Source organism: Aurantiacibacter rhizosphaerae, assembly GCF_009807005.1.
GTDB classification, from domain to species: domain Bacteria; phylum Pseudomonadota; class Alphaproteobacteria; order Sphingomonadales; family Sphingomonadaceae; genus Alteraurantiacibacter; species Alteraurantiacibacter rhizosphaerae.
Genome location: NZ_WUBR01000001.1, coordinates 1,139,838 through 1,195,512 on the forward strand (window position 1 = coordinate 1,139,838; position 55,675 = coordinate 1,195,512).

The window sequence follows — 55,675 nt, forward strand, 5'->3', positions numbered from 1 at the left end:
TTCACTAGCGACACCTGCCTTGGCAACGGCTCCGGCTCGGTTGTGAATGGCCAGTTCGTTGCTGACGGGATCGTGCCGGGCGATGGCAAGTTCTGCCGCGATGTTGGTTTCGCAGATGAGTATTTCGTCCACACGATCTCGCTGCGTTACGACATCACCGAGAACATCCGTCTGCGTGCCGGTATCTCGAACCTGTTCGACGAAGCTCCGCCGCTTATCGACACCAACGAAGTGTTCGGTATCTCGAACACCCCGATCGGCAATGGCTACGATCTGGATGGTCGCGAGTTCTTCGGCTCGGTCCGCGTTCGCTTCTGATCCAGACTGACATTGACTAACAGGGCGGCCCCGCAACTTCGTGTTGCGGGGCCGCTTTGCTTTGAGGGGATTAACCCTGTCGCCCAGACCCTGTCACCTTGACCCTGTCGCCTCGCAACGTAGGACCGTTACAACAACAGCAATCGGGTGAAGCCATGAAGATCGATTCGAGTATTTGCGCAGTCATCACCGGCGGGGCCTCCGGCCTTGGGGAAGCCACGGCGCGGGCAATGGCGGGCCGCGGTGCAAAGGTGGCCCTGTTCGATCTGAACGAAGAGCGCGGCGAAAGCGTGGCTGCCGAGATCGGCGGTATCTTCTGCAAGGTGGATGTCTCCAGCGAGGAATCCATCGCCGCAGGTTTTGCCAAGGCGCGAGAGGCGCATGGGCAGGAACGCGTGCTGGTCAACTGCGCGGGCATCGGCACCATCGGCAAGCTCACCCGCCGCGATCGTGAGACAGGCGATATCAGCCACCTGGACTTCGCCCTGTTTGAAAAGACCCTGAAGGTTAACCTGCTGGGCACATTTGGCTGCATGGCAAAATCTGCCGCCGGTATGATGACGCTGGATCCGATTGGTGATCATGGCGAACGCGGCGTGATGATCTCAACCGCATCGGTTGCTGCCGAAGACGGGCAGATCGGTCAGGTCGCCTATGCCGCGTCCAAGGCCGGTGTGAAGGGGATGACCCTGCCGGTGGCGCGTGATCTGATGAACGAGGGCATCCGCGTAAACACCATTCTGCCGGGCATCTTCATGACGCCGATGATGGCCGGCCTTCCGGAAAAGGCGCAGCAATCGCTTGCCGCATCGGTGCCATTTCCAAAGCGCTTGGGCCAGCCGGAGGAATATGCCGATCTCGCCTGCTTCATGGTGGAAGCGGAATATATGAACGCGGAAACCGTGCGCCTTGATGGCGCCATTCGCATGCCGCCAAAGTAAGCGGCGAAACGGCGGCATCTGCGGAGAGCGAGACAAATGAGCGGTTGGCATATCGGCGTAATCGGCGGATCGGGATTGTATGAACCCGGCGCGCTTGAAGACGCGCAGGAAATCGCCGTCAAAAGCGCGTTCGGCGAACCATCCGGTCCAATCACCACGGGCCGCATCGGGCCGGTCCGCTTCACCTTCATAGCACGGCATGGGGAAGGGCACGCGCTGTCACCTTCCCACGTGAATTACCGTGCCAATGTGGATGTTCTGAAGCGCGCCGGGGTAACCGACCTGCTGGCCATTTCTGCCATCGGCAGTCTGCAGGAAGAGCTGGCGCCCGGCACCTTTGTTGCCGTGGACCAGCTGATCGATCGCACCACCGGCAGGGAGCGCAGTTTTTTCGGGAACGGGATCGTTGCGCATGTGCCGCTGGCCGATCCTGTCTGTCCGCGCCTTTCCGGCCATGTGGCAAAGGCGGCGGCGAAGGCTGGCGCGAAGATCCACAAGGGCGGAACATATGTGGCGATAGAGGGGCCGCAGTTCTCCACCCGCGCGGAAAGCCACATGTATCGCGCCTGGGGTGCAGATGTCGTCGGCATGACGGCGATGCCCGAAGCGCGCCTGGCGAGAGAGGCCGAGCTGCCCTATGCCCTGATTGGCATGGTCACCGATTACGATTGCTGGCGCGATGCGCAGGACGACGTGGATGTGACCGATATCCTGCGGGTGATGAAGGGCAATGCCGATACGGCCAAGGCGATGTTGAGCAAGTTGGCGCAGGTCCTGCCCAAGACGCGCAGCGCCAGTCCGATCGACACCATACTGGATTCGGCAATCATCACCCCGCGTGACCAATGGCCCGTATCTGCACGTACTCGCCTGGATGCCGTTGCCGGGCGGATGATAGAAATATTTCCTACCACTAAAGAGTGACGCTCGAAACTTGCAAACTTGAACAAAGTTGCGCAGGGTCGTTGCTTATGCAACCGACAACATCATTATCACAGTTTCTTCCTTATCAACTTTCGCTCGCATCCAACGCGGTCAGCGGCCGCATTGCCGTGGAATATCGTCAGCGCTGGGGTCTCAGCATTCCGGAATGGCGCGTTATGGCGGTGCTGGGCGATGTTGGTGCACTGACGCAGCGCGATCTGACGAAGCGCACCTTGATGGACAAGGTGGCGGTGAACCGCGCGTGCAAAGGCCTGGAAGAACGTAATCTCGCTGCCAGAACCCCGAATGAGGCGGATGGCCGATCGCACCTGCTGGATCTGACGGATGACGGCCGGGTCATGCATTCCGAAATCATGCCCCGCGCACGCGAGATCGAACGCATGATGTTCACCGGCTTTTCCGAAGAGGAACTCGAACTGTTCCGAACCCTGCTCAGCCGAGCGCGAAAGCAGGCGGAGGATCTGGACGCGGTTGATCTGGAAGGAAGCTTCGGCATCAGCTGAGGTTGCCGGGTACGCCAAAGAAAAAGGGCCCCGCCGGTATGTTCCGGCGGGGCCCTTTTCGTTTCGGTATGCCCTCGATCAGGAGAACGCGTCGGAGATCGAGCAGGCTGCGGGGCCAAGGATCACGATGAACAGCACCGGCAGGATGAACAGGATCAGCGGCACCGTCATGATGGCTGGCAGACGTGCGGCCTTTTCCTCGGCGCGCATCATGCGCTCGTTACGGAATTCTGCGGATAGCACGCGCAGGGCCGATGCCAGCGGCGTACCATAGCGTTCGGTCTGCACCATCGTCGTCACCACGCCGCGCACGGCTTCCAGGTTAACGCGATAGGCGAGGTTTTCGAAGGCCTGGCGCCTCTCGGTCAGGAACGAGAGTTCGATGGCGGTCAGGGCAAATTCGTCACCCAGTTCCGGATAGGCGCGGCCCAGTTCGCGGGCAACGCGGTTGAAGGCAGCGTCCACGGTCAAACCGGCCTCGGCACAGATCACCAACAGGTCCAGCGCGTCGGGAAGGCCCTTCTGGATGGCCAGCGTGCGCTTTTTTGTGACGTTGGCGAGATAGATTTCCGGCCCCTTGTAGCCCAGCACCACCAGCGCCGCGAAGGCGAAGAAGCGCTTCATGCTGCCCCATTCGGGGAAGGTGTCCGTCCAGTAGAAGATGACGATACCCAGCAGGCCCAGCACCACCGGCAACACCATGCGGGCGAAAATGATGATGATCGCCCATTCCTTGTTGCGGAAACCGGCCTGTGCCAGTTTCTGCTGGATCATCTTGACCTGGCTTTCCTGCAGCACCTTCATGCCCTGCAGGGTGTCCTTCATCTTGTCGGTCGTATCGCTACGGCGCGTTAGGCTCTGACGTTTCTTGGACGTCTGCGTCAGCATGCCGGATTTAAGCTCGGCACGCCTGTCGTTCAGCGCCTTCACGCGCTTGGCCATCGGGTCTTTCACCGTAACCGCGGCATAGATTGCAAACACCATAGCAAGGGCTGCGATGCCTGCCAGGATCGTGCCGACAAGGATAACATCGACGCCAAGCAGCGTGGGACTGGATGCGGGGGCGATCATCAACATGGTTTTTCCGTTTCCTCCGCGATCAGATTTCGAAGCTGACCATCTTGGCCATGATAAAGGCGCCGATGCTCATCCACACCATGCCGCCAAGGCCGGTCACGATCAGGCGGTCATCGGTGAAGAAACCACCCAGATAATTGGGATTGATCCAGTAGATCAGGCCAAACACGATGAAGGGCAGGGCGCCAACAATATAGGCAGATGCCTTGGATTCAGAGCTCATTGCCTTGATCTTCAGCTTCATCTGCGAACGCTTGCGCAGCACGTCTGCGAGGTTGGACAGCGTTTCGGCCAGGTTACCGCCGGTTTCCCGTTGAATGGCGAGCGTGATGACGAAAAACTGGAATTCCGGCGTGTTCAGCTTGTCAGCCGTTTCTTGGAGCGATTCCTCCATGGTGCGCCCGATCCGGATACGCTCTGTCACCGCGCGGAATTCCGAGCCGACAGGGCCGGGGATTTCGCTGGCAACCACGCCGAGGGTTTCCGTTACCGGAAGGCCGGAGCGCAGGCCGCGCACGAGCAGCTCGATCCCGTCGGGGAATTTTGCGGTAAACTTGTTAGTGCGCCGCTTGATGAAGCTGTTCACCACCATGTGTGGCAAACCCGCCCCAAACAAGATGCCAACGCCAAGTGACAGCATCGCAGCGCCGGTGTTGAGGTAAAGCAGGGCCGTTACCAACAGGGCCAGGCCAAGCGAGACGTAGAGGTACTGCGTCAGCGTCCAGTCCATGCCGGTGCGGTTCAGCCGCAATTCCAGCGCCTGCAACCGGGAGTTGGCGCCTGCGCGCGAGAACTGCTTTGGCTTGCGGGAAGCGATGGCCTTCTTAAGCTGGCTTTCGACCTTGTCCGTGGTGCTTTGCGAATGGCGGAAGCGCACGGCCTGCAAGCGGCGCTGCCCTTCCTTTGCGGGCGATGTGCCCGACATTGCCGTGTAGCCCAGGATCATCAGGCCCATGAGGCCACCGGCTAATAGCAGAAGCTGGATGATGCTCATGGAAAACCTTCTTTCAAACTTGTTTCAGTTGCGGGCTTGAATGCGGGCGGGATCGGGTCCCGCCCGCAGATTACGGTTTATTCGGCAGGTTCGGCGTCAGCCTTTGCCTTCTTCGACGAGGAGCCGAGGAGAGACTTCAGATCGAACTTGCCCAGCATGGAGCCTTTCTGGCCGGCTTCTTCGATGCTTGCGCCGTCATCTTCGGCAACGCCGGCAATCATCTTGGCGATCTCGCGGATGGGGCCGACGGTTTTCGAGCTCTTGTTGGCTTCGATAAAGGTCTGGCCCAGCTTGGCGGCATTGGCCGCTGCCTTCTGGTCGAACGAGATCTGGAAGTTGATCTTACGTTCAATGGAGGCTTCGAAATCGGCCTTGCTGATCTCCGCGGTGCCCGGCTGCATCTTGTTGCAGACGATCAGCGGGTGACAGTTGGGCGCATTGGTCTTCAGCCAGGACAGGATGCGGATCGTATCGCGCGCCGATGCCAGGGTAAGCTCGGTGACAAGCGTCACCACGTTTACATCCGTCAGCAGGTGCGGGAAGTTGATCAGCATGTTGCGCGGCATATCCACCACGGTCATGTCGAATGCCTGGCGGAACTCTTCTTCCAGTTGCAGGAAGGCGGTTCCATCCGTCATCATCGGCGCGTTGATCGGTGCCTCTGCCGACATGATGGCGAGGTTATCGTTGGCGCGGATCATGGCGCGTTCGATGAACAGGCCGTCGATACGGCTGGGGTTGTCGATCGCGTCGGTCAGGCCGCGGCCCGGCTCCAGATCCAGTGCCAGGGCACCGGTGCCGAAGTGGACATCCAGATCCAGCAGAGCGGTGGAGGCCTGGTGTTCGGTGGAGAACAGCCATGCCAGCGACGTCGCCAGCGTGGATGCACCCACGCCGCCGCGCGTTCCCACAACCGCCGTGGCGATGTGTTCACGCTCGCCTTCACCCTCTGCATTGCGGGGGGTGGAGAACACGGCCTGCGCCTGCGTCAGCGCATCGCGCAGCTGACCTGCGGAAAGCGGTTTCAGCAGGTAATCATGAATGCCGCTGGCCACCAGATCGCGATAGAGGCGAACATCGTTCACCTGGCCCACCGCGATCACCACGGTGCCGGGTTCGCAAACCTCGGCCAGCGCGTTGATATCGTTCAGCGGGTCGCCGCTTTCGGACAGATCGACCATCAGGATTGCCGGGCTTGCAGCGATGGAAAGCGACTGAATGGCGTTACGCAGGCCACCCTTGTTGCACTTTTCAGGCTGCCAGCCCATTTCGATAACCACCGGACGCAGCACGTCGAGCGCGCTCTCGTCGCAGATGAAGGCGGAGAAGGGCTCTCGATTGCCCATCGAACCGGTTTTGAAAGGCGAATTCATCGATTAGCTCCCTTCGTTGGAGGCGACTGCAGGAAGACCGCCGGCGCCGGTTGGCTCCTGGCTGCGGAAGGATTCGATGGCGCGGTTGGATGTCATGATGACAGTCTCACCCGTTCCCTTGGCACCTTCCAGAAGGTGTTCAGGATCGGCCACCATTGCGGCAAGGTTGCCATTCACCGAACAGCCGTAACCGTCGGAGGCGTGGTTGCCCTGCTGGAAACCGAACTTGTCGGACCAGTCGTTGCAATTGGGTACGTATGCGGTGGAACGGGTGACCACCACGCGGACATTGCCGGGATCGACATAGCCCTGCGTCACAGGTGCGCTATCGGCCAGCAGGATGCCGTAGCGGCCTGCAACTGCGGCGATATCTTCTCGAACGGCGGCGCTGTCGACGGGCGTGTCGATCGCAACGCGATCACCATATCCCAGGTCCAGCGTATCGAACCAGTCGCCAAGGCGGGCCTGTTCGGTCGCGTCGAGCCCGGTTACGCCGGTGCGCAGGTCGAGCACGTAGTTGCTGCGCTCTACAACCGGCTGGTTAACGCTGTTGAGCGAGTAGTTGTTGTTCACGTCCATCCCGCCACAGGCGGCAAGGCCGAGACCGAGCGAGAGCGCCAGGGCCGAGCTGGCAGCGCGTTTCAAGCTAATGTTCATGGCGATCACTCTCCGTTTGCGATGCTGAAGCCGGGCGTTGCGGCCGCGGCGGTCTGGGTGGCGGCGCCATCAGGACGCTGGCCACTGGCAAGCGCTGCACCGTTCTGGTCCGTCAGGCTGACATCGGGGCCGGCAGGTGCAGGGTTTGCAGCGCGCGGCATGGGCCGCTGGCCACCGCTGGTGCCATCGGTTTCCTGTCCGAACAGGAACTGAGAAGCGGCGTTGGGGACAGCGAAGCCATCGGTCGGCAGGCGGATCTCACGATCACTGACCGGTTCGACCAGATATGGCGTCACAACGATCACCAGCTCTGTTTCGCCGCGACGGAAGTCGGTGGAGCGGAACAGGTTGCCAAGGATCGGGATGTCACCCACACCCGGCGCCTGGTCGATCGTGTTCTGGGCGTTGCTGGACATGAGGCCAGCAATCATGAAGCTCTCGCCCGAGCCCAGCTCTACCGAGGTTTCCGCACGGCGGATGGTGAGGGCGGGGATCTGGAAACCGTTAAGCGTCACGGCACCCTGGCTGGAAAGCTCGGAAACCTCCGGGCGAACGCGGATCGAAATCCGGCCATTGGCCAGCACGGTCGGCGTGTAAGAAAGGCTGACACCGAATTTCTTGTATTCAACGGTGGTGGTGCCCAGGCCCTGCGACAGCGGGATGGGGAATTCACCGCCCGCCAGGAATTCAGCGGTTTCGCCGGAAAGGGCAGTAAGGTTTGGCTGCGACAGGGTTGTCACCAGGCCGCGCTGCTCACCAAGATCCAGCGCGCCTGCGATATCCAGGCCGAACAGTTCACCAATAGCGCCCAGCGTCGTCTGGCCCTGGACCGGCGTGATGCTGGTGCCGGGGACAGTGCCGCTGCATTGGCCGTTGGCCAGAATTGGAGGAATACAACCTGCAACTTCGTTGCCGATGCCGAGTGGACCGCCAAGGGCATTGAACTGATCTGTAACCGTGCGACCACGTCCGATACCGAACTGGAAGCCGCCGGTCCCGTCAATCGTCGTCAGGTTGGCGCCGATATTGCGAACCAGCGAACGGCTGACCTCGGCAAAGCGTACCCGCAGATTGACCTGCAGCGGGGTGGCCATACGAAGGCGGGAAATCACGTTCGCATCTGCGCCAACGAAGGCCTGCACCAGGCGTTCAGCCTCCGCAGCATCTTCAGGAGCGGCAACCGTGCCTGTCAGCAGCACGGTATTGGTGCCCATGGTGGCAACCCGCACGTCTGCTTCCGGCATGGCCAGGCCCAGCATCTGATCAACGCTGTCCAGGTTCGAACCGACGCGGATATTGGCGGACCAGATGATATCACCGGCAGCATTGCTGGCGTAGATCGTGGTTTCGCCGCCGGACAGGCCGAAGACATACAGCTGGCGCTGCGATTTTACCTGCACATCGGCAACCTGATCGTTCGATACGAAGATGTCTGCCATGTTGCCCGGAAGGGTAATCAGCTCACCGCGGCCGATGGACAATACGATGTCCTGTGCGGCCCTGACGGAAGTCTGGGCGGAAGCCGTGCCAGCGGGCACTGCAACGGCCAGCGGTGCAATTGCGCATGCGGCGCTGAGCATTGTCTTTAAAAGGCGGCTTTTCATCGTCTTGCCTTTCGGAGCGTTTCCAGTGGAAATCGTGGATTTGAAAGTGTTCATGATCATGGCCTTCACCGCAGGGTCGACATGCCGACCGAACCGATTTGGGCACCTTCGCCCATCGCGCCGGCCTGGCGGTCAAGAAGGGCACCCGCGCCGCGACCGACGGGAGTGACGACGGTGGACTTGCCGCGGGTAACGCGAACGGTGGGGCCGGTGGGTGCAGCGTTGGCAGATACACCCGGCGTCATCGGCGCGGCAGCAACAGCCGGCTGGCGATTATCGTTACCGCTGTCACGGGGCGGAACGGTGCGACGCTGGAAGCGGGACACGTCACCACCGGTCTGGAAGGTGGTGGCACCTTCGCCGGGGCGAGACATGGCGACCCGCAGCAGACGCTCTTCCTCTTCAGGAGATGCATCGTTCGGCAGTTCGACTTCACCCGATGCAATCGCACGCTCAAGCTCGGACTGGTTATCGGCGATGGAGCGGAGCGACAGGCTCAGCGTGCCGATGGTCTGGGCAACGGCGATCTTCTCGGCGATGCGCGGCGTTACTTCCATCGTCACCGTACGGAAGGCGCGGACCACGGTGCGGCCCTCTTCGGTGGTGGTGGTTTCGGTCGACTGGTCGGTGGCAAGCACGCGCAGGTTCGTAAGGATCGTTTCGGACGTGCGCAGGGCTTCACCTTCGCCGCCGTTCACGGTCTGCGTCAGCACCATGTCCACACGGTCACCCGGGAACACGAAGCCGGCCACACCGGTGCGGGCGGAAACGGGCACCGTCACGGCACGCATGCCTGGGCCAAGCGCCGCAGCAAGGAAGCCGCGATCACCCGGCGCGACGAGCGAGCCCTGGGTTACCGGTTCGCCAGCCGTCATCGGATTGCGAACAACAGTGCCCAGCAAGGCCTCCATATCGGCTTCACCGTCGATGAAGTAGGCATCCTGCACCAGTTCCTTCGGCCACAGCTGGTAGCCAACGGCATCGGCAGTCACGATGGTGCCGACGGGCAGGCCACGCTTGGCGACAAGCACCTTGGGGCCGGTAGGTTCAACTTCGACAGCTGCCGAAGCTTCGGGTGCCGCGGCACCGGCGAACATGCTGCGAGCAAGGAGAGCCGTACCGATCGCAACGATCAGCGCCCCTACCAGCAGAATAAGTTTCTTCTTGTCCATGGTGCGTCAAGCCCCCTCAGATGGTCCTTGCAAAATGCTTTTTGCCGAATACGGCGCGATTGGTTAAAATCAGGTTCACTGCGCCGCTGCCGCGATGGCGGAAGCGGGCAGAAAGATGGTGCCGATGACCCACAGGCCAGCAGCGGAAATGGCGACGCCATAGGGCACGGCCCAAGGCTTTTTCTTGCGGCGGCCCATCACGTTGCGGGCTCCGATGAACAGCGTCAGCACGCCCCCGATGAGGGCCATCATCACAATGAATTTCACAAGCACGAGCGGCTGCATCCACAGCGCCAGCGCGGTCAGCAGTTTCACATCGCCGCCGCCCATCTGTTTCAGCGCGAACAGCACGCTGCCCAGCGCGAAAACGCCGATGGCAAGGCCAAGCTGTATGGTGATGTCGGGCCAGAATGCGTAACCGCGGGCGATCCAGAACACCGGCGCACCCAGCGCGATTGCCAGGTTCAGCCAGTTGGCGATGCGGCGGCTCTTGATATCGGTATAGGCCGCTACCAGCAGCGCAATTGCCAAGGCGGCAAGCAAACCGTACGTGATCGGATCGTCTAGCATTAAGGCCCCCAAGTGTCCCTTGACCCTTGTGCTAGCGTGCATGGCTTACCAAAAAGTAACCAAAGGCAGGAGGTTGGAATTAGCCACGCTATCACTCAGGTTCCTGCGGATTTTGATCGCAGGGCAATTCCCGCAAGCGCAACCGAACGTAAGTGGATCGCCGAGGACGGGCACGAGATCCGCATAATCGACTGGGGCGATCCTCCTGCCGATGTGCCGCCGCGCGGTTCGATCCTCTTCATGGCAGGGCGCGGCGATGCCTATGAAAAATACCTGGAAAGCTTTGAACACTGGCGCCTGAAGGGCTGGAAAATCAGCGCTGCAGACTGGCGCGGGCAGGGCGGATCGGGCCGCCTGGGCAATGATGATGCCACCGGCCACATCGATGATTTCCTCCTGTGGGTCAGCGATTTAGCGCAAGTGTGGAGTGCTTTCGCCGAAGCGCGCGAGGGGCCGCTGGTGCTGATGGGCCATTCCATGGGCGGGCACCTGGTGCTGCGCGCGGCGATAGAGAAGGTGCTGATGCCGCAGCCTGATGCCATGGTGCTGACGGCGCCCATGCTGGACGTTTTTCCAGAGCATGTTCCGCTGTTTTTCCGGCGCGGGCTTGCGCATCTGATGGCGCGCATGGGTGATCCGCGCCGCCCCGCCTGGGGCAAGGGTGAGAAGCCGATTGCCATGAACAGCCTGCGGCAAAACCTGCTCACCCATGATGCCACGCGCTATGACGACGAGAGGTTCTGGCGCACATCGCGGCCTGAACTGAAGCTGGGATCGGGAAGCTGGGGATGGGTGCGCGGGGCGATGGATTCGATTCGCGCCATTCACGCGCGCGGCGCACTGGAAAGTGTGGACGTGCCGGTATTGATGGTGGCGACCGATGCGGATCGGCTGGTAAGCCCCGCGGCAATCCGGCGGGCGATTGATCGGCTGCCGGATGTGGAAGCATTGGTGTTTGGCGATGAAGCCCGGCACGAAATCCTGCGCGAAGTCGATCCGGTGCGGAACAAGGCACTGGCAAAGATCGACGATTTTCTAGAGCGGCGCCTCACTGACTGACTGATCGAGTGGTTGATTGATTGCAGACATGACCGAAGTCTACGACATCGCCGTGATTGGCGCCGGTATGGCCGGTGCCAGCATCGCAGCAGAGCTGGCCGCAGCGGGCGGCCCAGCCTTGCGGATCGCCATGTTCGAGGCGGAGGAATTTCCCGGCTACCATACCACCGGCAGATCCGCTGCCTTCAGGGAGGAATGTTACGGCGGGCCGGATGTCGTCCCCCTCACGCTGGCTTCGGGCGATTACCTGCGCGATGGCGGTTTTCTTAACCCGCGCGGCGGGCTGTATGTCGCGCGCGAAGGTCAGGATGAGGAGGTGGAGGCGTTCCTGCAGCGATTTTCCCAGTCCGACGTCACCATCCAGCGGCTGGATCGTGCCGGGCTGGAGGCTCGGTTGCCGGGCGTTCGCGCCGGGTGGACGCAGGCGCTGAGCCAGCCCAACTGCGCGGATATTGATGTGGCGGGCCTGCACCAGCATTACCTGACGCGGGCAAAGGCGGCTGGCGTTACCTTACTGGCGCGGCACCGTCTGCACGATATTGCGCGCGAGGGCGCGGAGTGGCGGATGAATTTCGGCTCTGCCGGAGAGGCGAAGGCCGCCATCGTTGTGGATGCGGCAGGTGCGTGGGCGGACGGGGTTGCCCGCCTGTGCGGCGCGCGTCCTCTTGGTATTCAGCCGCTGCGCCGCACTGTTGCGCAATTGCGGGTTGCCCCCGCGCCGCAGCCGGACCTGCCGTTGACGCTGGATATCGGCGGCGATTTCTATTTCAGGCCCGATCATGGCCGTATCTGGCTAAGCCCGCATGATGAAACGCCCAGCGAACCCTGCGACGCCGCGCCGGAGGAGTATGACGTGGCGCTGGCTATCGATCGGTTCGAATTGGTGGTCGACTGGCGGATAGAAGCAGTGGAGCGCAAGTGGGCGGGCCTGCGCAGCTTCTCCCCCGATCGCCTGCCGGTGTACGGGTTCGATCCCAGAGTGGAGGGTTTCTTCTGGTTCGCCGGGCAGGGCGGCTACGGCATCCAGACCGCGCCCGCCGCCGCAAGGTTTGGCGCGCAATTGCTGCTGGGAAAACCGCGCGATGCGATGACGCAGAATCTCGATCAAACCCTTTATTCGCCGCACCGCTTTGCCGCTGGTGGTCGGGCCTAGCCAAGAGACTGATCTTTGTTATGGTGACCGCCGGCTTATACTAGAGGGAGATTACACCATGGCTCATCATTTCCAGATTTATAAGGACAAGGCCGGCGAATTTCGCGTGCGCTTCAAATATAATGAAGAGGTCATGTTCTCGACCGAGGGATATTCCTCGAAGGCGAGCGCCAAGAATGCCATCGAATCCATTCAGAAGAATGGTCCGGGTGCCAAGATTGTCGACGAAAGCTGAGAATTTCTAGCGGGCGCTGTCGGCCGCGTCGCTGGCGAGGCGGTCGACACGCTCGTTCTCTACATGGCCCGAGTGGCCCTTTACCCATTGCCAGTGGATCTGATGCGGTGCGGCCGCCTCGATCAGATCGTGCCACAGGTCTTCATTGCGCACCGGCTTCTTGCTGGCATTCACCCAGCCGCGCTTTTTCCAGCCTTCGACCCACTTCGTGATACCGTCGATGACATAGCGGCTGTCTGTATGCAACGTAACCTCGCACGGTTCGATCAGGGCCTTCAGCGCGCGGATCGCAGCCGTCATCTCCATGCGATTGTTGGTGGTTTCGGGATCGGAGCCGGATAGCTCCTTCTCATGCGTGCCCATGCGCAGCAGCGCGCCCCAGCCACCGGGGCCGGGATTGCCCTTGCAGGCACCATCGGTAAAGATATCGACGTGTTTCACGAGCCGAACACAGCCTTTCCTTCGCGGCGATAGAATTCCAGCCTGCGCACGAAATCCATCGGGTCTTTCCTTGTCACCAGCGCATCTGCCGGGGTTTCGATCCAGTCCTGTGCGCGGCTAGAGATGAACCGCAGGGCCGCACCTTGTGCCAGCAGCGGCATGGCCTCGCGCTCATCATCCTCCAGCAACCGCGTGCTTTCATAGCCTTCGACAAGGGCCTGTCCCACATCGGGCCGATAATCGCGGCCATCGCTGCTGAAGCTCCAGGCGGCATGGGTCACGGCCAGATCATAGGCCATGGCATCGTTGCAGGCGAAGTAGAAATCAATCAGCGCGCTGACATTATCCCCGCGCATCAACACGTTATCGGGAAAAAGGTCCGAATGGATGATGGAGCGGGGCAGGCCATCGGGCCAGCGCTGCGCCACGTCGCGCGCCATCTCCACCACGCCGGGAAGGGCTGGATCGATGGCTGCCAGGGCCTGCGCCGGACAATCCGCCAGCACTTGCGCGGATACATCCGGGCCAAGGCTGTTTTGTCGCTTTCCGGAAAAGCCCATCGCCGTAGCGTGCATTTCGGCGAGCACCCGGCCCACGCTGCGCGCCTGCGCAGGGGTTGGCGCATCCACCGAAACGCCGGGCAGAAATTCGATCAGCGCCACGGCCTTGCCCTGCAACATGCGTGATGACGCGCCTGAGCGATCATGGATGGTGCGCGGCACGGGGCAGTCGTGCGCCGCCAGGTGATCCAGCAGATCGAGGAAGAAGGGCAGGTCTTCCAGCTCTATGCGTCGTTCATACATGGTGAGGATAAAGCGCTTGCCATTGGCCGCGCTGCCGCTGGTTTCGATCAGCCAGTTGGAATTGGAAACCCCCTCGGCAATCCCCTTTGCCGAGACCAGTTCACCAACGTCATATTCCGCGATCAGTTCGGCCAGGGTTTCTGCCGAGAGCTGCGTGTAAACCGCCATGGATAAAGGCCTAGTCCGTCAACTGGCGAGGCAGTTTGAAAACCATTTTCTCCTCCGCGGTGCGGATCTTCTCCTCCCGCACATCGCGCCATTCGGCCAGCTTTGCCACCACTTCGCGCACCAGCACCTCTGGCGCGCTGGCGCCTGCGGTGATGCCCACCGTGCCGATGCCATCCAGCCATGCGGGATCGATTTCCGATGCGCGCTGGATCAGGTGGGACGTGGTGCCCAGCCGCTCTGCCACTTCTACCAGCCGCAGGGAGTTGGACGAGTTGGGCGCGCCGATCACCAACACCAGATCGCAGCCCGGCGCCATCGCCTTCACCGCTTCCTGCCGGTTGGATGTGGCATAGCAGATGTCTTCCGCCTTGGGCGCCACGATATTGGGATAGCGCACCTTCAGCGCGTTCACGATTTCGGCGGTGTCATCCACGGAAAGCGTGGTTTGCGTCAGGAAGGAAATCTTTTCGTCCTGCCCGAACGGCAATTTGCCCACGTCATCCACGGTTTCCACCAGCGTCATCTGGCCTTCGGGCACCTGGCCCATGGTGCCGATCACTTCGGGATGGCCGGCATGGCCGATGAAGATGATGTGCTTGCCCTTTTCGATCTGGCGTTCTGCCTGACGGTGCACCTTGGATACCAGCGGGCAGGTGGCATCGACATAGATCATCTCGCGCCGTTCGGCCTCTGCCGGAACGGATTTGGGTACGCCATGCGCGCTGAAGACAACCGGCATATCGTCCGGCACCTCGTCCAGCTCCTCCACGAAGATGGCGCCTTTTTCCTTCAGGCCTTCCACCACATAGCGGTTATGCACGATTTCGTGCCGCACATAGACGGGCGCGCCGTACTTCTCGATCGCCTTTTCAACGATCTCGATGGCGCGATCCACACCGGCGCAAAATCCGCGCGGTGCGGCGATCAATACGCTAAGCGGCAATTTCTCGCCGGAAGGGCGGCTATCCTGAAATGGGGCGTTCATGCATGTGCCTCTAGCTGTTGTCGCCTAGTCGGGAAAGGGCTAGGGCCCTGCGAACAGAATTTGGCGGCTGAAATTGCTGCGCATGATACAAGGAATGGGAATGAAAGCTCGGATCGCAATACTTGGCGCTGTTGCCGGCCTCACGGTTCTGGGTGGCTGCCGCAGCGAAGGCGATATCGTGGTGGATACAGGCGTCGGCATTACCGCGCTTCGGTCTGTCTGCCCGGCAGTGGGCGTTCCCGATTACACCGGTGATATCACGCTGTTTTCCCCGGCCGATGCGCGCACCGTGGATGCTCTTGATGTAACCGCGGCCATCACCAATGTGCGATCCACCTGCGATGAAAGCGGCGATCAGGTTTATGCCAGCGCCACCTTCGATGTGAACGCCGTGCGCAGCAACACGTCTGGCGCGCGCACCGTAACGCTGCCCTATTATTCCACCGTCCTGCGCGGCGGCACCTCCGTTGTGGCAAAGCGTATCGGCGAAGTTCAGCTGAACTTTGCGCCGGGCGAATCCCGCGCGCAGGCCAGCGGCACGGCAGGGGCATACGTAAACCGGGCGGAAGCCACGCTGCCGGAAGATATCCGGGAACGTATCACGCGCCGCCGCCGCGCTGGCGATCAGTCCGCTGCCATCGATCCTTTGACCGAACCCGATGTGCGCGCCGCAGTGGCCCGTGCCTCTTTCGAACTGCTGGTCGGCTTCCAGTTGACCGAGGACCAGCTGGCTTACAACGCTACTCGGTAAATCGGGCTACGCGGTAAATCGGGCTACGCGGCAAATCGGGCTACGCGGCAAATCGGGCGCTTTGCGCGGGCGGCCAAACAGGCTAACGGCTCGCCCATGTCCGAGAACCAAACGATATACGCCGCCTTTGCGGAAAAACTCGATGCCGTCCTTTCCGCGTTGGAGATGGAAGGCACGCTGCCGCCTGAAACGAACCGAGCCAATGTGAGTGTGGAGCCGCCGCGCGATCCCTCGCACGGCGATCTTGCAACCAATGCCGCCATGGTGCTGGCGAAGCAGGCGAAAAGCAATCCGCGCGCGCTGGCTGAGCAGATCGTGGAGCATCTGCAGCGCGATCCTGCCATCACCAGCGCAGAGATTGCGGGTCCGGGCTTCATCAACCTGCGCCTTGCCCCGCACAGCTGGATAGAGGAGCTGTCCGCCATTGCCGCCAGGGGCGATGATTACGGCAAGTCCGCGATGGGCGCGGGCACCACGGTGAATATCGAATATGTCTCCGCCAATCCCACCGGCCCCATGCACATGGGCCATTGCCGGGGCGCGGTGGTGGGCGATGCGCTGGCCAGTCTGCTGGAACATGCAGGCCATAAGGTAACGCGCGAATATTACGTCAACGATGCCGGCGGGCAGGTGGATACGCTCGCCCGCAGCGTGCATCTGCGATATCGGGAAGCGCTGGGCGAGGATATCGGCGAAATCCCCGAAGGCATGTATCCCGGCGATTACCTGGTGCCCGTGGGCAAGGCCGCTGCCGATGAATTTGGCGATCGCTACGTGTCAGAGCCGGAAGCCGAATGGCTGCCCCTGTTCCGCGCCTTTGCGGTGGAGCGGATGATGGAGGTCATCAAGTCCGACCTCGCTACGCTGGGCATCCAGCATGACCTGTTTTCATCCGAAGCCGCGCTGCAGGCCGCGAAAAAGCCCGAAGCTGCCGAGGCATGGCTGCGCGAGCATGATCTTGTCTACGATGGCGTGCTGGAACAGCCCAAGGGCAAGACGATCGAGGATTGGGAGCCGGTGGAGCTGCCGCTGTTCCGTTCTACGAAATTCGGCGACGATCAGGATCGCCCGATCAAGAAGTCTGACGGCAAGTGGACCTATTTCGGCGCCGATCTCGCCTATCACATGCAGAAGGCGGAAAAAGCCGATGCGCTGATCGATATCTGGGGCGCCGATCATGCGGGCACGGTAAAGCGGATCAAGGCCGCCGTTGCCGCACTTTCCGAAGGACAAGGCACGTCCATCCCGTTTGACGTGAAGCTGGTGCAGATGGTGCAACTGCTGCGCGGCGGCGAACCTGTGAAGATGTCAAAGCGGTCCGGCAATTTCGTCACCATTGCTGACATGGTGGACGAAGTGGGCAAGGACGTGGTGCGCTTCACCATGCTGACCCGCAAGCCCGAAGCGCAGATGGATTTCGATTTTGCCAAGGTAATCGAGGCCAGCAAGGACAACCCCGTATTCTACGTGCAATACGCCCATGCGCGCATCCGTTCCATCCTGCGCAAGGCTGCGGCGGAAGATCTGGCACCCTCCGATGCCAATCTCGATCTGCTGGCAGAGGACGATCTGACCCTGATCAAGCAGGCCGCCCAGTTCCCGCGCGAGGTGGAAGCCGCAGCCCGCGCGCGAGAACCGCACCGCATCGCTTTCTATCTTTACGATCTGGCCGCCGCATTCCATGCTTTCTGGAACCTGGGCAATGATGACGCGGCAAAACGCATCATCGTGGCACAGTCGGCTGAACTGTCCGAAGCGAGGCTTTTCCTTGCAGAGCAAATAGGGCAGGTTATTCGTAATGGCCTCGCAATCCTTGGGGTTGAGGCGGTTGAGGAGCTCTAGATCATGAATCTTCCCGAGGGAGCAAATGACGAACCCTACACGGCAGAGGAGCAGCTTGCCCTTTCCGATGAAGAGGACTCGCTCCCCTGGCTGGAAGATGATGGCGATTACGAAGACGAGGGCGGATTTGACGCGCGCCTGATCTGGTTCACGATTGTGGGCCTGCTGGTGCTGGGCGCAATATTGGTGGGCGCATGGTGGCTGTTGCGCGATCGGCCCAATTCCGAACTGGTTGCCGATGGCACCGTGCTGGAAGCGCCCGATGGTCCGTACAAGGAACGGCCCGAAAATCCGGGCGGTCGACAGGTGGAAGGCACCGGCGACACCGCATACCAGGTGGCCGAGGGCGAAGCGCAGCGTGGCCGCCTTGCCGATGCCGAACCCGATGCAGCGCGGCCCAGCATTGATGTGGCACAAGGCGAAGATGACGAGGCCGAGAAGGAAGCGGCTCCGCCCGCTGGCTCCGTTTTCGTGCAGATCGGCGCATACACCAGCCGTGCCGACGCAAGCCAGGCATGGGTTGAGGCACGAAGTCGCTACTCCGCGGTATCCGGCCTGAACCATCGCATCGTGGAGGCAGAGGTGAACGGCGCAAAGGTCTATCGCCTGCAGGTTATCGCCGCTAACAGGGCGGCTGGCGATGCCACTTGCCGCGCCATCCGCAACGCGGGCGGGGATTGCTATATCCGCTAAGCCGTTACGCAATGGACGTACGGCGGGCATGTTTTCCCCGGCACTGCTGACTGTAAAGCTTGCACCTTGGCGCGGATTTGGGCCTAATCCACGGCTATGACGCCTGCCATATTCAGCCTTTCCGGCCTCACCCTGACGGGGGAGGAACGCGCCTTTTTCAAGGATGCGCTGCCAGCGGGATACATCCTGTTCGGTCGCAATGTTCAGGATCGGCAGCAATTGCGCGCGCTGACCGATGCCTTGCGAGAATTGCACGGGCGGGAAGACCTGCTGATCTCCATTGATCAGGAGGGCGGACGCGTATCGCGGATGAAGCCGCCCGAATGGGATAGCTATCCCGCCCCCGGTGCCTTTGCCCAGCTTTACGATATCGCCCCGGCCAGCGCCATTCAGGCCATTCGCGCCAATTCACAATTGCTGGCGCATGACCTGGCAGAGGTGGGCATTACGGTGGATTACCACCCCGTCCTCGATATTCCGTCAGAAGGCGCGCATGACGTGATCGGAGACCGCGCTCTTGGCCGCGATCCGATGCAGGTGGCCGCGCTGGGCCGCGCGACGTTGGATGGACTGGCGCGCGGCGGGGTGATCGGGTGTATCAAGCACATGCCGGGCCACGGGCGCGCCACGGTGGACAGTCACAAGGACTTGCCCGTGGTGGACGCCAGCGAGGCCGAGCTGGAAACCGACATGGCGCCATTCGCAAAGCTGGCCGATGCGCCCATCGCGATGACGGCGCACATCCGCTACACCGCATGGGATGCGAAAAATCCGGCGACCCAATCCGAATTCGTGATTTCGCAGATCATCCGCAAGCGCATCGGCTTCGATGGTCTGCTGATGTCTGACGATATCGATATGCAGGCGCTCGACGGCACCATTCCCGAACGATCGGAGCGTGCAATTGCCGCAGGCTGCGATCTGGTGCTGAATTGCTGGGGCAAGATGGATGACATGGTTGGCACGGCCAAGGCTCTACCGACAATCACCGATGCGGGCCGATCGCGGCTGGACCGGGCGATGGCGGGCGCAGGCCGGGTTGGGGATGAAACACCCCGTGCCGAATTGCTGGCGTCGCGCGATGCCTTCCTCGCGCTGGTGGGCGAACGAGCGTGACGGCGATGGAAGACGGCACGCTGTTCGACGATGTCGACCCTTCCGAGAATGATAGCGAGGACTGGCGCGGCATCGCCGCCCCGGCGGAAGCCGATTCAAGCGCGCTGTACATAGAGCTGGAGAACTGGGAAGGCCCGCTGGACCTGCTGCTGGACCTTGCCCGGCGGCAAAAGGTGGATCTGAAATCCATCTCCATCCTGGCGCTGGTGGATCAGTATATCGATTTTATCGAGCAGGCAGAGGCGCTGAAGCTGGAGATTGCGGCCGATTACCTCGTGATGGCGGCATGGCTGGCTTACCTGAAATCCGCGCTGCTGCTGCCCAAGGAAGAGCAGGAAGACCCCTCTCCTGAAGAGATGGCGCTGAAGCTGCAATTGCGCATCGCCCGGTTGGGCGCGATGCGAGAGGCTGGCGCAAGGCTGATGGGGCGGGACAGGCTGGGCCGCGATGTGTTTGCGCGCGGCGCGCCCGAAGGTCTTCGGATTCTCAAGAAGAACCAGTGGCAGTGCAATTGGTATCAGCTGGTCCACGCATACGGGCAGGTGAAGCTGCGCATGGAGCCGGTGGTCCACATGGTGGCAGAGCGGCCCGTGATGACGCTGGAATCCGCGATTGATCGCGTTTCCGCCATGCTGGGCGTATCGCTGGACTGGATGGAATTGCGCACTTTTCTGCCCGTCGATGCAGAACCGCGGCTGCGCAAATCGGCGCTCGCCAGCAGCTTTGTCGCCGCGCTGGAACTGGCCAAGCGGGGACGGGCGGAAATCCGGCAGGAGGAGATCTTCGGTCCCCTCCACCTCCGACGGCTGAAGGCCGATGCCTGAAGGAGCGGCAGACGGCCCGGACGATCTGATGCGCGCGGTGGAGGCGTGCCTGTTCGCAGCAGAAGAACCGCTGACGCGCGAACAGATCTCGGCGCACGTTGGTGATGCCGATGTGAAGGATGCGCTGCGAGCCCTGCAGGAGCAATACGCGCCGCGCGGCATCAATCTGGTGGAGCGGGCCAAGCGCTGGCAATTCCAGACCGCGCCGGATCTTGCGCATATCCTGCGGCGGGAGAAAGACCAGCTCCGCCGCCTGAGCCGCGCGGCCACGGAAGTGCTTGCAATCATTGCCTATCACGAACCCGTCAGTCGCGCGGAGATAGAGGCGATACGCGGCGTGCAGACCAGCGGCGGCACGCTGGATGTGTTGATGGAAGCGGGCTGGGTGCGCGTGGCGGGGCGGCGCGAAGTGCCCGGTCGGCCGGTGATATATGCCACCACGCCGGAATTTCTCAGCCACTTCGGACTGGACAGCCGCAAGGATCTGCCGGGCATTGCCGAACTCAAGGCTTCCGGTCTGCTGGACCCGGTGGACGATGCCTATGACGATCTGATGGAGCAGCGGGAGAGCAGCGCCCAGGCAGGGGCTGCGGATGCATCCGAAAATCAGGCACAGGACGGCGTTAAAACCGCGCCTGATCTTGCGCAGGAAGCAGAGGACACGGACGGGGCGGCAGCGGACCGGGACGGGCCGGATGCAGAGACGCTGGAAAAGCCGGACGAAAGCGCCTAGACTCCGGCTTTAAAGATTTCGGAGAATATTCGTGGGTAGCATTGGACCATTCCAGATCCTGATAATCGCACTGGTGATACTGGTGCTGTTCGGCCGTGGCCGTATCAGCGAGATGATGGGCGATTTCGGCAAGGGCGTGAAAAGCTTCCGCAAGGGCCTGTCGGATGAGGAAAATTCTTCCTCTGACGAAAAGCCCGCATCGCGCATCGAGGGGCCCTCGCACGATGCAAAGCCAGCCGGGGAAACCATCGATCCCGCTCCGGCAGCCACCGGCGACAAGACCACTTCCTGATCCTTTGTAAGCGAGCGCCGCTGACCCATGTTCGATATCGGCGCAACAGAGCTGTTGCTCATCGTTGTGGTGGCCATCCTTGTGATTGGCCCCAAGGACATGCCGCTTGCCATGCGTACCGCTGGCCGCTGGATCGGAAAGATCCGCAAGCTGTCCGGCCATTTCCGCACCGGTCTTGACGCGATGGTGCGCGAGGCGGAGCTGGAGGACATGGAGAAGAAGTGGAAAGCGCAGAATGAAAAGGTGATGCGAGAGCATCCCGACGGCGCGCCCGCGCAGGGTGATGGTGAGATGGAACACACGGGCGCATATCCACCGGCCAAGGCTGCCGAGATGAAGCGCCTGGCGCAGGAAAAATCCGCCGCGAACGAAGCGGCTGCCAACGAAGCGGCTGCCACCAACACGGCCGGGGCAGAAAGCGCAACCAGCAGGGTCGCAGCGAAGGACACCCCGGCGAAGTCTGAAGAACCGCCTGAAAAGGACGCCGGATAATGGCGTTCAAGATATCCGACCTCGACGATACGCAGGCTCCGTTGATGGAGCATCTGATCGAACTGCGCGGACGACTGGTGCGGGCCGTGGCGGCCTTTGGCGTGGCCTTTGCGGTGTGCCTTTATTTTGCCGACGATATCTTCGGCATTCTGGTGCGCCCGCTCACCGCCAGTTTTGGCGCGGGTGAGGGGCGGCTGGTGTACACCCAGCTTTACGGGGCCTTCTTCGTCGAGATCAAGGTGGCGATCTTCGCGGCCTTCTTCGTCAGTTTCCCGATCATCGCCAACCAATTATGGGCCTTTGTTGCGCCGGGCCTGTATGCGCGGGAGAAGCGGGCATTTCTGCCTTTCCTGATCGCCACGCCGGTGCTGTTCACCGCAGGCGCGTGCCTTGCCTATTTCGTGGTGATGCCGCTGGCCTTCCCGTGGTTCCTGGGATTTCAGGGCAATGTGGGCGGCATCAATGCAGAGGCGCTGCCCGAAATGGGCGAGTATCTCGATCTCGTCATGCGCTTCATCCTGGCCTTCGGGATCAGTTTCCTGCTGCCGGTGCTGCTGATGCTGCTGAACCGTGCGGGCCTTGTTTCGCGCGATCAGCTTGTGTCGGCGCGCAAATATGTGATCGTGCTGGTGGTGGCGCTGGCGGCGATCATCACCCCGCCGGACGTGATTTCCCAGCTCGTGCTGGCCATTCCGCTGCTGATGCTGTTCGAAGGTTCGCTGATCCTGATGAAGATCACCGAACGCCGCGATGCGAAGCTGAAAGAGGAAGAGGCGGCCGAGGAGGCTGCAAAGCCCGATAGCGAAACCTCGGCCTAGCCGCCTACTGCCCTAGCGGCTTTCAATCTCGACATCGAATACCCGCTGACCGGCGATCCATGTTTCCAGAACCTCGATCTTCCGCATGTCCGCCGCATTGGCCATCAGCGGATCGGCGCTGAGGAACACGAAATCGGCGCGCTCCCCCTCTGCCAGAGAGCCGAAGCGACCTTCTGCAAAACCGGCGTAGGCAGCGCCTGCCGTATAGGCCGCCAGCGCCTGTTCCCGGTTGATCGCTTCATCGGGATGCCATCCGCCAAAGGGTTCACCATCGGCATTGGTGCGGCTGATCGCGACGGCTAGCCCCGCCATCGGATCGACGGGTTCAACCGGCGCATCGGTGCCGAATGCCAGCTTGCCGCCTGCTTGCAGGATGGAACGCCAGGCATAGGCGCCGCCCAGCCGAACCTCACCCAGCCGCGCCTCGGCCATCATCATGTCGCTGGTTTGATGCACGGGCTGCATCGATGCGATCACGCCGTGTTCTCCAAAGCGTGGAAGGTCAGCCGAGTCCACGATCTGGGCGTGCTCGATACGCCAGCGCCTGTCTCCGGAATAATCGCGCGACAGTTCTTCTATCGCATTCAGCGCATCGGCATTGGCGGCATCGCCGATGGCGTGCACGGCCACCTGGAAGTTGTCGAGCGCGGCGCGGCTCATCAGATTGCGCAACTGCGTGCCGTTGAGGATCGGCAGCCCGCGATTGCCGTGATCGTCCGAATAATCGGCCTTCAGCAACGCCCCGCGCGATCCCAGCGCGCCATCCAGATACAGCTTAACCCCGTTCAGTCGCAGGCGATCGTCATACAGCCACTGCGTTGGCGCAGGCCCGCCGATCAGCAGCATGGTATCCACGCTGTCGGCATAGGACATGACGCGCATCTGCAGCCGTCCGGCATCGCCAGCGCGGCGGAAGGTCATCCAGTCTTCAACGCTGGTGCCCATATCGGCAACCGCGGTGATGCCGTGCCGCAGCAACAGGCGCTGCGCATTGTAGAATGCCAGATCGCGATCCTCGGGGAGGGGCGGGGGAACGGCGTTGTCCACCATCTCCATCGCCGTATCCACCAGCACGCCCGATGGCGCGCGCGAACCTTCCAGGCGCTCTATGCGTCCGCCCACAGGGTCCTTTGTTTCCGCGGTGATATTGCCGGCTGCAAGCGCCATCGAGTTGCCCCAGCCGGCATGGCCATCCACACGCTCCAGCCAGATCGGGCGATCCGATGTAATCGCGTCCAGTTCCGCGGCGGTGGGAAAGCGGCCCAGGCCCCAGCGTTCCTGGTTCCAGCCGCGACCGATGATCCATGGCCGATCCGGATAGGCGGCGGCGTAGCTGGCGATGCGCGACAGCGCCTCTTGCAGCGAATTGGTTTCCGACAGGTCCAGCACCAGCGTGCCAAGGCCAATGTCCATCACATGTAGGTGGCCATCCACGAAGCCGGGCACCACAACGCGGCCTTCGCCATCGATGCGATAGTCGATCTCGCGCGTTGGCCGGTCGCCAAAGTCGAGCAGTTCGGAAATGCGCCCGTCTTCATCCACCACCATGCCGCCGAAGCGATCGATGGAGCCATCGCGCGCAACGGATATGCCTTCGATATTGTCGATATGGGTATCGGCAAGGGCGGGAGCAGGCATGCAAAGCAGGGCCGCAACCACGGCGAAACGAGCGATCATTCGGAAATCTCCGGCAGGTGGCGGATCAGGGCGCTGGTATCCTGCCGCGCGCCGCCCTGTTGTTGTACCTGCGCATAGAATTGGTCGACAAGGGCGGTGACGGGCAGCGAAACGCCCGATGCCTTCGCCTCGCCAAGGGCAATGGCCAGATCCTTGCGCATCCAGTCTATCGCGAAACCGAAATCGAAATCGCCCGCCATCATGGTCTGCCAGCGGTTTTCCATCTGCCAGCTTTGCGCGGCCCCGCCGGAAATGGCCTCCAGCACCTTGTCCGCATCGATGCCGGTCGCCTGCGCCATGCGCACCCCTTCGGATAGGCCCGCCAGAACGCCTGCGATGCACACCTGGTTGATCGCCTTGCAGGTCTGGCCTGCACCGGCATCACCGATGTGGACGATGCGCGCGGCGTAGGCCTCCATCACGGGGGTGGCGGCATCCATAGCCGTGGCCGTGCCGCCGCACATTATCGCCAGCTTGCCATTTTCAGCACCGGCCTGCCCGCCGGATACGGGCGCATCGATGCAGTGAATGCCGCGCTTGTCAGCCGCATCCGCCAGTTCGCGGGCCAGCGCGGGGGAAACGGTGGTGTGATCCACCAGGGTCGCGCCCTTCTTCATCGCCGCCAAAGCGCCGTCATCGCCCAGCAACACGCTGCGCACGTCATCGTCATTGCCAAGGCACGCCAGCACGATGTCGCAATCGGCCACCGCGTCTGCCGGGGTTTGCGCGGTGGAGACGGCAAGTCCCTCACCCTCCAGCCGCTGTTGCCAGTCGGCAGCTTTGGATTGGGTGCGATTATATCCGGTGACGGTGTGACCGGCTTTGGCGAGGTGGCCTGCCATCGGCGCGCCCATCACGCCCAGGCCCAGAAATGCTAGTTTGCTCATATGGCTATGGCGATGCCGAAATTGCTGCGCCAAGGCAATCTTTGTTGCGCAAAAGCTGTCGGCCTATTTGCACGCGCGCGACAGTCCGCTAGCGCGGGCAACCATGACGGGAACAGATAACAGCCTCACCCTGGAAGATGTGCGCGCCGCGGCCAAGCGGATCGAAGGATCGGTGGTGCGTACCTCCACCATGCATTCGCAAACGCTCAGCAAGATTATCGGCGCGGATATCTGGCTGAAGTTTGAAAACCACCAGTTCACGGCGGCATACAAGGAACGCGGTGCGCTGAACGCCCTGCTGCTGCTGACTGATGAGCAGCGCAAGCGCGGCGTGATCGCGGCCTCTGCCGGCAATCATTCGCAGGGGCTTTCCTATCACGGCACGCGGCTGAACGTGCCCGTCACCATCGTGATGCCGCGCACCACGCCGACCGTAAAGGTGATGCAGACCGAAAGCGTGGGCGGCAATGTGGTGCTGGAGGGGGAGACTTTTGACGAGGCCTATGCCCATGCGCGCAAGCTGGAGGGCGAGCTTGGCCTGACCTTCGTCCATCCCTTCGATGATCCGAATGTCGCCGCAGGGCAGGGCACGGTGGCGCTGGAAATGCTGGCCGACGTGCCGGAGATCGAGACCATCGTTGTGCCGATTGGCGGGGGCGGCCTGATCAGCGGCATGGGCACCGTGGCCAAGGCGCAGAACCCGCCGGTGGAAGTGATCGGGGCCGAAGCGCGTCTTTTTCCCAGCAGCTATAACGCGTGGGCAGGCGCGGACCTTCCATCGGGTGGGGATACGCTGGCCGAAGGCATCGCCGTGAAGGAGCCCGGCAAGTTCACCCAGACCGTGATCGACAAGGTGGTGGACGATATCCTGCTGGTGGAGGAGCGGCATCTGGAAGAGGCCGTGTCCCTGCTGCTGCAGATCGAGAAGACCGTGGTGGAAGGCGCCGGTGCCGCGGGCTTTGCCGCCGTGCTGGCCCACAGAGAGCGGTTTGCCGGCAAGAAGATCGGCCTGGTGCTGTGCGGCGGCAATATCGACACTCGCCTGCTGGCCAATGTGCTGCTGCGCGATCTTGCCCGGTCAGGTCGTCTTGCGCGCTTGCAGATCACCTTGCAGGACAGGCCCGGCGCCTTGTTCAAGGTGATGCGGGAATTCGATGCGCATAACGTCAATATCCTGGAAATTTACCATCAGCGCATTTTCACCAATCTTCCTGCCAAGGGACTGGTGACCGACATCGAATGCGAGGCCCGCGACCGGGAGCAGCTGGATGCGCTGGTGAAAGCCTTGTCGGACAAGGGGTATTCGGTCAGCCAGGTGGAACTGAATTAACCATCGATCCTGCCCCATTACGGGGCGTTTACGCAGCCAACGGCGCTATTTGTGGAAATTAATCCTGCAGGTGGCGATTTAAATGGTTAACATGGTTCAACTCGCGATTCTCTGCGGTCATAACGGCCCCGGATCTCGCAGAATGAACCGCGTGACAGTTTGAACGCCAGAAATTGAACGCTAGAAAAGAGGATCGCCCAACCCCGTGTCGGCACCCGTTCGCTTCCCCCGCTTTTTCGTGACCAGCCCCGCGCCGTGTCCGTACCTGCCGGGCCGCACGGAGCGGAAGGTCTTCACCGAGCTGAAGGGCCCGCATGCAGAGCAGTTGAACGATGCGCTGGGCCGCATCGGCTTCCGCCGCAGCCAGACGGTGGCCTATCGGCCAAGCTGCGAGGGATGCAAGGCCTGCGTTTCCGTCCGCGTCTCGGCAGAAGACTTCAAACCATCGAGTTCGCAAAAGCGCGCGCTGAAGCGCAATGCGGACCTTGAAGTGACTGAATGCCGATCCTGGGCAACCGAAGAACAGTTCGCACTGTTGCAGCGATATCTGGAGCATCGCCACCCCGGCGGCGGCATGGCCGCGATGGACGAGGTGGACTATGCAGACATGGTCGAACACACCAGCGTATCGAGCTTTGTCATTGAATATAGGGAACCTTCTGAGGACGGTTCTATTGGACGTTTGGTCGCAGCTTGTTTAACAGACAGGCAAGCGGACGGGTTGTCGATGATTTACAGCTTCTACGACCCCGAATTGGAGCATCGTAGCGGCCTTGGGAATTACGTCATTCTCGAACACATCCGGCGCGCCGCGCAGGCGGGGCTTCCCTATGTCTATCTTGGCTACTGGGTCGAAGGGTCTGAGCGGATGCAATACAAGGTCCGCTTCCGCCCTCTCGAAGCGCTTGGCCCCGATGGCTGGCGGCGCATGTCCGAAGACGAACAGCGCAGCCTCATCGATGGGGTGGCCAAGGGAAATTGTGCAAGAGCTCCTGCTACGGATGGCGGATCGAAAGACAACACGCCCGGATTGCAACAGGAATACAAGCTCACCTGAGTGCAATTCCATGACTGCCCGCACTTCTACCGCGCTGGCCGCGGCGCTCGCGCTGCTTGCCAATCCCTTGGTCCAGGCGGCGCATGCCCAGGAGACGCAGGATACGCCGCGCCTTGAAGACCTGATTCCCGATGCCGCAGTTGAAAATCCGGAAGACTGGGCATCGCAAGGCGTGCCGCCAAGTGATCAGGCCGATGCGAATGCGCAGGCGCCGCTTGATGCCGATGCGCCATTGGCCGCCATGCCGATGGTCACCATCCCATGGCCCGAAGATATAGAGCTTCCGCAGCTTGCCCCGCTGGAAGCTGAAGATCCCATTGAATTCGTTCAGTTCGATGACGCGATCCCACGCGTTCCAACCGGCAGTGAGGAGCGCGTTTCCGAAGAGCTGGTGCTGGTGTTCCCCACCGAGCAGTCGCTGTTCCCGCAGCGGGACGAATTCCTCGATCGGTTCAAGGCGCTCTCCACGATCGAGCAGCTTGACGATGACGATAATCTCGCCCGCCTCGCCGCGCAGGCGCGGGCGGATGAGGCATTGCTGCAGCAATTGCTGGATGTTTACGGCTATTTCGATGCGCAGGTGATCCGCACCGTCGGCCAAGTGGATGCCACCACCGCCGTCGATCTGGACAGGCCCGCCGTCCGTTTCGATATCGTGCCGGGGCAACGATTCACCGTCGGCGCCATCGATCTTGGCAATCTGCAGGCCGCAGGCGATCAGTATGATGCCCTGCGCAGCGCCTATGAAATCAATGTCGGCGATCCGATCTCGCTCGACAAGATCGAGGAAGAGCAGTTTGACCTCGATACCGCGCTTGGCGAAAGCGGGTTCCCCTTCGCCACGATCGATGCGCCATCGCTGCTGGTGGATCACGACCGCGAAGAGGGCGATATCACCATGCCGGTGGAGCCCAATGGCCGCTATCGTTTTGGCACCGTCATCAGTTCCGATCCCGAATTCCTGTCCAGCCGCCATCTCACCACCATCGCTCGCTGGGACGAGGGCGATATCTACACCCGCAGTGACGAGATGGACCTGCGCCGTGCCATGCTGGCCACCGGGCTTCTGGGTTCTGTCGAGCTGACCCCTGTCGTGGTGCAGGATCCGGCCAATGGCGAACCCGGCATCGTCGATATAGAGGCAGAGCTTTCAAAGGCGCCGCTGCGCACGCTTGCAGGCAGCATCGGTTTCGGCACTGAAGAAGGCATCCGGCTGGCCGGAAGCTGGGAACATCGCAATCTCTTCCCGCCCGAAGGCATGCTGCGCGTTCGCGGTATCCTCGGCACGCAGGAACAGCTGGCGGGCGTCACCTTCCGCAAGAACAATTTCAAGGGCCGCGATCGTATCCTGACGGTGGACGCTTTTGCCTCCACCATCGATTACGATGCCTATGATGCGCGCACCGCTTCGCTGATCGGCACGTATGAGCGGGTGAGCACCCTGCTGTTCCAGAAGGCGTTCAGCTGGTCCGTGGGGCTGGAACTGGTCGCCACGCAGGAAAGCGAGCGTAACGCCGCGGGTGAGACGCTGGACCGCGAGAACTACTTCATCGCTGCCTTGCCGCTTTATGCGCAGCTCGATAATTCTGATGATCTGCTGGACCCGACCAAGGGCTGGCGCCTGTCGGGCCGCCTCTCGCCGGAAATTTCCGAGAACGAGGGGATCAAGAGCTTCTATATCCGCAGCCAGGCCGACGCGACCTATTACAAGTCCGTGGGCGAGAACACCGTGCTGGCCGGCCGCGTCCGCTTCGCCTCCATCCCCGGTGCTCCGCTGGAAGCCATCGCGCCATCGCGCAGGCTCTATGCCGGCGGCGGCGGATCGGTGCGCGGTTACGGCTATCGTGAAATCGGCCCACTCAACAGTTCGGGCAATCCGCTGGGTGGACGTAGCCTGGTGGAACTTTCGGCAGAGGCACGTATCGGCACCGGCTTCATGGATGGCGCCGTCAGTGTGGTTCCATTCGTCGATGCAGGTTCCGTGGGCCTTGATCCCACGCCCGATTTCCAGTCGATCAAGTTCGGTGCAGGCGTCGGCGTTCGCTACGCCACCGGTTTCGGCCCACTTCGTTTGGATGTGGCTTTCCCGCTGAACCCCGGCCCCAATGATAATTGGGTCGCCGTCTATGTCGCACTGGGCCAGGCCTTCTGATGGCGGACGGTGCTGCCATGGATGAGCCCGTCGCACAGGAAGACGTGCAGCCCCGCCGCAAACGGCGCGTTCCCATTCGCATCCTGAAAGGGGTGGGTTGGATTTTTGCCGGGTTGCTGGCGATCATCCTGCTGGCAATTGCATTCCTGCACACGCCGCCGGGCCGCCAGTTCATCGTAGACGAGATCAGCAAGTTCGCGCCTGCCTCCGGCCTGCGCGTCGAAGTGGGTGAGATCGATGGCTCTGTATTGTGGAGCAGCACGCTTTACGATGTGAAGCTTTATGACGCCAATGATACGCTGTTCCTGGAAGTGCCGACGATTGACCTGAACTGGCGGCCCTATCGCTGGTTCACCAGCGGGCTGGACGTGCGGCACCTGGTGCTCACCAACGGCACGCTCTATGCCGCGCCGGAACTGGAGCCGGGCGATCCCGACGCGCCGATCCTGCCCGATTTCGACATTCGCGTTGATCGTTTCGTGATCGACAATCTTACCGTTGCAGAAGGCTTGCTGGGCGAACAGCGGGTGATCGATTTCGCCGCCAAGGCCGACATTCGCGATGGCCTTGTCTATCTGGATGCTGACGGCGAATTTGGCGGCGGCGATGAATTTGCGGCGCTGGTCCATGCAGAGCCCGATGGCAACATGTTCGACCTCGATCTGAACTGGCAGGCTCCTGCCGGTGGCTTCCTGGCGGAAATGGTTGGCGCAGAGCAGGACCTTTCGATCAATCTCGTCGGTGATGGCAGTTGGACGTCGTGGAAGGGTGACCTGCAGGCGGTGCAGGGCGGCAGCGATCTGCTGGATTTCGAGATTTTCAACGAAAGCGGGCAGTACCGCATCACAGGGCAGGCGCGGCCTTCGGCGTACCTTGAGGGGATACCGCAACGCGCGCTTGGCGACCTTGTCACGCTTGATGCATCCGGCACGCTGGAAAATTCGGTGCTGGATGGCGAATTCTCTCTGCAGGGCCAAGGCGTGAACGCCAATGGCGATGGCGTGATAGATCTGGCCGACAACGCCTTCGACAATCTCAATTTTGCCGTGCAGCTGCTGGACCCGACGCTGTTTTCTGAAGGCGTCGCGCTCAACGGGCTGACCATGGAAGGCACGCTGGACGGCACATTCCGCGATCTTACCGTGCCGCACACGCTCTCGGTGGATGAAATCGATGCTGGCGGCATCACTGTTTCCAACGTGCGGCAGGCGGGCACCATCACGTTTGACGGCACGCGTGCGAATATCCCGGTGGATGCGCAGATTGGCCGCATCGTCAGCGGGAATGACCTGTTCGATCCGCGCCTCGTCAACGGCAACCTTGGAGGCACGCTGGTCTATGCGGGCGGAGAAATCCTGTCTGATGATCTGGCAGTTCAGTTCCAGGGCCTGCGGGCGCGGCTGGGCCTCAACAGCAATCTTGAAACCGGTCTTACCCGTGTAAACGGGCCGGTGAACATTGCGGATCTGCAGTTCGAGAATATCGGCACCATCGATGCAGGCGCGCAAATCCGCTTCCGTATCGGCGGCGATGCACCATGGATGCTGCGCGCCGAATTGCAGGGCCGCGTTGACGAGGTAACCAATTCCACCATCGCCAATCTTGCGGGCGAGAATATCCGTTTCGACGGCGGCATCGTGATGGGCGGAGAACAGCCGCTGGTGTTCCAGAACATGGATATCAATGCCAGCCTGCTGACAGCCACGCTGGATGGCCGCGTGGATGACAGCGGCACCAGCATCGCCGGATATGGCCGCCACGCAGATTATGGCCCCTTCACCGTCGAAGCCACGCTGGCCGATGATGGCCCGCGGGCAGAGCTGGTGTTTGCCGATCCGCTGCCCGCTGCTGGCCTAGCGGATGTTCGTGTCAGCCTTTCGCCAACCGAAAATGGCTTTGCCATCGAAACCAGCGGCGGATCGATGCTGGGCGCATTCGATGGCGAGCTGTATCTGGAGATCGCCGAAAATGGCGACACCGCCGTCAGGATAGATCGCCTGGACGTGGCCGAAACGCGCGTTAGCGGTACGCTCAATCTGGTGGAAGGCGGCGTTGCCGGACAGCTCGCCGTGGGCAATGGCGGACTGGACGGCACAATCGATCTGGCCGTGCGCGATGGCGGGCAGGGCTTTGATATCAATCTGGTTGCCGATAACGCGCGCTTTGGCGGGGCAACGCCCATTTCCATCGCCAGCGGCACGATCGATGCGAGCGGCCTGATTGCTGAGGGCAACACCACGGTGATGGGCAACGCCCGCCTGCGCGGACTGTCCTACGGTAACCTGTTTATCGGCCGCCTGGCCGCGCAAGCGGAAGTCACCAACGGAACCGGCACTTTCGATGCCGCCATCACCGGGCAGCGCGGCAGCCAGTTCGAGCTGTTGCTGAATGGCCAGGTTGCCCCGAACCGGATCGCCGTGGCGGCGCAGGGTTCCTACGCCGGCCGCGAGATCACCATGCCGCGCCGCGCCGTTCTGACCAGCATGGCGGGCGGCGGTTGGGAGCTGCAACGTTCGCAAATCAGCTATGGCAATGGCTATGTGATCGCCAGTGGCCAGTTCGGCGGCGAAGGGCCGATGCAGGGCCGCATTGCCTTGTCCGACATGCCGCTGGATATCATTGGCGCGCTTTCGGGCGATCTTGCCATCGGCGGAGAGATTTCGGGTGTGATCGACATAGAGCAGGGCGCAAACGGCCTGCCTGTGGGCGAGGCGCGGCTGAAGGTGGATGATCTCACCCGCTCCAGCCTGCTGCTGACGTCGCAGCCGATGGATATTGCCCTGGTCGCAAACCTTTCCGAGGATCTGCTGCAGGCCCGCGCCGTCATGTCTGATACTTCGGGCGCGAATGGCCGCCTGCAGGCGCGCATTGCCAATCTGCCAAGATCGGGCTCGCTCACCAGCAGGCTCTATAATGGCGATCTGTTTGGGCAGTTCCGCTATAATGGCTCTGCTGCGTCGCTGTGGCGACTGGCTGCCATCGATCTGCTGGATATGACGGGCGACATTTCCGTGGCCGCCAACATGCGCGGTTCCCTGGGTGATCCGCAGATTCGCGGCTCTCTGGAGGGGGATGACCTTCGCCTTCGCAGCACGCTGACCGGCACCGACATCACCGGCATGCGGGCGCGCGGCACCTTCACCGGATCGCGGCTGGCGCTTACCAGCTTTGCCGGCACCGCGCCCAATGGCGGCCGTATTTCGGGCAGCGGCTTTGTTGACCTGTCCGCCATTTCCGCCACGCGCGGCCCGCAGATCGATCTGCGCCTGGCAGCGCGCAACGCAGAGATCGTGGACCTGGAGAACATGGGCGCCACGGTAACCGGGCCGATCCGCATCGTGTCCAACGGCGTGGGCGGAACCATCGCGGGCCGTCTGGAGGCCACCAGTGCACGCTGGCAGCTCGGCACCTCGGAAGTGCTGACCGAATTGCCCAGCGTGGAGGTGACAGAGATCAACCTGCCTGCCGATCAGCGCCCTGCCATCCTCAGCCAGACGCCGTGGAGCTTCCTGATCGACGTTCGCGCGCCGGGCGGCATCGAAGTGGACGGCATGGGCCTCGAAAGCGAGTGGCGCACGGAGAACCTGCTGCTGCGCGGAACGACGGACGATCCGCGCGTGGGCGGCTCTGTTTCCATCGTGCCGAGGCAGGGTTCCTACTCTTTCGCGGGCACCCGGTTCGAGATTACGCGCGGCGAGATCGACTTCGATCGCAATGTCCCCATCGATCCGCGCATCGATCTTACCGCCATTACCAATGTGAACGGGCTCTCGGTAGAAGTGGACGTTTCGGGCAGTGCCAGCCAGCCGGAGATCACCTTCTCCTCCACCCCGGCCTTGCCGGAAGAGGAACTGCTGGCGCGCCTGCTGTTTGGTGGATCGATCACGGATCTTTCCGCCACGGACGCGCTGCAACTGGGTGCAGCCGTTGCATCCCTGCGCGGTGGTGGCGGGGTTGGCCCGATCAACAAGCTGCGCAATGCAGTGGGGCTGGACCGCTTGCGCATCATTCCTGCCGATCCTGCGCTGGATCGCGGCACAGCGGTGGCGCTGGGCAAGAACTTTGGCCGCCGCTTCTATGTCGAGATTATCACCGACGGCGCAGGCTATAACGCCAGCGAACTGGAATTCCGCGTAACCAGCTGGCTGAACCTGCTGGCGACTGTCAGCACGATCGGAAGGCATCAGGCCGCAGCGGAATATCGCCGCGATTACTGATTTTCTGAAGAGATGGTTTTCAGGCATGAAAAAGGGGGCGAACCGGATGGTGCGCCCCCTTTGTCTTTCGCCGGATCTATAGATCTATTGCGGATCGCCCATCGACTTCAGAACCGTGTCGACCGGAAATAGCGAGCCGTTTGCCCCGCTGATCACGTCACCCGTCACGATGGCCTTCGATCCATCGGAGGAGGTGACAACTAGGTTCTCTCCCTCGTTGCTGAAGGTGAGCGTATTCGATCCCATCGTTTGCATTTCCACCGATCCGCCGGACTGGCCGATGGCGGCTTCAATGTCCGCGCGGGAAAGGTATCCCGGTACGATATGCTCGCGCACGATGGCCACGCGAGCCGCGCCTGCTTCCTCGCCATCCATCGGCAGATCAAGTTCGGCAAAAGCATCATCCGTTGGGGCAAAGATCGTATAGGATGCCGTGCCATCGAAAATGGCCTGCAATCCTGCATTCCCCAAAATGCCGGAGATGACGGAAAGATTATCGGCATCTTCCAGCAGGGCGGCAAGCGTGTCTGAACGGACTTCCTGCGTGCCATCCTCTGCTACGTCTGCATCGGAATTGCAGGCGGACAGGCTGACGAGACCGGCAGCGGCGATGATCGCTGTGAGTGTGTGATTGTGTTGCATGTGCTCAACAGGTCCTTAAATCAGCATTTCGATGGCCGCTGCGACCAGCCGTGTTTCGGGGTCGATTTCGTAGATGTAACCGTCGTTATAGCGGTACATCGACTGCGGCCCGTCGTAATAGCGATCACGATAGCTGTAGGGCACGTTGTACACGTCATAGCCGCGCGGCATGGGTTGGCCGACGGTGAATTCATCGCCCGTCAGCAGCGCCGCGATGGAAGTGATGGCAGTGGTTTCCGGGTCCAGCCGGTACACCACATTATCGGCATAGCGATAATTGTCGCGCCCGCCGAGGCCGTAATAATCCTCGTAATAGGCGGGCATGCGGGAATAGCGATAATCCTGCGGCCACGGATTGCCGATGGACAGGGCACCGCCAAGCAGAGGGATATAGCCCGATATTGCTCCACCCCGGCCAAGCTGCATCAGGAAGCCATCGTCATAGTAGTAATTGCCGCGCCTGTCTCCGAACAGGTCGCCAAGGCCCCACCAGTTCGGGCTGTAGTCGTAATAGCGGTTGCCATCCTGCTTGCGGGCCTGGCCCGGCGGGCGACAGCCATTGTACTTGCGCGCAAGGCCGGGAGGGCAGCCTTCCGCAATTCCGCGGCTGGCGCGGCGAAAATCGAAGTTCGGACCGTCGTCATAACCGATGGAAATGCCATCACCGCCGCGATTGCGTGAATTGCCGTTTCCGTTTCTGTCGCCGTCATAGCGCCGGTCAAAATCATTACCGCGATTGGCTGTGCGTCCATTGCCGTTATCGGCGTTCCCACGGTTTACGTTGCCGCGATCGCCGCGATCACCCCTGTCGGCCTTGCCATTGCCTCTGTCGGCATTGCCTCTATCGGCGTTTCCATTGCCGCGCTTTTGCGGGCCAGCGTCGCGATTGCCGCGCTCCTGCTGTTGACCGCCGCGTTTATCGCGATTGGCATTGCCGTTACCCTTGCCTTGGCCGTTACCTTTGCCGGGGCCGGGCGCTTCTGCCCGCTGGCCACCGCCATTGCCATTGTTACCCTTGTTCCCGTTGCCATTGCCTTGGGCAAGAGCCGGGGATGCCGCCAGCGCGATGGCTGAGATCGATGCTATCCAAAGTTTCATTTTCAGCTCCTTGTGAGCCGAAAGAACGGCATACCCCGCGGCCTTGTTCCTGATAATTGTTAATCCGTGCCAGAACGATAAAGCGCGCATTCCGCATCGCGGCGACGGGAGAGGCCTTTCATCACGCGGCCGCCGGCATAGCACCAGCGGGCAAATTCCTGCGCTGCACCATCATGGTCTCCCGCCTTGTGCTTGCGGGTCAGCGTGGCGGTGGCGATCGCTCCGGTGTTGTAGTGAAAGCTGACGAGAGCATCGAATTGCCGCTGGCTGGTGGGCGCATCGCCAAGCGCGGCGGCAACCTGCCGGGCATAGCGTTCCAGATCGGCTTCCAGGCGGGCATCACAGGCTTCCTGGCTCCACACGGTGCCGGGGCCGATGCCGGGGCCGGTCGCGCCCCAGCCGATGGTCCAGGGCGCAGCGCCTGTGCCGGGATCGGGATAGGCCTCCATACGTCCATCACGCCGTCTTTTCGCGCAGCCTTCGAAACGCTTGATCAGCGCGATGCCGTCTTTGCCCACAGTGGTTGGCTGCCGGTAACGTGGAACACCTGGAACACTGTCCTGAACAAGGTCGTCGAGCGCATCGTCGATCGCGTCCACCTCCCGCTGGCGCAGGCCGCGGCCAAGGATCTTTCGGATGGTATCGAACAGGGGTTTGCGCGTCATTTTCTGCCTCTTCTTAAGGATATGGGGCGAGTGCGCTAGGTTCGCCAGCATGCTGTAGGACAGGGCAGGCATGCGGGTAGACTGGCATGAGGCGGTGGACGGATTCCTTCTGGCAGCACCAGGAACCCCATAGAAAAAGGGCCGCCCGGTTTCCCGAGCGGCCCTTTTCTGTTTCGAATGCGCGAGCAATCAGCTGGAGTAATACATATCGTATTCAACCGGGCTCGGCGTGGTGTTGAAGCGGATGCAATCTTCGCGCTTCAGTTCGATATAGGCATCGATCTGTTCCTTGCTGAACACGTCACCGGCCAGCAGGAAGTCCATGTCCGCTTCCAGAGCGTCCAGCGCTTCATCCAGCGAAGCACATACGGTCGGCACATTGGCAAGCTCAGCCGGCGGCAGATCGTACAGGTTCTTGTCCATGGCATCGCCCGGATGGATCTTGTTCTGGATACCATCGATACCGGCCATCAGCAGTGCTGCGGATGAGAGGTAGGGGTTGGCCAGCGGATCGGGGAAACGGAATTCCACGCGCTTGGCCTTTTCGCCCGCACCGTAAGGAATGCGGCACGAGGCAGAGCGGTTGCGCGCCGAATAGGCGAGCAGCACGGGTGCCTCGAAACCCGGCACCAGACGCTTGTAGCTGTTGGTGGTGGGGTTGGTGAAGGCGTTACAGGCCTTGGCATGCTTGATCACGCCGCCGATGTAATACAGGCAGGTGTCGGACAGACCGGCATAGCCATCACCGGCGAAGGTGTTCTTGCCGTCCTTCCAGATCGACATATGCGTGTGCATGCCGGATCCGTTGTCCATCTTGATGGGCTTGGGCATGAAGGTGGCCGTCTTGCCATAGGCATGGGCAACCTGCTGCGTCACATATTTGTAGATCTGCGTGCGGTCGGCGGTTTCCACCAGCTCGCCAAAGGTCATGCCCAGTTCGTGCTGCGCGGCGGCAACCTCGTGGTGCTGCTTGTCCATGGGCAGGCCCATTTCCAGCATGGTGCTGACCATTTCGGCGCGGATGTCCATGGCGCTGTCAACCGGAGCGACGGGGAAATAGCCGCCCTTGGCACGCGGGCGGTGGCCCATGTTGCCCATTTCCATCTCGGTGCCGGTGTTGGTGGGCAGCTCAACATCGTCGATCTGGAAGCCGGAACCGGCATAACCATCTTCGAAGCGCACATCGTCGAACATGAAGAATTCAGGCTCTACACCAACATACACGGTGTCACCCAGGCCGGCAGACTTCACGTAGTTCTGCGCGCGCTTGGCGGTGGAACGCGGATCGCGTGCGTAAAGCGAGCCGTCGGACGGTTCCACGATATCGCAGAACAGTACCAGCATCGGCGTGGCGCTGAACGGATCGACATAGACCGCTTCCAGATCCGGCTTCAGGATCATGTCGGATTCGTTGATGACCTTCCAGCCCTCGATCGAGGAGCCATCGAACATCATGCCTTCTTCCAGCATGTCTTCATCAACGACGCCGGCGCACATCGAGAGGTGCTGCCACTTGCCCTTGGGGTCGGTGAAGCGGACGTCGACCCATTCGATCTCCTCGTCCTTGATGCGCTTCACGATGTCCTTTGCGTCAGCCATGGTAATCCTTCCTTGAATTGAACGTATGAATGTTTTTGCGGCGATATCGCCTGTTTGTCTGAAAGCGCCCTAGAGAGCGGCGTCGTCCTGTTCCCCGGTCCGGATACGGATGGCCGTACCGATGTCGGAAACGAAAATCTTGCCGTCGCCGATGCGGCCGGTCTTGGCGGCATTTGCGATAGCCTCTGTCACCTGTTCGGCGAGCGAATCGGGCACGATGATCTCAAGTTTCACCTTGGGCAGAAAATCGACGACATATTCGGCGCCGCGATACAGCTCCGTATGGCCTTTCTGGCGGCCGAAGCCCTTCGCCTCTGTCACCGTGATCCCGGATACGCCAACTTCGTGCAGGGCATCCTTCACTTCGTCCAGCTTGAAGGGCTTGATGATCGCTTCGATTTTTTTCACGTGTGTCCCTGTCTCTACCCAACTGCGGCCCGACCCAACTGCAATGGGGTCTTACTCCCGTGGGGCTTCCCGAAGAAAACAGCTTCAAGAATCATGCCAGACCGCGCGTGTGAATGGGTAGACAATCAAGGGCCGCAGCGAAAGGGCGGAATAGCAACAATCGCGCGATTCATTCGCCGGGCGGGGCAATCAAATTGCGTGCGCGGCGGGCGTGAGTTTGATGCTTTTGAAGGCAGTGCTGCCCAAAAAACGGGCACAGCAATCGGGCAGGGGGATCAGAGGTGCAGGCCTGCCATCGGATCACAACCTGCCATCAGGTTGAGCGATTGCACCGCTGCGCCGCTGGCACCCTTGCCAAGATTATCCAGCTTCGCCACCAGGCGGGCCGTGTCGCCCTTGGCATCGGCGAAGACATAAAGGTCCAGCCGGTCTGACGGGGCGGCCTGCTTGTGCAACAGGATTTCGCTGACGTTCTCTTCCGCTTCATGCACGGTGATGAGCGGGGCGTTTTCGTAATAGCGAGCCAGTTCCTTGCGCAGGTCCACTGCTGCAGAGGCGTTGCGCATGGCCAGGATCGGCAGCGGGATTTCCACCACCATGCCGCGAAAACCGGGCACCACTGCGGGCGAGAATACAGGCGCGTTCTCCAGTCCGGCCTTGGCCTTCATTTCATCCAGATGCTTGTGATCCAGCGAAAGGCCATAGCCGAGATAGGCTATATCGCTGCCGCCGCTTTCGCCAGCATCCTCGAACCGTTGGATCAGACCCTTGCCGCCGCCCGAATATCCGGAAACGGCATGCACGGTGTAGGGCCATTCGCGCGGCAACAGTTTTGCCCGCACCAGCGGCGCCATCAGGGCGAGGAAGCCAGTTGGATAACAGCCGGGGTTCGACACCCGATCTGCGCCTGCAACCACGTTGGGGCCAACCAGTTCGGGGAAGCCGTAGATCCAGCCGCGCGCCGTGCGGTGGGCGGTGGATGCATCGATAATCCGCGTGTTGCTGCCTTCATCGATCATGGCCACGGCATCGCGCGCGGCATCATCGGGCAAGCAGAGAATTGCGAAATCGGCAAAATTCAGGGCAGAGCGGCGGCAGTCATCATCCTTGCGTTCGGCATCGTTCAGCCGAACCAGTTCGAATTCCTCCCGGTTTTCCAACCGTTCGGCAATTTCCAGTCCGGTCGTCCCGGCCGCGCCATCGATGAAGACGGTATGCGCCATGCTCAGCCTCCCAAGGTTTCCAGTCTATCGAGCCGGATGTAGCCAACCGGCCCTTCCAGCGAGAGGCAACCCCACGCCCAATCGCGAGTGATGTCCAGCACTTCGAAGCTGTCGCCTTCCAGCAGCACGCACAGCTCTTCCGATGTATCGCTAGGATCGGCGTAAAGCGGCGCGCCGCCGGGCAGCACGGCACGCGGCTGCGGCACAGCGTAGTGGGGCACGAAATGCTTACCCGCGAGGCCAATGTGCGCCAGATCGCCACGGATCGGCTCTGCCCTGGAATCCGGGCGCGATACGGGGCCTGCCAGCACGTATGGTCCCTGCGCGGCGAGTGCCGATCCTGTCATGTCATCCTGGCTCAAGCGCCGCTCTTCCATTGTTCGTGGCCGAAGGTATGCCCCTTGCGGAAACAGCGCGCTTAGACGCGCGGGGCGATGGCTGCAACCTTATGCCCTAACCATAACGTCCGCGAAGCGCGTGAAACGCGGCTCGCAGGCCCAGCGCAGCGCCGCCCTTGGTCCGGCCCGGCTTGGCTGACGGACGCCATGCGAAGGTATCGAAATGCGCCCAGTCGATATCCTCTCCCACGAATCTGTCCAGGAACAGGCCTGCGACGCTGGCCCCGGCATAGCCATTGGTGTGGGTGTTGTTGATATCGGCGATATCTGATTTCAGCCATTCGCGATAACCGTCCGGCAGGGGCAGTCGCCACGGCGCGTCATCATGCGCCTTGCCTGCTGCGATCAACTGTTCTGCGGTCTGGTCTCGCCGGGTCATCAGGGCTGGCAGGTCCGGCCCCAAGGCAACGCGCGCAGCACCCGTCAGCGTGGCGAAATCGATGATCAGGTCAGGCTCATGCTCGCTGGCGAGGGTAAGCGCATCGCCCAGGATCAGGCGACCTTCGGCATCGGTATTGCCAATTTCCACGCTCAGCCCCTTGCGGCTGTCCAGCACGTCTCCGGGTCGAAAAGCGTTTCCGGCGATGGCGTTTTCCACAGCGGGAACGATGCAGTGGAGGCGGAGCTTCAATCCAGCCTTCATGATCAGTTCCGCCAGGGCGAGGGCATGCGCCGCGCCGCCCATGTCTTTCTTCATCAGCAGCATGCCGCGCGATGGCTTGATATCCAGACCGCCCGAATCGAAGCATACGCCCTTGCCGACGATGGCAACGCGGGGATGGCTTTCATCGCCCCATTCCAGCTCTATCAGGCGCGGGGCATGCTTGCGCTCCGCCGCGCGGCCCACGGCGTGAACCATGGGAAAGCCCTTTTCCAGCGCATCGCCGCGCGTCACCGTGATGGCGGCATCCTGCGCCTTTGCAATGCGTTCAGCCTCCGCCTCCAGCGCGGCGGGGCCCATGTCCTCTGCCGGGGTGTTCACCAGATCGCGCACCAGGCACGCGGCCTGCGCTTCGGCGCTGACCAGTTCGATCTTGGCCACATCCTCAGTCAACAGCACGCGCGGCCCCTCGGCATCGCTATCGTCGCGATAGCGGGTGAAGCGGTATTGGGCCGTCTGCCAGCCGAACATGGCCGGGCCCGCTTTGGCATTGGCCAGGCGATAGGTTCCGGCGGGCAGATCTTCCGCCAGCTTGGCAAGGCACCAGCTCGACAACTCGTCCGGATCGGGCACGCCGCCGATGGCGAACCAGCCTTCGCCATCGGGAACGATCCCCACCTGATAGCCGCCGCCCTTGAATTTCTGCGCTGCAAGGGCCGCACGCTGCGGTCCGCTTAAGCCATTGGATACACTTTCGAAGCTGTCTTCGTTTACAAGATGGATCGCGATGGCATCCTGCCCGCGATCCGGCTGGATCAGATCTGTTGCAATAGTCATGGAATTCCGCTTGCCGTTTTCATCGCCGTTTGGGAAGGCTTACCCCGTGATGATCCGACGATTCACTTTACTGACGGTTCCGGCCCTGCTGGCTGCATGCGTTCCTGCGGACGATGTGGACGATCCAGCGGCCAGCTCTTCCCCCGATACCCCGGTCCCGCCGGATGTGCCGGGCGGGGAGGCAGCACCTGCGCCATTGGGCGGCGCGCGGGAGGTGGAGGAGCGGACGGACCTGTTCCTGTTCGCATATTCCTATCCACAGGCTGCGGGAGAAACGCCAGGACTGGCCGATTGGCTTGATCGCCGACTCGACAGGGAACGCGATGGCCTGGCCAAGCGGGCGGAAAGAGGGCGCCGGGAAGCCCGCGACGATGGCTTCCCGTTCAACAGCTATTCCAGCAGAACGGCGTGGGAAGTGGTGGCAGACCTGCCCGACTGGCTGAGCCTGTCCGCCGATCTTTCCAGCTATTCTGGCGGGGCGCATCCCAATTACGGCTTCGACACGATCGTGTGGAACAAGGAGGAAGCCGCGGCGATGGAGCCGATTGCCTTTTTCGATTCCGCGCAGGCGCTGGACAGCGTGCTGGGCCCGCAATTGTGCGACGCGTTGAATGAAGAGCGGGAGAAACGGCGCGGGCAGCCGGTGGAGGATAGCGGTGACGATCTGTTCGATGCCTGCGTGAAGCCGGATGAAACAAATGTCCTGCTCGGCTCTACCAACGGCAAGACAATCAACCGCATCGGCATCCAGATCGCGCCCTATATCGCGGGACCATATGCGGAAGGCAGTTACGAGTTCACCTTCCCCGTAACGGCGCAGCTGATGGGCGTGGTGCGCGAGGAATACAAACCCGCATTCGCAGCCGACTGATCAGCCCTCTCGCAATTTGGCGGCAAAGGTCTTAAGTGGGGCGGATGACAGAATACCAGCACGTTACCGCCGATACGACCGTCTACCGCGACGGCACCATCAAGCTGCATGGGCCGGAAGGCTATGAAGGTATGCGCAAGGCCGGCCGCCTTGCCGCCGAAATCCTGGACGAGATGGCGACGCGCGTCGAACCCGGCGTGACGACGGCAGAGCTGGACCGTGTGGTGCGCGAGATGACGCTGGATGGCGGCGCGGTTCCGGCCACGCTGGGCTATCGCGGTTTCACCCATTCCTGCTGCATCTCCATCAATCACGTGGTGTGTCACGGTATTCCGGCGGACAAGCGGCTGAAGGAAGGCGACATCGTGAATATCGATGTGACCCCGCTGCTGGACGGCTGGCATGGCGATACCAGCCGCATGTACCTGGTGGGCGATGTGCCCTTGAAGGCGAAGAAGCTGGTGGAAGTAACCCACGAATGCCTGATGACGGGCATCGCACAGGTGCGCCCCGGCGCAAGGCTGGGCGATATCGGCGCCGCGATCCAGGAACTGGCGGAACGTCACCGTTATGGCGTGGTGCGTGAATTTTGCGGCCATGGCCTTGGCCGCCTGTTCCACGATGCGCCCGAAGTGGTGCATGCCGGAAGGCGCGGCACCGGGCCGGAACTGAAGGCGGGCATGTTGATGACCATCGAACCGATGATCAATCTGGGCCGCCCGCATGTGAAGATGCTCAATGACGGGTGGACCGCCGTTACCCGCGATAAGAGCCTGAGCGCGCAGTTCGAACATTCCATCGGCATCACCGATGACGGCTGCGAGATTTTCACAAAGTCGCCAAAAGGCTTGGACAAGCCGCCTTATTGATCCAGCGCAAAGACCGGTAGGCGGTAACGATCTAAGCTCGTTTTTTATGAAACGGAGCCGTTATGCCAAGATTGATCCCGCCGATGGTTTTGCCGCTGATGGTCTTTCCGCTGCTTCTGGCCGCATGCCAGACCGCGCAGCCACAATCCGACGCTATGCAGGCAGACCCTGAGGACAGGGCCCTGGCCGAGGCTGCGTGCGGCAGCTGTCATTCGGTGGAGGCATATGGCCTGTCGCCCAATGCAGCCGCGCCCGAATGGCCCCGCATCGCCAACACGCGCGGCCTGACGCGGGCATCGCTCACCACCTGGCTGACGGATGCGCACAATTACCCGGCCGATATGGATTTCTATCTGGATGAGGCCGAGGTGGAGCAATTGGTGGACTACATGATGACCCTGCGCCGAGAGGATTATCACCCACCCTATTGACGCAGTGGCAAGCCTTCTCGGCACATCGGCGTTCCCTGCGCATTGTTACAATGCTTTGCGCGGGAACCCTGTCTGATGTTTGAATTTGAATCCTATCATATTCTGATGGCGGCGGCTGGTGCCGCAATCATCGCTTCTTACTGGTTGCCGCGCTTCTTTTCGGGCCGCGAACCTGCGGCGGCGCCGTTGCTTATTCTCGCAGGCTTCCTCGCCTTTGCCTTTGTCCCGGGCATGCCATCGGCAATAGACCCGGTGCAAAATCCGCGCATCTGGGAACGCACGGCAGAGCTTGCCGTGATCATCGGCCTGTTCGGCACGGGCCTGCGGATCGACAAGCTGATCGGCCACGGATTGTGGACACCGACCTTGCGCCTGTTGCTGCTGGGCATGCCGATCACCATCGTGGCGCTGGCGCTGTTCGGCTGGATGGCCGCGGGCATGACGATGGCAGGCGCGCTGCTGCTGGGGTCCATCCTCTCGCCCACCGATCCCGTGCTGGCCGGCGATGTGCAGGTTGGCCCGCCGCTGGAGGGCGGGGAGCATCCTGTACGCTACGCCCTGACGACGGAGGCCGGCCTGAACGACGGGCTGGCCTTTCCCTTCGTGCACCTGGGCATCATGGTGGCGACTGCTGGCATATTGACCTCCGACATGTTGGCCGAATGGGCCTTGCGTGACCTGCTCTATCGCGTGGCGATGGGCGCTGTGGCGGGTGCTGGCGCGGGCTGGCTGCTGGGCAAGATCCTGTTCGACTGGCCGCGCCATAATGCACTGTCGCAAACGCAATCGGGCGTCATCGCCTTTGCAGGGGTCATCCTGGCCTATGGCGCTACGGAGTTTTTGGAAGGTTACGGCTTTATCGCCGCATTCGTGGCCGGGCTGGTGTTGCGGCGGGAGGAATCGGAAGATCACTTCCACGAAAAGCTGCACAGTTTTTCAGAAGCGCTGGAACATACGTTGACTGCCATCCTGCTGGTGGCGCTGGGCGCCGCCATCCCCGCGCTGCTGCCCTATCTGGATTGGTCTCATGCCATCATCGGACTGGCGCTGATTTTCCTGATCCGGCCCCTGATCGGCTGGTTTTCTCTGGCAGGGGCAGGGCTGAACAAGCGAGAGCGGGCGGCGGTTTCCTTCTACGGCATCCGGGGCATCGGCTCTATCTATTACCTCGCCTACGCCGGGCATCACGTTGATCTGGTGGACGAGGGTGCGCTGTGGGCGACAGTGGCCTTCACCATCGTTGTGTCTGCCACGGTGCATGGCCTCAGCGCAGGCGTTGCCGTCAGCCGCGCAACGGGGGAGGAGCAGGCGCCGGGCTAGCCTTCACGCGCGGCGCGGATTGCAGCGCCCCCGGCAAATGGCGCAATCGCCACCAGTACAAGGCTGATGGCCGCAGTCAGCGCAATGCCGCCTTCGCCGCCTGTTGAAAGCGATCCTGCACCGAATATCAGCAGCGGCACGGCCAGCGGGATCACCAGCAGGCCCGAAAGCGCCGCGCCGCCGCTGCGCAGGCCCACTGTCACGGCGGCGATGATGATGCCAATGGCGGCGAGGCCGGGCGTGCCCGCCAGCAGGCCAAGTTCCACAGTGCGCAGGGTCGCCCCGTCAATCCCCAGCAGCGCGCTGGCGGGCAGGGCGGCCAGCATCAGGAACGGCCCGAAGCTGAGCCAATGGGCCAGCAGGCGCACGGCCACCACCATCTCCTCCGCCACGCCGCGCAGCGCCCATTGATCGAAGAAACCGGCTTCCAGATCGGGGGCCAGCAGCCTGTCCAGCGGCAGGATTGCGGCCAGCAGCGCCGCCACCCAGATCACCCCGCCGCCGGTTGCCACCAGCAGATTGGGGTTGGGGCCAACAGCGAAGGGATACAGCATCGCCACGGCAAGGAAGAACAGCAGCGGCAACAGCGTGTTGCCCTTGCGCGCGCCCGGCAGGAATTGCGCGAGATCGCGCAGCAGCAGGGTGCGGATCGCGCTCATGCGGCGATGCCCGGTGCATAATCCGGCAGGTGCAGCACATCCATGCCGGGAATGCCGATCGGCTGGTGGCTGGCGACAAGGGCAATGCCGCCGCCCGCCACGTGGCTTTCCACCAATTGTTCCACCATGCCCACCGCGTCCTGATCCAAGCCGTTCAGCGGTTCGTCCAGCAGCCAGATACGCGCGTCCTGCCCGATCATGCGGGCAAGGGCGGCGCGCTTTCGCTGCCCGGTGGAGAGATAGCGCACGGGCACATCCAGCAAATCAGTCAGCCCAAGCCGCGCCAGATCATCGCCAGATACCGCGCCATCCATGCCCGCCCAGAATGCCAGCGCGCGGCCCAGCGGCAGATGTTCGTCCAGCGCCAGCGACTGATCCAGCAGTGCCGTGCTGCCCGCACGTTCCACCACGCCCGCATAGGGGCGCAGCAATCCGGCCATGATGCGGATCAGGCTGGATTTACCGGTGCCGTTCGATCCCGTCACGTGGCAGGCCGTTCCAGCATCGAGGTTTAGCGACAGCGCGCGGAACAGCAGCCGCTCCCCACGGCGGCAGGCAAGGTCACGAGCGGCAAGGCGGGGCGCTTCCATCACTTCGCGCGTTAGGGCAGGGAAGCCACATCACGCAAGCAAGGGAGTCGCAGATGAGCGTCAAGAAACTGGATCAGGCAGAAGCGCAGGCTGCGCTTGGCAAGCTGGATGGCTGGGAATTTGACCGGGATGGCGATGCCATGCGCAAGGAATTCAAGTTTGCCGATTTCAGCGAGGCATGGGGATTCATGAACCGGATTGCCCTGATCGCGGAGAAATCCGACCATCATCCCGAATGGTTCAACGTCTACAACAAGGTGGATATCATGCTGACCACGCATGACGCGGGCGGCCTGTCGCAGCGCGATGTGGACATGGCGCAGGCTATAGAGGCGCTTTAGCCCGGATCATTCCTGCTGGCGCGATTTTCCCGGCGTTCATGCGCTTCGGCCAGAGTGCGGGCGCGCTTGCGCAGCAGGCCGGGAAACCATTTTGCCACGCGCGCCAGCTTGCGCGCCGTCTTGCCAACAAGGATATGCACCTTGTTACCGTGCACCGCATTCCAGGCCTCATCCGCCACCACTTCTACGGGTGTGAACTCCAGCCCGGCTTTCACCACCGCTTCGCGAATGGGCGTGTTGCGGCTGCGGTTGGGTGGCTGTTTTAGCAGCGGGGTATCGATAAAGCTGGGCATCAGGGATCGCACCTTGATGCCATGCACGCTCCATTCCGCGTCCAGGCTTTCCGTCATCGATTTAACGCCAGCCTTCGTCGCGCCATAGATGCTCTGGTTGGCCATGCCATAGATGGCCGCTGCACTCGCCGTGTTGAGCAGGCAGGCATTGGGGGCCGCAGCTTTCAGAAAGTCGAAACCGGCCTTTGCCCCGTAAAATACGGCGCGCAGGTTCACATCCAGCAGCAGGTCCAGCTCCTCATGCGAAACCTCTTCCAGCGGACCGCCAGAGGGCAGGCCCGCATTATTGGCGATCACATTGATGCTGCCGCCGGAATTCTTCGCAAAGTCCGACAGGGCGACATCCCACGCGTTGCGGCTGGTTACGTCAAAAGTGTAGGTGTGGCACTGACCCTCTGGCAGCAGCGCCTTCGTTTCTTCCAGCCCCGCAGAATCGCGATCCGCAATCCCCACGCGCCAGCCTTGGGCGGCAAATTTCTGCGCGATGGCGCGGCCGATGCCTGACGCCCCGCCGGTAATGAAGATGCTTTTCTGCGCGACCAAGCGACCTCTCCCCTAAAGCCCTACATGCGCCTTACCGTTGGGAATTTGCGCGGTCGAGGCTTCCAGAACATCGCCCACAGGTTCGGCCCGTCCGCCAATGCATTCAGCCAGGAAATTTTCCGTGATGGCGTTGAAGGCGATGTTGTTTTCCGGGCGATGGAAACCGTGGCCCTCGTCAGGGAAAAGGACATAGGTGACCGGCACCCCGTCACGCTCCATCGCTTCCACGATCTGATCGCTTTCGGCCTGCTTCACGCGCGGATCATTGGCGCCCTGGCCGATCAGCAGCGGCTTTGTAATTTCGCTCGCTTTGTAGAGCGGGCTGATGGATTTCAGGAACTCCAGACCTTCTGGCGTGGTGGGGTCGCCCATGCGTTCATGGAACTGCTTGATCAGCGGCTCCCAATAAGGCGGGATGGTCTCCAGCAGGGTTTCCAGGTTGGAAGGGCCGACGATATCGACGCCGCAGGCAAACACCTCTGGCGTGAATGTCAGGCCCACCAGCGTGGCATAGCCGCCATAGCTGCCGCCCATGATGGCAACCTTGTCCTTTTCGGCAATGCCTTCTGCCACGGCCCAGTCCACGGCATCCAGCAGGTCATCATGCATCTTGCCGGACCATTCCTTGTCACCGGCGCTGATGAAGCCCTTGCCGAAACCGGCGGAGCCGCGGAAGTTGACGGACAGCACGGCATAGCCGCGATTGGCCAGCCACTGATGCGTGCGGTTATAGCCATAGCCATCGCGCGCCCACGGCCCACCATGCACCACCAGCACCATTGGCACAGGCGCATCGGGCACACCGTCGCCGTCATCATCGCATTGTGGGGGCAGGGTGAGGTAGCTTGGCAGGATCAGCTCGTCGCGCGCCTTGATCTCGCGCGCATGCATGGGTTGCAGCGGTGCGCCTTCCAGTTCCGGCTGGGTGGTGTAGAATTTCGTCAGTGTCATCGCGTCGCGATCGAACAGATAGCTGGCGACGGGCCCTGTCAGCGGGTCATTCGCAACAAGCCAGCGCCGATCATCGTCGGTGCGCGACTGCACGCCGAAATCGCCCTCCAGCCGCTCCCGCAGCCAGGCGAAAGCTTCGCCGATTTCCGGGTCGATGGCGTGGTGTTCCGTGCGCAGGTACGCAACGTTGTACGCCAGCACCTCGCCCGTCTGCTTGTGCCGCATGGTGCCGCCGATATCGGCCTTGTCGTGCTCTGCGATGAGTGCGCGCTCACCCGTCTCGGTATTTTCGGCAAACAGGGCGGCGGTGTCCCGGCCACGGCTGTCGAGCCAGTAGAGCGTCTTTCCGTCGGTGGTGTAGCCAGCCATGCCGGTGGTGATGGAATCGTCCAGCCCGGTCCGCTCCCGTGGGGTCTCTTCAACCTTGCCATCGGTGATGAGGTGCATGTCCGTGCCGCCTTGCGCATTCTGGCGCACAGCCCAGCGCAGGTTGAGATTGTCGTCCGCCTCGAAGCCTGCCCATTCGTTGTTCTCGAACACCAGCTCCAGCTTGCCCGTCTTCAGGTTCAGCATGTGCACATCGTGGAACCGCGCATCACGATTGTTGAGGCCGACGAGGAACCGATCCTTGATGTTGTTGGAGGAGCCGATGATCTGCGCGCGGGTCTCCTCGAACGGGGTGAGGCACTTTTCCTGCGCACCTTCCGCGATGCCGACCTGGTAAAGCAGGAAGTTCTCGTCCCCCTCCTTGTCGCGCACATACATCAGGCTTTCGCTGTCAGGCGCCCAGAAATAGCCGGGGATCGGCCTGTCCTTCGCACTGGTCATACGGCGCGGATTTTCAGGATCGTCAGCCGGGGCCATGAACACGTTCATCACGCCTTCCCACGGCGCCATCCAGCTGACCCACTTGCCATCCGGGCTGATCTTCCCCTGCGAACGGGTGGGATTGCCGAACAGGTGATCGCGCGGGATCAACGGAGTGTCGGAAACGCGGGCGGCGGCAGTAGAGGCGGTCATGGTTTCTCCCGAAATGTGTTGCCAAGACAGGTAGGCGCGCGCCGCCCGAAAACAACGGGTCGGCATATCGGCGGCCAAGGCGGCGGGTAGGGCGGCGGAACCGGAAGGGCAGCAAATTCATTTACATATCGAAACAAAACCAATCGGAGAGATATGCAAAATGGCTAAATTCAAAACCCGCGACGGCACCGCAATTCGCTACAAGGAGCTTGGCGAGGGGCGACCCGTCATCCTCATCCACGGCTGGCCGCTGTCAGGCGATAGCTGGGATCCTGTGATGATGGCGCTGGCCGACAATGGCATGCGCGCCATCGCCTATGACCGCCGCGGCTTTGGCCGTTCCGATCATGCCGCCAGCGGATATGATTACGACACTTTCAGTGACGATCTGGCCGACCTGATCGCCCACCTTGGCCTTGGCGACAATATCGGCCTTGCCGGCTTCTCCATGGGCGGCGGCGAGATCGCGCGGTACATGAGCCGCCACGGCGGCAAGGGCGTGTCGGCAGCCGCGCTGGTCAGCTCTGTCGTGCCATACATGCTGAAGACGGATGACAATCCTGACGGCGTGCCCGAAGAAACCCTGCAGGAAATGACGAAGGGCATGAAGGACGACTTCCGCGCCTTCTTCACCGATTTCTTCAAGGACTTCTACGGCGTCGGCGGCCCCGGCACGCAGGTGAGCGACGAGGAACGCCACTGGGCTTGGATGACCACGATGCAGAGCGCGCAATACGCCACGCTGAAATCCGCCGCCGCCTTCGGCTTCACGGACTTCCGGCCGGACCTGCCACACTTCAAGGTGCCCACGCTGGTGATCCATGGCACCGAGGACAAGACCGTGCCCATCGACGCCACCGGCCGCCAGGTGGCAGAAAAGGTGCCCAGCGCCACGCTGATCGAATATGAGGACGAGCCGCACGCCGTGTTTGCAACCGTCACCGACAGACTGTCAGGCGACCTGGTGGACTTCTTCTCGAAAAATTGATGCGCATTTAAGACGGCGGCGCTGTGATGGCGTCGCCGTTTTCGTCCTGGTGGTCGGATGTCCGCTTTCGACCACTTTTCAGACCTCCATTAATAAAAGTATGGCAATCGCCTAAGCTTGGTATTTCTTGCTCTCGCCATTCGCCTCTTCGGCAAACTGGCGCAAGATTTCGGCGTCCTCTTTACTAAGAGAGGTGGGGCTTTTCGCTTCTCTTTCCTCGGCACGTAAGGCTTCAAGACCCCATGCTTCAGCAGCCGTGGCCGCGATAATGCGTCTATTGGCCAATGGGTCGTTAACTGCACGTTCCAGGTGACGTGCCTGTTCGCTGCGGCATTTCTCTGCACTCAGTTGCACAGCCTTTCGCTTTCTCGACCTGTCTCCATTTTTGGAAGATCGTGAGAAATACAATTCTCTTGCATAGGCGCAGAGGTTTTGGTGCTCACACTGCCGGCAATGGTCCGCGAAGTTTGAGTGGGCCGGGCAGAGGTCAACTCCAGCTCTCTAGCGGCGAGAGATGTTTGTGGTACCTCGCCCGATCCTCGGTATCGGATCGCTGCCGGTGATTTCAGGTGGCTTTCAAGCAGAGAAAGGATTTTCGTCTCATACTCGGCATCGAACTTGCGCGCGAAAAGATCGGTACTTCGCCTCAATTGCTCGAAATCGTTCTCGTCATAATTGCGTGGCCGCAATTTGATGTCACCATCGGGCACCCAATCGATCATTCTTAGATCATCGTTCATAACAGTGCCATGATCGATACTGTTCATCATCACGGTCTGGAAGAACGCTTCGTCCGCGATAAAACTGTTACTATAAAACGTCTTGAACCGTTCCGCTCCGGGGTCATGGCAGACATACTCGCAGAAACTGCGCGTCACAGCCTTCCACTGCGTCCCTATGAACGGCGTGTCACCAAGCATGTACGGGCGCGCAATGCCCGTCGCAGTCATTCTCCCATGCTCCTCTTTGAACACATGGCTAATGCGGTTCATCGTATCGGGCCGCTCTCTGGCCTGATCGAGCGCGCGGATAAACTGCTTGCCGGGGTGCGCCGCGAAAAATTGTCGAATGTAGTTCTGGCTCTTTAGAGGGAAATCCTGACCTGAAAGATTGATATAGTGGGTCCACTCACTATCCATCTCGAGCAGGCGAGCCATCCCTCGCAGTTCAGCGTCCACAAGACTGTATCCGCCCCAGAGAGCGTCTTTCGATTCCAGCATTTCGACACCCTGATAAGGCGTCAGAAAGTCTGTGATTTCCTCAGTCAGGTTCGCACCAGAGCCTTTGTCGATGTGTACGACATACTGGTTCCCGGGCATGTAGATTGCCTTGAACAAACGCTTGAATTGAGCTGGATAGCGATGAACGAGAAGGAAGTAAGCGATCATAAGGCAGGACCCTTGGATCGACCGCGCCAGGCTGCCGAAACCCCGGGCACGTCGATTGCGTTTCCTGTCTCAGGAACGCCAATCAAATGAATTTTTGATCGTGAAGAGACACCGCCAGACAGAACTGCGATCAATCGCAATGGCGTAATAGGTAAATGGCGCTCCTATTCGCGGGTTACAAGGCTCTATCATTTCAACTAAGTTTGCGAACTCGTATCCATGTTTCATGTCTGGGTTTGAAATCCATCTAACGCCTAATTCCAAGCGTCCGCTCCCCACCCCAACACCAGCCCCGGCCCCTTCCCGAAAAGCCTGCTCTCAGAGCGCCGGATTATTGTAGCAGTGCCAAGTAAAAATCGCCGTCGCGCCGCGGTGCGGGCGCCAGGGTTCGGCCAGCGCGCGGGTGGCCTTTTCGTCGGGGCGTTCCTCGAGGCTAAGGATCTTGCCGATGCCTGCCATCACGGCCAGGTCTCCGGCGGGCCAGATGTCGGGGCGGCCTTCTGCGAACAGCAGGTAAATTTCGGCTGACCACCTTCCGATGCCCTTGATCTTCGTAAGCTCCGCAATCGCTTCCTCGTCATCGGCGGGCAGGTTCTCGAAATCGACTTCACCCGCCACCACCAGTTCGCACAGCGAACGGGCATAGCCCTGTTTCTGGCGCGACAACCCGCAGGCACGCAAGGTATCGAAATCGCGTTCCAGCAGGTCTGGCGGGGTGAAATCCTCCCCCAGTTCCGCTTCAAGCTTGTTCCACATCGAACTGGCGGCGGCGACAGACACCTGCTGGCCCACGATGGTCCGTAGCAGCGTCTTGTAGCCGGTGTCGCGAATGCGCGTTTCGGGATAGCCGGCGATTTCCAGTGCGCGGGCGATTTTCGGCTCCCGGCTGGCGACTTCATCCAGTCCCGTTTTGATTTGCCCTGCCGTCAATCCCATTGCCTCTTCCTTGCCATTCACGCGTGAATTGCCTAGCAGCGCCGCGTTTGATCACCAGAGGAAATGCACAAGCCATGCCCACGCTCAATGTTACCAATCGCTCCGGCGAGGAAACCACCGTCGAAGTTGCCGAAGGCCTGACAGTGATGGAAGCCATTCGCGACAACGGCTTTGACGAGTTGCTGGCGCTGTGCGGTGGTTGCTGCTCCTGCGCCACCTGTCATGTGCATGTGGACCCTGCGTTCAAGGACAAGCTGCCGGAAATGAGCGAAGACGAGGACGATCTGTTGGATTCCAGCGATCACCGCGATGATAATTCGCGCCTGTCGTGCCAGATCCCCTTCACCGCCGCGCTGGACGGGCTGAAGGTGAAGATAGCCGAAGAAGATTGAGTTTTGTTCGCTCAAGGGCTTCTCGCGTTGCGCTGAGGCTTGGAGCATCCTAACTCTGTCGGCATGACAAACCCGCCAGCACGCACATCGACGCTTGATCTTATCGGCCACACGCCGCTCGTCCTGCTGGAAGGTCCCAGCAAGGCGGCGGGGTGCGAGATCTGGGGCAAGTGCGAATTCGCCAATCCCGGCGCCTCTGTAAAGGATCGCGCGGCCCTGTGGATCGTGCGCGATGCAGAGGCACGCGGAGAGTTGAAGCCCGGCGGTACGGTGGTTGAGGGTACGGCGGGCAACACCGGCATCGGCATTGCGCTGGTGGCCAATGCGCTGGGCTACAAGACGGTAATCGTCATGCCCGACAACCAGTCCAAGGAAAAGATGGACACGCTGCGCGCGCTGGGTGCGGAGCTGGTGACGGTGCCGCCCACCAAGTTTGCCGATCCCAATCACTTCGTCCACACCAGCCGCCGCATCGCGGAGGAAACGCCAAACGCGCTGTGGGCCAACCAGTTCGATAATATCGCCAACCGCCGCGCCCATATAGAGGGCACCGCGCCCGAAATCTGGGAGCAGCTGGAAGGCCGCGTGCACGGTTTCACCTGCGCCGTGGGCACGGGCGGCACGCTGGCTGGCGTGGGGCTTGGGCTGAAGGAAAAGGATGAGAACATCCGCATCGCGCTGACCGATCCGCATGGCGCGGCGCTGTATAATTACTACGAGAATGGAGAGCTTTCGTCCGAAGGTTCCTCCGTTGCAGAAGGGATCGGGCAGGGGCGTATCACCGCCAATCTGGAAGGCGCGCCGATCGATACGCAGTTCCGCATCTCTGATGAAGAAGGGCTGAAATGGGTCGCCCACCTGCTGCGTAAAGAAGGATTGTGCCTTGGCCTTTCCAGCGGGATCAACGTGGCAGGCGCCATCGCGCTGGGGCGGCAATTGGTTGCCGACGGCGTGGAGAACCCGCGCGTTGCCACGATCCTGTGCGACACGGGCTTCCGCTATCTTTCCACCCTCTACAACGCGGCGTGGCTGCGCCAGAAGGGCCTGCCTGTGTTTGACTGGTTAGGTTCAGCTTCGGAGGCGTAAACGGGCCGCATGGCACTCGATCCCAGAGACCTTTTGCGACCCCGTGGCCCGGTGAGCGAACCGGCTCCCCTGGCCGGAACCCGCTCTGAACGCATTCAGCGTTTGCAGATCGGCCTGTTCGGTATTGGCGCAATGGTGATGCTGGTGGGCCTGGCGGACGTGGTGATCAGTCGCGCGCAACTGACGGAGGCAGAAGCCGTCCCGGAAGCAGCGCCCACGGTGGAGGCGACGGAAAGCACCGCGCCGCGCGATCCGCTGGCCGATGCGGGCGTGGTGCCCGAATTGCCGCCGGAGCCGACCGCAACTCCATCTCAAAGCGCGACCCAGCCCACGCAGGATGTCCCTCCGCCAGCGTCCCGTACCGATGCTCCGGCTGAATAGTCTGTTCGCCGCCGCCGCGCTGACGCTGTGCTGCGTGCCTGCGGCTGCGGAGGAAGAGGCGCGCCCGGAAGTCGCCCTGATGGGCACTGTCCCCATTTTCTGGGGGGAGGCTGACGGATTTGCAGAACTGCTGTCTGGCGATGCGCCGTCCCACTGGGCGCGCGGCGTGCTGGAGGAAGGCTTCGACCTTGCCCCTCTGGATTACCTTTCGGCAGACGCGCTGAAAGGGCATAAATATTTGCTGATGGCACAGCCACGCGGTTTGACGGGGGAGGAGAATGTCGCCCTCGACGCATGGGTTCGCGATGGCGGTTCTTTGTTGCTGTTCGCCGATCCGCGGATGACGGGCGAAAGCCGCTTCCACATCGGTGACCGTCGCCGTCCGCAGGATGTGGCGCTGTTGTCCCCCATCCTGGCGCATTGGGGGCTGGAGCTTGCCTTCGATCCGGCGCAGCAGGCGGGGCCGCACACGGTCAATCACTTTGGCGATGCAATCCCTGTAAACCTGCGCGGCGAATTGCGCCCCGTGGGAGACGCGCAATATTGCACCACCTCGGCAGACGGTCTGCTGGCGCATTGCGCGATTGGCGCAGGCCAGGTGATGATCGTGGCCGATGCCGCGATGTTGGACATTTTTGACCGGACGGATGCGGGCGAAAGCGCGCTGCGCTGGCTGGTCGCGCATATTTTCGAAGAATTTGGGGATCGTGCGGGAAATGATGTCCCGGCGACTCATGAAGCGACCGAAAATCAGCGGGATTCGGTCGAATCTCCTGAATCGGAGCATCACCATCACCATTTGCATGGCGGGAATCACAGCCAATAAAAACAATGATTTAATAGCTTCTCCCACAATTTCCCGCAATTTCCCCTTCCATCCCGCGCCCTCCCGCGTTATTCGGTGATTCCATCGGACATAAAGCCCGTGCTGCGCCCCCATTGGGGTGACCGGGTCGTGCTGACGCGCGGCCTGCGGCGGAGGAGTTGTGTCTGCGAATGGGGACTATTGTTGAGGGGTAGGCGCGCGTGGCGCAGCGGCCAGCAGGATATAGGGGGCAGGGCTTTTCGCTTCGCGGCGAAAAGGATCGCTTCGTCTTGCCGCCTTTGTTCCGCAAGGTTTTTGCCGAACTGGGCGATGAAGGCGTGCTGTGCGTTGCTAAGCACCACACCTATCCCTGCCTGACCGCCTTCGGCCCCTCCCGCACTGAAACCTTTGAAGATATCCTCGACAAGGAAGAGGAAAACGCAGTGCGCCGCGATATCGAT

At 61.6% G+C, this 55,675-nt stretch carries 58 protein-coding genes (2 of these 58 only partly in view); 31 read left to right on the forward strand and 27 right to left on the reverse strand.

Annotated features, from left to right (window positions below; genetic code table 11):
* The 4 genes from GRF63_RS05350 to GRF63_RS05365 all read left to right on the forward strand — a co-directional run.
* On the forward strand, window positions 1-318 hold the 3' end of the coding sequence (locus GRF63_RS05350) for a TonB-dependent receptor domain-containing protein (RefSeq protein ID WP_160484907.1). 3,159 nt of this gene lie to the left of the window's left edge; 318 of the gene's 3,477 nt are visible here — the last part of the coding sequence; its start codon lies off the left edge, out of view; the stop codon is at window positions 316-318.
* Between the two features lie 155 nt (window positions 319-473).
* Window positions 474-1,259, forward strand: coding sequence for an SDR family NAD(P)-dependent oxidoreductase (locus GRF63_RS05355; RefSeq protein ID WP_160484908.1), 786 nt, complete (start codon window positions 474-476; stop codon window positions 1,257-1,259).
* A gap of 36 nt (window positions 1,260-1,295) precedes the next feature.
* A complete protein-coding gene (gene mtnP, locus GRF63_RS05360; RefSeq protein WP_160484909.1) occupies window positions 1,296-2,183 on the forward strand; it encodes an S-methyl-5'-thioadenosine phosphorylase in 888 nt (295 codons plus the stop codon).
* Window positions 2,180-2,707, forward strand: coding sequence for a MarR family winged helix-turn-helix transcriptional regulator (locus GRF63_RS05365; RefSeq protein WP_337189616.1), 528 nt, complete (start codon window positions 2,180-2,182; stop codon window positions 2,705-2,707). The genes mtnP and GRF63_RS05365 overlap by 4 nt, the downstream gene beginning before the upstream one ends.
* Before the next feature lie 78 nt (window positions 2,708-2,785).
* Here the strand turns inward: GRF63_RS05365 and GRF63_RS05370 are convergent, their stop codons facing one another.
* The 7 genes from GRF63_RS05370 to GRF63_RS05400 form a co-directional block, all read right to left on the reverse strand.
* Entirely contained in the window at window positions 2,786-3,778 is a 993-nt protein-coding gene (locus GRF63_RS05370; protein ID WP_160485403.1) for a type II secretion system F family protein, read from the reverse strand.
* A gap of 28 nt (window positions 3,779-3,806) precedes the next feature.
* Window positions 3,807-4,778 carry a type II secretion system F family protein gene (locus tag GRF63_RS05375; RefSeq protein ID WP_160484910.1) on the reverse strand — a complete coding sequence of 324 codons (972 nt, stop codon included), beginning with the start codon at window positions 4,776-4,778 and terminating at the stop codon, window positions 3,807-3,809.
* A 77-nt stretch (window positions 4,779-4,855) separates the two neighbouring features.
* A complete protein-coding gene (locus GRF63_RS05380) occupies window positions 4,856-6,151 on the reverse strand; it encodes a pilus assembly protein CpaE (RefSeq protein ID WP_160484911.1) in 1,296 nt (431 codons plus the stop codon).
* 3 nt (window positions 6,152-6,154) lie between these two features.
* Complete coding sequence (locus tag GRF63_RS05385) at window positions 6,155-6,808, reverse strand: CpaD family pilus assembly protein (RefSeq protein ID WP_160484912.1); 654 nt, start codon at window positions 6,806-6,808, stop codon at window positions 6,155-6,157.
* A gap of 5 nt (window positions 6,809-6,813) precedes the next feature.
* Window positions 6,814-8,466 (reverse strand): type II and III secretion system protein family protein, encoded by a 1,653-nt coding sequence (locus tag GRF63_RS05390; RefSeq protein ID WP_237392294.1) that lies wholly within the window; start codon window positions 8,464-8,466, stop codon window positions 6,814-6,816.
* 11 nt (window positions 8,467-8,477) lie between these two features.
* Window positions 8,478-9,584 (reverse strand): Flp pilus assembly protein CpaB, encoded by a 1,107-nt coding sequence (cpaB, locus tag GRF63_RS05395; protein WP_160484913.1) that lies wholly within the window; start codon window positions 9,582-9,584, stop codon window positions 8,478-8,480.
* Between the two features lie 75 nt (window positions 9,585-9,659).
* On the reverse strand, window positions 9,660-10,154 hold the full coding sequence (locus GRF63_RS05400; RefSeq protein ID WP_160484914.1) for an A24 family peptidase: 495 nt from the start codon (window positions 10,152-10,154) through the stop codon (window positions 9,660-9,662).
* 36 nt (window positions 10,155-10,190) lie between these two features.
* Between GRF63_RS05400 and GRF63_RS05405 the strand changes: the two genes are divergently transcribed.
* Genes GRF63_RS05405 through GRF63_RS05415 form a run of 3 tightly spaced genes read left to right on the forward strand, consistent with a single transcriptional unit; the run spans window position 10,191 to window position 12,601 of the window.
* The gene (locus GRF63_RS05405) at window positions 10,191-11,213 is read left to right on the forward strand and encodes an alpha/beta hydrolase (RefSeq protein ID WP_337189617.1); all 1,023 of its coding nucleotides are present in this window, start codon (window positions 10,191-10,193) and stop codon (window positions 11,211-11,213) included.
* Between the two features lie 28 nt (window positions 11,214-11,241).
* Window positions 11,242-12,366 (forward strand): NAD(P)/FAD-dependent oxidoreductase, encoded by a 1,125-nt coding sequence (locus tag GRF63_RS05410; RefSeq protein WP_160484915.1) that lies wholly within the window; start codon window positions 11,242-11,244, stop codon window positions 12,364-12,366.
* Window positions 12,367-12,424: 58 nt separating this feature from the next.
* Window positions 12,425-12,601 (forward strand): YegP family protein, encoded by a 177-nt coding sequence (locus GRF63_RS05415; protein ID WP_160484916.1) that lies wholly within the window; start codon window positions 12,425-12,427, stop codon window positions 12,599-12,601.
* Window positions 12,602-12,607: 6 nt separating this feature from the next.
* Here the strand turns inward: GRF63_RS05415 and rnhA are convergent, their stop codons facing one another.
* From rnhA to ispH, 3 genes are read right to left on the reverse strand one after another with little or no spacing between them, the layout of a single operon-like run.
* A complete protein-coding gene (gene rnhA, locus GRF63_RS05420) occupies window positions 12,608-13,042 on the reverse strand; it encodes a ribonuclease HI (protein WP_160484917.1) in 435 nt (144 codons plus the stop codon).
* Complete coding sequence (thrB, locus tag GRF63_RS05425; protein WP_160484918.1) at window positions 13,039-14,013, reverse strand: homoserine kinase; 975 nt, start codon at window positions 14,011-14,013, stop codon at window positions 13,039-13,041. The genes rnhA and thrB overlap by 4 nt, the downstream gene beginning before the upstream one ends.
* Window positions 14,014-14,023: 10 nt before the next feature.
* The gene (gene ispH / locus GRF63_RS05430) at window positions 14,024-14,998 is read right to left on the reverse strand and encodes a 4-hydroxy-3-methylbut-2-enyl diphosphate reductase (RefSeq protein WP_160484919.1); all 975 of its coding nucleotides are present in this window, start codon (window positions 14,996-14,998) and stop codon (window positions 14,024-14,026) included.
* 100 nt (window positions 14,999-15,098) lie between these two features.
* Between ispH and GRF63_RS05435 the strand changes: the two genes are divergently transcribed.
* The 9 genes from GRF63_RS05435 (at window position 15,099) to tatC (ending at window position 22,559) form a co-directional block, all read left to right on the forward strand.
* The gene (locus tag GRF63_RS05435; protein ID WP_237392296.1) at window positions 15,099-15,749 is read left to right on the forward strand and encodes a hypothetical protein; all 651 of its coding nucleotides are present in this window, start codon (window positions 15,099-15,101) and stop codon (window positions 15,747-15,749) included.
* 96 nt (window positions 15,750-15,845) lie between these two features.
* The gene (gene argS / locus GRF63_RS05440) at window positions 15,846-17,591 is read left to right on the forward strand and encodes an arginine--tRNA ligase (protein ID WP_160484921.1); all 1,746 of its coding nucleotides are present in this window, start codon (window positions 15,846-15,848) and stop codon (window positions 17,589-17,591) included.
* Between the two features lie 3 nt (window positions 17,592-17,594).
* On the forward strand, window positions 17,595-18,284 hold the full coding sequence (locus tag GRF63_RS05445) for an SPOR domain-containing protein (RefSeq protein WP_160484922.1): 690 nt from the start codon (window positions 17,595-17,597) through the stop codon (window positions 18,282-18,284).
* Window positions 18,285-18,380: 96 nt separating this feature from the next.
* Window positions 18,381-19,400, forward strand: coding sequence for a beta-N-acetylhexosaminidase (gene nagZ / locus GRF63_RS05450; protein WP_160484923.1), 1,020 nt, complete (start codon window positions 18,381-18,383; stop codon window positions 19,398-19,400).
* 5 nt (window positions 19,401-19,405) lie between these two features.
* The gene (locus GRF63_RS05455) at window positions 19,406-20,224 is read left to right on the forward strand and encodes a segregation and condensation protein A (protein WP_160485406.1); all 819 of its coding nucleotides are present in this window, start codon (window positions 19,406-19,408) and stop codon (window positions 20,222-20,224) included.
* On the forward strand, window positions 20,217-20,957 hold the full coding sequence (gene scpB / locus GRF63_RS05460) for an SMC-Scp complex subunit ScpB (protein ID WP_160484924.1): 741 nt from the start codon (window positions 20,217-20,219) through the stop codon (window positions 20,955-20,957). Before GRF63_RS05455 ends, scpB begins: the two co-directional genes overlap by 8 nt.
* Before the next feature lie 31 nt (window positions 20,958-20,988).
* Window positions 20,989-21,249: a twin-arginine translocase TatA/TatE family subunit gene (gene tatA, locus GRF63_RS05465; RefSeq protein ID WP_160484925.1), complete on the forward strand. Its 261-nt coding sequence runs from the start codon at window positions 20,989-20,991 to the stop codon at window positions 21,247-21,249.
* A 27-nt stretch (window positions 21,250-21,276) separates the two neighbouring features.
* Complete coding sequence (gene tatB / locus GRF63_RS05470) at window positions 21,277-21,741, forward strand: Sec-independent protein translocase protein TatB (protein ID WP_160484926.1); 465 nt, start codon at window positions 21,277-21,279, stop codon at window positions 21,739-21,741.
* Window positions 21,741-22,559 (forward strand): twin-arginine translocase subunit TatC, encoded by an 819-nt coding sequence (gene tatC / locus GRF63_RS05475; protein ID WP_160484927.1) that lies wholly within the window; start codon window positions 21,741-21,743, stop codon window positions 22,557-22,559. The genes tatB and tatC overlap by 1 nt, the downstream gene beginning before the upstream one ends.
* A gap of 12 nt (window positions 22,560-22,571) precedes the next feature.
* Here the strand turns inward: tatC and GRF63_RS05480 are convergent, their stop codons facing one another.
* Together GRF63_RS05480 and GRF63_RS05485 are read right to left on the reverse strand one after the other, a co-directional pair.
* Window positions 22,572-24,236, reverse strand: a complete 1,665-nt coding sequence (locus tag GRF63_RS05480; protein ID WP_202131568.1) for an amidohydrolase — start codon at window positions 24,234-24,236, stop codon at window positions 22,572-22,574.
* Complete coding sequence (locus tag GRF63_RS05485) at window positions 24,233-25,156, reverse strand: NAD(P)-dependent oxidoreductase (protein ID WP_272914646.1); 924 nt, start codon at window positions 25,154-25,156, stop codon at window positions 24,233-24,235. The genes GRF63_RS05480 and GRF63_RS05485 overlap by 4 nt, the downstream gene beginning before the upstream one ends.
* Before the next feature lie 70 nt (window positions 25,157-25,226).
* Here GRF63_RS05485 and GRF63_RS05490 point away from each other — a divergent pair, with 70 nt between their 5' ends.
* From GRF63_RS05490 to GRF63_RS05505, 4 genes are all read left to right on the forward strand, one after another.
* On the forward strand, window positions 25,227-26,453 hold the full coding sequence (locus GRF63_RS05490; protein ID WP_160484929.1) for a threonine ammonia-lyase: 1,227 nt from the start codon (window positions 25,227-25,229) through the stop codon (window positions 26,451-26,453).
* A 205-nt stretch (window positions 26,454-26,658) separates the two neighbouring features.
* Complete coding sequence (locus GRF63_RS05495; protein WP_160484930.1) at window positions 26,659-27,510, forward strand: arginyltransferase; 852 nt, start codon at window positions 26,659-26,661, stop codon at window positions 27,508-27,510.
* Window positions 27,511-27,520: 10 nt separating this feature from the next.
* Entirely contained in the window at window positions 27,521-29,662 is a 2,142-nt protein-coding gene (locus GRF63_RS05500; RefSeq protein ID WP_160484931.1) for an autotransporter assembly complex protein TamA, read from the forward strand.
* 17 nt (window positions 29,663-29,679) lie between these two features.
* Entirely contained in the window at window positions 29,680-33,879 is a 4,200-nt protein-coding gene (locus GRF63_RS05505; RefSeq protein WP_237392297.1) for a translocation/assembly module TamB domain-containing protein, read from the forward strand.
* A gap of 84 nt (window positions 33,880-33,963) precedes the next feature.
* Here the strand turns inward: GRF63_RS05505 and GRF63_RS05510 are convergent, their stop codons facing one another.
* The 8 genes from GRF63_RS05510 to GRF63_RS05545 all read right to left on the reverse strand — a co-directional run bounded on the left by GRF63_RS05510 (window position 33,964) and on the right by GRF63_RS05545 (window position 41,350).
* Entirely contained in the window at window positions 33,964-34,521 is a 558-nt protein-coding gene (locus tag GRF63_RS05510; protein WP_160484933.1) for a fasciclin domain-containing protein, read from the reverse strand.
* Between the two features lie 15 nt (window positions 34,522-34,536).
* Entirely contained in the window at window positions 34,537-35,619 is a 1,083-nt protein-coding gene (locus tag GRF63_RS05515) for a hypothetical protein (RefSeq protein ID WP_160484934.1), read from the reverse strand.
* 59 nt (window positions 35,620-35,678) lie between these two features.
* Window positions 35,679-36,284: a lysozyme gene (locus GRF63_RS05520; protein ID WP_160484935.1), complete on the reverse strand. Its 606-nt coding sequence runs from the start codon at window positions 36,282-36,284 to the stop codon at window positions 35,679-35,681.
* 189 nt (window positions 36,285-36,473) lie between these two features.
* Window positions 36,474-37,883 carry a type I glutamate--ammonia ligase gene (gene glnA, locus GRF63_RS05525; RefSeq protein WP_160484936.1) on the reverse strand — a complete coding sequence of 470 codons (1,410 nt, stop codon included), beginning with the start codon at window positions 37,881-37,883 and terminating at the stop codon, window positions 36,474-36,476.
* 69 nt (window positions 37,884-37,952) lie between these two features.
* The gene (locus GRF63_RS05530) at window positions 37,953-38,291 is read right to left on the reverse strand and encodes a P-II family nitrogen regulator (RefSeq protein ID WP_119585706.1); all 339 of its coding nucleotides are present in this window, start codon (window positions 38,289-38,291) and stop codon (window positions 37,953-37,955) included.
* Window positions 38,292-38,566: 275 nt separating this feature from the next.
* Window positions 38,567-39,514, reverse strand: a complete 948-nt coding sequence (argC, locus tag GRF63_RS05535; protein ID WP_160484937.1) for an N-acetyl-gamma-glutamyl-phosphate reductase — start codon at window positions 39,512-39,514, stop codon at window positions 38,567-38,569.
* 2 nt (window positions 39,515-39,516) lie between these two features.
* A complete protein-coding gene (locus GRF63_RS05540) occupies window positions 39,517-39,891 on the reverse strand; it encodes a hypothetical protein (protein WP_237392298.1) in 375 nt (124 codons plus the stop codon).
* A gap of 76 nt (window positions 39,892-39,967) precedes the next feature.
* A complete protein-coding gene (locus GRF63_RS05545; RefSeq protein WP_160484938.1) occupies window positions 39,968-41,350 on the reverse strand; it encodes a leucyl aminopeptidase family protein in 1,383 nt (460 codons plus the stop codon).
* Between the two features lie 49 nt (window positions 41,351-41,399).
* Here GRF63_RS05545 and GRF63_RS05550 point away from each other — a divergent pair, with 49 nt between their 5' ends.
* From GRF63_RS05550 to GRF63_RS05565, 4 genes are all read left to right on the forward strand, one after another.
* On the forward strand, window positions 41,400-42,221 hold the full coding sequence (locus GRF63_RS05550) for a DUF4163 domain-containing protein (protein ID WP_160484939.1): 822 nt from the start codon (window positions 41,400-41,402) through the stop codon (window positions 42,219-42,221).
* A gap of 44 nt (window positions 42,222-42,265) precedes the next feature.
* The gene (map, locus tag GRF63_RS05555; RefSeq protein ID WP_160484940.1) at window positions 42,266-43,090 is read left to right on the forward strand and encodes a type I methionyl aminopeptidase; all 825 of its coding nucleotides are present in this window, start codon (window positions 42,266-42,268) and stop codon (window positions 43,088-43,090) included.
* Window positions 43,091-43,188: 98 nt separating this feature from the next.
* On the forward strand, window positions 43,189-43,521 hold the full coding sequence (locus GRF63_RS05560) for a c-type cytochrome (RefSeq protein WP_237392299.1): 333 nt from the start codon (window positions 43,189-43,191) through the stop codon (window positions 43,519-43,521).
* Between the two features lie 75 nt (window positions 43,522-43,596).
* Window positions 43,597-44,841: a cation:proton antiporter gene (locus tag GRF63_RS05565; protein ID WP_160484941.1), complete on the forward strand. Its 1,245-nt coding sequence runs from the start codon at window positions 43,597-43,599 to the stop codon at window positions 44,839-44,841.
* Here GRF63_RS05565 and GRF63_RS05570 read toward each other — a convergent pair.
* Both GRF63_RS05570 and ccmA read right to left on the reverse strand, forming a co-directional pair.
* Window positions 44,838-45,500, reverse strand: coding sequence for a heme exporter protein CcmB (locus GRF63_RS05570; RefSeq protein WP_160484942.1), 663 nt, complete (start codon window positions 45,498-45,500; stop codon window positions 44,838-44,840). The two genes, GRF63_RS05565 and GRF63_RS05570, sit on opposite strands and share 4 nt — an antisense overlap.
* Window positions 45,497-46,090, reverse strand: coding sequence for a heme ABC exporter ATP-binding protein CcmA (gene ccmA / locus GRF63_RS05575; protein ID WP_160485410.1), 594 nt, complete (start codon window positions 46,088-46,090; stop codon window positions 45,497-45,499). The genes GRF63_RS05570 and ccmA overlap by 4 nt, the downstream gene beginning before the upstream one ends.
* Window positions 46,091-46,143: 53 nt before the next feature.
* Here ccmA and GRF63_RS05580 point away from each other — a divergent pair, with 53 nt between their 5' ends.
* Window positions 46,144-46,431, forward strand: a complete 288-nt coding sequence (locus tag GRF63_RS05580; protein ID WP_160484943.1) for a 4a-hydroxytetrahydrobiopterin dehydratase — start codon at window positions 46,144-46,146, stop codon at window positions 46,429-46,431.
* Here GRF63_RS05580 and GRF63_RS05585 read toward each other — a convergent pair.
* Window positions 46,428-47,267, reverse strand: coding sequence for an SDR family oxidoreductase (locus tag GRF63_RS05585; RefSeq protein ID WP_160484944.1), 840 nt, complete (start codon window positions 47,265-47,267; stop codon window positions 46,428-46,430). The genes GRF63_RS05580 and GRF63_RS05585 overlap by 4 nt on opposite strands.
* A 12-nt stretch (window positions 47,268-47,279) precedes the next feature.
* Window positions 47,280-49,238: a S9 family peptidase gene (locus tag GRF63_RS05590; protein WP_160484945.1), complete on the reverse strand. Its 1,959-nt coding sequence runs from the start codon at window positions 49,236-49,238 to the stop codon at window positions 47,280-47,282.
* Window positions 49,239-49,398: 160 nt separating this feature from the next.
* Between GRF63_RS05590 and GRF63_RS05595 the strand changes: the two genes are divergently transcribed.
* Complete coding sequence (locus GRF63_RS05595) at window positions 49,399-50,226, forward strand: alpha/beta fold hydrolase (protein WP_160484946.1); 828 nt, start codon at window positions 49,399-49,401, stop codon at window positions 50,224-50,226.
* A gap of 111 nt (window positions 50,227-50,337) precedes the next feature.
* On the opposite strand, the gene GRF63_RS05600 is transcribed toward GRF63_RS05595, so the two are convergent.
* From GRF63_RS05600 to GRF63_RS05610, 3 genes are all read right to left on the reverse strand, one after another.
* Window positions 50,338-50,580: a hypothetical protein gene (locus GRF63_RS05600; RefSeq protein ID WP_160484947.1), complete on the reverse strand. Its 243-nt coding sequence runs from the start codon at window positions 50,578-50,580 to the stop codon at window positions 50,338-50,340.
* Window positions 50,571-51,614: a beta-1,6-N-acetylglucosaminyltransferase gene (locus GRF63_RS05605; RefSeq protein ID WP_160484948.1), complete on the reverse strand. Its 1,044-nt coding sequence runs from the start codon at window positions 51,612-51,614 to the stop codon at window positions 50,571-50,573. Before GRF63_RS05605 ends, GRF63_RS05600 begins: the two co-directional genes overlap by 10 nt.
* A 318-nt stretch (window positions 51,615-51,932) precedes the next feature.
* A complete protein-coding gene (locus GRF63_RS05610; protein WP_160484949.1) occupies window positions 51,933-52,550 on the reverse strand; it encodes a DNA-3-methyladenine glycosylase family protein in 618 nt (205 codons plus the stop codon).
* A 74-nt stretch (window positions 52,551-52,624) separates the two neighbouring features.
* On the opposite strand from GRF63_RS05610, the gene GRF63_RS05615 reads away from it, so the two are divergent.
* The 5 genes from GRF63_RS05615 to GRF63_RS05635 form a co-directional block, all read left to right on the forward strand.
* Window positions 52,625-52,942 (forward strand): 2Fe-2S iron-sulfur cluster-binding protein, encoded by a 318-nt coding sequence (locus tag GRF63_RS05615; RefSeq protein WP_160484950.1) that lies wholly within the window; start codon window positions 52,625-52,627, stop codon window positions 52,940-52,942.
* A gap of 63 nt (window positions 52,943-53,005) precedes the next feature.
* Window positions 53,006-54,028: a cysteine synthase A gene (locus tag GRF63_RS05620; RefSeq protein ID WP_160484951.1), complete on the forward strand. Its 1,023-nt coding sequence runs from the start codon at window positions 53,006-53,008 to the stop codon at window positions 54,026-54,028.
* A 51-nt stretch (window positions 54,029-54,079) separates the two neighbouring features.
* Entirely contained in the window at window positions 54,080-54,409 is a 330-nt protein-coding gene (locus tag GRF63_RS05625) for a hypothetical protein (protein WP_337189618.1), read from the forward strand.
* Window positions 54,393-55,235 (forward strand): motility-associated ABC transporter substrate-binding family protein, encoded by an 843-nt coding sequence (locus GRF63_RS05630; RefSeq protein ID WP_160484953.1) that lies wholly within the window; start codon window positions 54,393-54,395, stop codon window positions 55,233-55,235. Before GRF63_RS05625 ends, GRF63_RS05630 begins: the two co-directional genes overlap by 17 nt.
* Window positions 55,236-55,435: 200 nt before the next feature.
* Window positions 55,436-55,675, forward strand: partial view of a division/cell wall cluster transcriptional repressor MraZ gene (locus tag GRF63_RS05635; protein ID WP_160484954.1) — the 5' end (the start) only. The gene runs 270 nt beyond the window's last position; the window shows 240 of its 510 coding nt (coding positions 1-240); it begins with the start codon at window positions 55,436-55,438; its stop codon lies beyond the right edge, outside the window.

Coding starts and splice junctions, on each gene's coding strand:
- GRF63_RS05380 (WP_160484911.1), bottom strand. CDS start 6,151: ATGAATTCGCCTTTCAAAACCGGTTCGATGGGCAATCGAGAGCCCTTC.
- GRF63_RS05400 (WP_160484914.1), bottom strand. CDS start 10,154: ATGCTAGACGATCCGATCACGTACGGTTTGCTTGCCGCCTTGGCAATT.
- GRF63_RS05595 (WP_160484946.1), top strand. CDS start 49,399: ATGGCTAAATTCAAAACCCGCGACGGCACCGCAATTCGCTACAAGGAG.
- argS (WP_160484921.1), top strand. CDS start 15,846: ATGTCCGAGAACCAAACGATATACGCCGCCTTTGCGGAAAAACTCGAT.
- GRF63_RS05565 (WP_160484941.1), top strand. CDS start 43,597: ATGTTTGAATTTGAATCCTATCATATTCTGATGGCGGCGGCTGGTGCC.
- GRF63_RS05390 (WP_237392294.1), bottom strand. CDS start 8,466: ATGAACACTTTCAAATCCACGATTTCCACTGGAAACGCTCCGAAAGGC.
- GRF63_RS05620 (WP_160484951.1), top strand. CDS start 53,006: ATGACAAACCCGCCAGCACGCACATCGACGCTTGATCTTATCGGCCAC.
- GRF63_RS05455 (WP_160485406.1), top strand. CDS start 19,406: ATGGAAGACGGCACGCTGTTCGACGATGTCGACCCTTCCGAGAATGAT.
- GRF63_RS05480 (WP_202131568.1), bottom strand. CDS start 24,236: ATGATCGCTCGTTTCGCCGTGGTTGCGGCCCTGCTTTGCATGCCTGCT.
- cpaB (WP_160484913.1), bottom strand. CDS start 9,584: ATGGACAAGAAGAAACTTATTCTGCTGGTAGGGGCGCTGATCGTTGCG.
- scpB (WP_160484924.1), top strand. CDS start 20,217: ATGCCTGAAGGAGCGGCAGACGGCCCGGACGATCTGATGCGCGCGGTG.
- GRF63_RS05520 (WP_160484935.1), bottom strand. CDS start 36,284: ATGACGCGCAAACCCCTGTTCGATACCATCCGAAAGATCCTTGGCCGC.
- map (WP_160484940.1), top strand. CDS start 42,266: ATGACAGAATACCAGCACGTTACCGCCGATACGACCGTCTACCGCGAC.
- GRF63_RS05510 (WP_160484933.1), bottom strand. CDS start 34,521: ATGCAACACAATCACACACTCACAGCGATCATCGCCGCTGCCGGTCTC.
- GRF63_RS05375 (WP_160484910.1), bottom strand. CDS start 4,778: ATGAGCATCATCCAGCTTCTGCTATTAGCCGGTGGCCTCATGGGCCTG.
- nagZ (WP_160484923.1), top strand. CDS start 18,381: ATGACGCCTGCCATATTCAGCCTTTCCGGCCTCACCCTGACGGGGGAG.
- GRF63_RS05410 (WP_160484915.1), top strand. CDS start 11,242: ATGACCGAAGTCTACGACATCGCCGTGATTGGCGCCGGTATGGCCGGT.
- GRF63_RS05435 (WP_237392296.1), top strand. CDS start 15,099: ATGAAAGCTCGGATCGCAATACTTGGCGCTGTTGCCGGCCTCACGGTT.
- thrB (WP_160484918.1), bottom strand. CDS start 14,013: ATGGCGGTTTACACGCAGCTCTCGGCAGAAACCCTGGCCGAACTGATC.
- GRF63_RS05490 (WP_160484929.1), top strand. CDS start 25,227: ATGACGGGAACAGATAACAGCCTCACCCTGGAAGATGTGCGCGCCGCG.
- GRF63_RS05505 (WP_237392297.1), top strand. CDS start 29,680: ATGGATGAGCCCGTCGCACAGGAAGACGTGCAGCCCCGCCGCAAACGG.
- tatB (WP_160484926.1), top strand. CDS start 21,277: ATGTTCGATATCGGCGCAACAGAGCTGTTGCTCATCGTTGTGGTGGCC.
- GRF63_RS05570 (WP_160484942.1), bottom strand. CDS start 45,500: ATGAGCGCGATCCGCACCCTGCTGCTGCGCGATCTCGCGCAATTCCTG.
- GRF63_RS05445 (WP_160484922.1), top strand. CDS start 17,595: ATGAATCTTCCCGAGGGAGCAAATGACGAACCCTACACGGCAGAGGAG.
- GRF63_RS05500 (WP_160484931.1), top strand. CDS start 27,521: ATGACTGCCCGCACTTCTACCGCGCTGGCCGCGGCGCTCGCGCTGCTT.
- GRF63_RS05630 (WP_160484953.1), top strand. CDS start 54,393: ATGCTCCGGCTGAATAGTCTGTTCGCCGCCGCCGCGCTGACGCTGTGC.
- GRF63_RS05515 (WP_160484934.1), bottom strand. CDS start 35,619: ATGAAACTTTGGATAGCATCGATCTCAGCCATCGCGCTGGCGGCATCC.
- argC (WP_160484937.1), bottom strand. CDS start 39,514: ATGGCGCATACCGTCTTCATCGATGGCGCGGCCGGGACGACCGGACTG.
- ccmA (WP_160485410.1), bottom strand. CDS start 46,090: ATGGAAGCGCCCCGCCTTGCCGCTCGTGACCTTGCCTGCCGCCGTGGG.
- ispH (WP_160484919.1), bottom strand. CDS start 14,998: ATGAACGCCCCATTTCAGGATAGCCGCCCTTCCGGCGAGAAATTGCCG.
- GRF63_RS05355 (WP_160484908.1), top strand. CDS start 474: ATGAAGATCGATTCGAGTATTTGCGCAGTCATCACCGGCGGGGCCTCC.
- GRF63_RS05610 (WP_160484949.1), bottom strand. CDS start 52,550: ATGGGATTGACGGCAGGGCAAATCAAAACGGGACTGGATGAAGTCGCC.
- GRF63_RS05415 (WP_160484916.1), top strand. CDS start 12,425: ATGGCTCATCATTTCCAGATTTATAAGGACAAGGCCGGCGAATTTCGC.
- GRF63_RS05545 (WP_160484938.1), bottom strand. CDS start 41,350: ATGACTATTGCAACAGATCTGATCCAGCCGGATCGCGGGCAGGATGCC.
- GRF63_RS05550 (WP_160484939.1), top strand. CDS start 41,400: ATGATCCGACGATTCACTTTACTGACGGTTCCGGCCCTGCTGGCTGCA.
- GRF63_RS05385 (WP_160484912.1), bottom strand. CDS start 6,808: ATGAACATTAGCTTGAAACGCGCTGCCAGCTCGGCCCTGGCGCTCTCG.
- GRF63_RS05580 (WP_160484943.1), top strand. CDS start 46,144: ATGAGCGTCAAGAAACTGGATCAGGCAGAAGCGCAGGCTGCGCTTGGC.
- glnA (WP_160484936.1), bottom strand. CDS start 37,883: ATGGCTGACGCAAAGGACATCGTGAAGCGCATCAAGGACGAGGAGATC.
- GRF63_RS05540 (WP_237392298.1), bottom strand. CDS start 39,891: ATGGAAGAGCGGCGCTTGAGCCAGGATGACATGACAGGATCGGCACTC.
- mtnP (WP_160484909.1), top strand. CDS start 1,296: ATGAGCGGTTGGCATATCGGCGTAATCGGCGGATCGGGATTGTATGAA.
- GRF63_RS05560 (WP_237392299.1), top strand. CDS start 43,189: ATGGTCTTTCCGCTGCTTCTGGCCGCATGCCAGACCGCGCAGCCACAA.
- GRF63_RS05370 (WP_160485403.1), bottom strand. CDS start 3,778: ATGATCGCCCCCGCATCCAGTCCCACGCTGCTTGGCGTCGATGTTATC.
- tatC (WP_160484927.1), top strand. CDS start 21,741: ATGGCGTTCAAGATATCCGACCTCGACGATACGCAGGCTCCGTTGATG.
- GRF63_RS05605 (WP_160484948.1), bottom strand. CDS start 51,614: ATGATCGCTTACTTCCTTCTCGTTCATCGCTATCCAGCTCAATTCAAG.
- GRF63_RS05615 (WP_160484950.1), top strand. CDS start 52,625: ATGCCCACGCTCAATGTTACCAATCGCTCCGGCGAGGAAACCACCGTC.
- GRF63_RS05590 (WP_160484945.1), bottom strand. CDS start 49,238: ATGACCGCCTCTACTGCCGCCGCCCGCGTTTCCGACACTCCGTTGATC.